Origin of the sequence: Arsukibacterium indicum (assembly GCF_019100565.1) — a bacterium.
In the GTDB taxonomy this organism is placed as follows: Bacteria; Pseudomonadota; Gammaproteobacteria; order Enterobacterales; family Alteromonadaceae; genus Alishewanella; species Alishewanella indicum.
In genome coordinates this window covers 57,672-115,342 of the sequence record NZ_JAHRID010000006.1, presented here as the reverse complement: position 1 = coordinate 115,342, position 57,671 = coordinate 57,672, and the positions used below count along the sequence as shown (strand labels likewise).

Genomic DNA, 57,671 nt, shown 5'->3' with positions numbered 1-57,671 from the left:
TTACTGGTAGCAATACTGGCCAGCTCAGCGTCAATTAAAGCCCGACGTGCTGAACCGCCACCATCAATTAACAGCACTTTTCCTACGCCATTATCAGCAAGAACCTGGCGCACCAGGCCGTTGTCTTCGAAGCATTTAATAGTATGAATCTGGCCGCCGAATGAACGTCTGCCACCGTAATTTGCAAAGATCGGTTCAACCACATCAACCTGATCCGCATAAAGATCGCACAGTTCTGAAGTATTGTATTCCATATAAAGCTCCGTAGGCGGCAACAACTTCTGCACAGTATAGCGCTCAGCCTTGCAAGCTCAAGGAAATAATGTTGTCTGCTTGCAGTTATGCTTTCAACAAAGTATTGCTGCAAAAGCAATTTGTTTGCTAAGGTGTAGTAGCCATGCAATAAGAGAGCGCATTGTGTCCGCAGAATTTTTCGCCCGAAATGCCCTTTATATGTCCCAAACCGGTTTGGCGTTGCTTATGGCGTTTTTTTTGTGGTATTACTTTCGTGTATACCGGCAAACCTACCTTAAAGTCTGGTTCCTTGCTTTTCTGGCTTTCGCGGGCTATCAATTTGCTATTTTATTGCTTTATACCACTGAATTTGGTCAAAGCTGGGCGCAGCTGCCGCTGGCTGTTATTGTCCACTTCGCTTGCTATAGCTTTGCGTTGTTAATGTTGCTGGGTAACCGGTTGCAATTTCCGTTGAACGCCAGCCATGCTCTCAGCTGGCCAGTGAGCCGTTACTTTATTATCTTTTTTATATTGTCATGTTTGGGGGTGGGCTTACCATTGGCACTGCCTGATTTACCATCATGGCATTCATTACTGGAAGCTCATTTTCGCTTTATCTTAACAGGTATATTGTTGTTTATGGCGGGTACCGGCTTATGGCAAAAGAAAAGCCACGGTCTTGGTCCGCAAGTGGCGTCTGTTGTGCTTGTTCTCTGGGGTATGCTTTATCTGGGAAATACCCTGAGTAACATGACGCAAATCAGCATTTTAAGCACCTTTAATCAGATGTTTTTATACAAAACTATTGAGTTGGCGCTGCTGGTAACGCTGGGTTTTTCACTGGTTATCTGGCTACAGGAAAATGAACGCAGCACAAACTTGAAACTGACTGAAAAAACCCGGTATCTGGATCAACATGATCAACTGACCGGAGCCCTTAATCGTGACGCGCTGCTTATTCAGCTTGAGCAGTTAATTACCAGGGCAGATGCCGCTAACCTGCATTTAGTGATGCTGGGTCTGGATAAATTTAAAAACGTTAATGAGTCAGTAGGCCTGAAGCAGGGCGATCGGATTTTACGCGAAGTTATCCGGCGTTTTGAACAAAGCATTGTGAAACCGGTATTGATTGCCCGAACCGGTGGCGATATTTTTGCGCTGGTGCTGGCCGATGTCGTCAATGAGAAACAGCTGCAATATAGTCTGCAACATGTGCAGCAGTTGATTGAAAAACCATTTTTACTTGATAGCGGCCCGGTAAAACTGACTACCAGCATTGGTTTATCTCATTATCCGCGGCATGCGCTCAGTGCTGAGCAGCTGCTGCAACAGGCCAATATTGCCTTTCATCAGGCCAAACGTTTGCAGGCCAGTTGGCTGAGTTATCAAACGGGTATGGAGGAAGAAACCGCTCGCTTACTGGCCTGGGAAAGTGAATTACTGCAGGCGATCAGTGAGAATCAGTTTGTGTTGTATTACCAGCCACAGCTTAGCTTGCGCAGTAACCTGTTAGAAGGTTTTGAAGTACTGGTGCGTTGGCAGCACCCGCAACGTGGCTTGTTAATGCCGGGTGAGTTTCTACCATTATGCGAACAACTTGGTCTGAGTCAGGTACTGGATCTGGTGATATTGCGCAGTGCCGTAGCCAGTATTCAGCGTTGGCAACAACTAGGTTTACATATTCCGTTAGCCATTAATATGTCGCCAGTCCATTTCGAGCAGGAGGGTTTAAAGCAGGAGCTTAAAGGCCTGCTGCAACAATATGCAGTGTCTCCTGAAATGATTGAGCTGGAAGTAACCGAAAATACGGCAATGCAGGATATGGAAAAAGGCTCAAATTTTGCCCTGGAGCTGCAGCAAATGGGTATTAAAGTATCAATAGATGACTTTGGTACCGGATATTCTTCGCTGGCTTATTTACGTAAAATGCCGATTGAAAAAATAAAAATAGATCGCAGTTTTGTGATGGACATGACGTCGAATGACTCCGATATGATGATTGTCAAAACCATGATAAAGCTGGCGCATGGCCTGGGTAAACGTATTCTGGCTGAAGGTGTGGAAACAGTAGAGCAACTTAACTTGTTGCGCAATTTATCCTGCGACGCAGTGCAGGGCTATTACATTGCCAAACCGCTACCTGAAAGCGAAGCATTGGCATTTATTAAAAACTATCCCCGCTAAATATTCAGTGGTTGCTATTAACATTTACTAAAGTAATCTAGTCTTAAATTCAGTCTTGCATTAAGAGTAATCTTTATGAAGTTGTTGCGTCGTTTAACCATAAAGCAGCGGCTGTTAGCCAACGCTCTCGCCCTCATTATTGCTATGCTGCTGATGCTGGCCATTCTGTTTTACCAGAGCAACCAGTTAACCAGTTTGGCCAGTACCCAGCAGTTAGTGGAACAACTTAATACTACTGTACTGATGCTGCGCCGACATGAAAAAGATTTTATGATGCGCAGCGATCTGAAATATCAGCAACGCTTAAATGATCGAATTGGCCAGTTAACTGAAAGAGTTGTGAGCCTGCGACAATATTTGGAGAAGCATGACATCACTACTGCGCCGCTGGACCGATTCAACCAGCTTACTGCCGAGTATCAGCAGGTATTTAATAAGCTGGTTGCGCAGCAGCAGCAGTTAGGTTTAACACCTGCCGAAGGTTTACAGGGTCGCTTGCGGGAAAGTGCTCAAACTCTGGAGCAACAACTCAGCCAGACTGAAGAAACCGAGCTGCTTATGACATTATTGCAGTTACGCCGGCTGGAAAAAGATTTCTTATTGCGGCTTGAACCTCGCTATGCCGAGGCTTTCAACAATGAATATGCGGCTTTTATCAGTTCATTGCAGCGTAGTTTCCCGGCGGGTACTGCTGCCGCCAACGCATACCGGGACGGTTTTAACAGTCTGGTTGACGGTATGCAGCGGTTGGGTCTGGATGAAACACAGGGGCTGACTGGAGACATGCGCTCGGCTATCCAGAATACTGAGAGCAGTCTTGAAACCCTGTCGGCAGAAACCAGCGATGCTATAACGGCTGCGGTTGCCAGCACCAAGCAGCTGGCCGTTGTTATTTTTGTTGTCGTGTTGCTATTAATGCTTGCTCTGGTTGGCCTGACCAGCCGCAGCATAATTGGTCCGGTATTGGCTGTTTGCCAAACCATTGGCTTAATCCGCAACGAGCATGATTTCCGGAAGCGGGTCGATGAGAGTGGTCAGGACGAAATGAGCCAGCTGGCACAGGATTTTAATGCCATGCTGGCCGATATTCAGCATTTGATTCGAACCGTTAATGAGGCGTTGGGAATGTTGGACCAGGCAACCGCAGAGTTAGCTCAGTCGACGTCTGATACCAGTCAGGGTATGCAGCGTCAGCAGGCGGAGACCGATATGGTTGCCACGGCAGTGACTGAAATGGGCGCCACAATTAATGAAATTGCCAGTAACACCGAAATGACCGCTGCCAAGGCTGATGCAACTAACCAGAATGCCACTAGCGGCCGACGGGAAGTGGAGCAAACCGTTAAGCAAATTCAGCAACTGTCAGGCCGGCTGCAGGAAGCAACCAGTATCGTTACCGAACTGGAGCAGGACAGTCAGACCATTGGCTCGGTTTTGGATGTTATTCGAGGTATTGCCGAACAAACCAACCTGCTGGCTCTTAACGCAGCTATCGAAGCGGCCAGGGCGGGTGATCAGGGCCGGGGTTTTGCGGTGGTTGCTGATGAAGTACGTCATCTGGCGCAGCGAACCGCACAGTCTACCGGTCAGATTGAAGAAATTATTGCAGCGTTACAAGGTCGTACCCGGCATATTGTTGATGCGATGCAACAGTGCCGGCAGCAAGGGGCAGACAGCGCTGAACAGGCGGGCATTGCTATGACGTTGCTGGGCGAGATAACCGGTGATGTAACCAACATTATGGATATGACCACTCAGATAGCGGCAGCAATTGAGCAGCAAAGTCATGTTGCGGCAGAGGTGAATAAAAACGTGGTAAAAATTCGCGACTTATCGGACGATACTTTTGGATATGCCCGGCAAAATGCAACGATTAGTGAGGAAGTGTCGCAGCAGGCTGCCAGTTTGCGGCAGAGCGTTGAAATATTTAAAGCCTGACAAGGTGTCAGTTAACCAAAGGCAAGTTAGCCGAGCGGGCGTATATTGATCAGGCTTTCGCGGCTGGCATTGGCTGCTTTAAGCCGGGCCAGGTAGCGCTGCCATAGCACCTCCTGTTCGTCTGCCAACTGACACAAATAGCGAAAGTGGTACAGGCCGGTGTTATGACCATCGTCAAATATCAGTTTAACCCCGTAGTGGCCGACGGGGTTAATTATGCTGATAGCAACATCTCGTTTATTCGCCACCAGTTTAGGCTTGCCGTGACCACGTACTTCGGCAGATGGCGAATGCACCCGCAAAAATTCGGCTGACAGCACCTTTAGCGTACCGTCAGTGAATACTAAATCCAGCAAGCGACGTTGCCGGTGATAGTGCAAGGTGCGTAATGTCATTGCTTGCAGAAACCTTCGTTAAAGAATAAACCGGCTTAAATCTTCATCCTGCACTAACGCGCCCAGATGCTGCTCAACGTAATCGGCAGTAATCTCGATATGCTCACCAGCGTGGTCAGCCGCATCATAGGATATTTCTTCCAGCAAGCGCTCCATCACGGTATACAGACGGCGGGCCCCGATGTTTTCTGTGGTTTCATTTACCTGAAAGGCTGCCGCAGCAATCCGTTTAATGCCGTCGTCACTGAAACTGATTTTTACCCCTTCAGTTGCCAGCATCGCAATAGATTGTTCAGTTAATGATGCTTTAGGCTCTGTTAGAATGCGTTCAAAATCGGCAGCGGTCAGGGCTTCCAGCTCTACCCGGATGGGCAGGCGGCCCTGCAACTCGGGAACTAAATCAGACGGTTTACTCATCTGAAATGCACCAGATGCAATAAACAAAATATGGTCGGTTTTTACCATGCCATGTTTGGTATTGACGGTGCAGCCTTCAATCAATGGCAGCAAATCGCGTTGCACGCCTTCGCGCGACACGTCGGGGCCACTGGTTTCACCGCGTTTGCAAATTTTGTCAATCTCATCCAGAAAAACAATACCGTTTTGTTCCACGGCTTCCAGCGCTTCGGCTTTAAGCTCCTCCGGATTTACCAGCTTGGCCGCTTCTTCTTCAATCAGTTGCTTCAATGCATCTTTTATTTTCAGTTTACGTTTTTTCTTTTTATCACTGCCCAGGCTCTGGAACATACTTTGTAACTGTGAAGTCATCTCCTCCATGCCAGGGGGGGCCATAATTTCAACACCAACCGGGGTTTGGGCCAGTTCAAGCTCAATTTCTTTGTCATCAAGCTGCCCTTCACGCAATTTTTTGCGGAATATCTGTCGGGTGTTGGTATCAGTGGCTGGCTGATTATCAGCGTCGGCCCAGTTGTCCCGGGCTTTGGGTAGTAACGCATCTAATATCCGCTCTTCCGCGGCTTCCTCGGCCCGAAAGCGGTTCTTGGCGATCGCCTGTTCGCGCAGCATTTTTACTGCACTGTCGGTCAGATCCCGAATAATACTTTCGACTTCTTTACCAACATAACCGACTTCAGTGAATTTGGTCGCTTCAACTTTTATAAAAGGGGCATTGGCCAGTTTCGCCAGGCGCCTGGCAATTTCCGTTTTACCGACCCCGGTGGGACCAATCATCAGAATATTTTTCGGGGTCACTTCGGCTCGCAGGCCTGTTTCCAGCTGCATCCGGCGCCAGCGGTTGCGCAGGGCAATTGCGACTGCGCGTTTGGCTTTGCTCTGGCCAATAATATGCCGGTCCAACTCGTGGACAATTTCTCTGGGTGTCATATCAGACATAATTAACCTGCTTAAAGTTGTTCAATGGTGTGTTGCTGGTTGGTGTAAACACAGATATCACCCGCTATTGTTAAGCTTTTTTCAACAATATCCCGGGCACTGAGCTCAGTGTTTTGCAACAGCGCGGTCGCGGCAGCCTGGGCAAAAGGGCCGCCACTGCCAATGGCGATTAAATCCTGCTCCGGTTGAATAACATCACCGTTACCGGTAATGATCAGTGAGCAGGTGGCGTCAGCGACAGCCAACAGAGCCTCAAGTTTGCGCAGCATCCTATCGGTACGCCAGTCTTTGGCAAGTTCTACCGCTGCGCGCATTAAATGCCCCTGATGCAGCTCCAGTTTCGCTTCAAAGCGTTCAAATAGTGTAAATGCATCGGCGGTACCACCGGCAAAGCCGGCCAGTACTTTGTTATTGTAAAGCCGGCGTACCTTACGGGCGTTACCTTTCATTACGGTATTGCCCAGTGACACCTGGCCATCGCCGCCAATGGCAACATGGCCATCGCGACGTACAGAAACTATAGTTGTCATGAATTTTTGCCCTATGGCGAATGAACCTAGGGCTTAAGTGTGGCTGGTGCTGCTGCTTTTCAAGTCCAGTTCCAGATCCGGCAGCCATTGATATTTTGTTGCTGCAAGCGGTTACGGTCTGCTGTTGCTTGTCGCTTCGAATCGTAAGGACCCAACACTACCCTGTACCAGACACCATTGCTGCCCTCGGTGCGCCTGACAGCTGAGGCAAACCCGGCAAAAGCGATTTGGGCCCGCATGGCTTCAGCCTGATCAGCTTGCCTGAACGAGCCGCACTGCATCTGAAATGGTCCCTGTGGTTCGCGCCCGGTTGTGTCTACTTCTACCTGTACTTCTTTGTTTTCCAGCTCTTTTATATACTGGTAGGGCTCAGCAACCGGTTTGGCTGGTAAGTCATCAGCGCCTGATTTGTCGGCCTGCTGGGTATTTTGGCGTACTGCGGGGGTGGTAGAGACAGTATCTGCTGGTTGCTGCTTTAAATACCATAGAAACCAGGCAAAACCGCCCAGTAGCATTGCTGTTACCGTTATCAGTAACCAGGGCCGGCTACTCCGCGTAGCCGCTCTGTTGTTTCCCCTGCGTGCTTTAGCGGCTCCGGGTTTTGCTCTGGGCTTGGGGCGGGCAGTTTTTACGTAATCTTTTTGCGGCATATCGACAGCTTAACAACCTGGCTTAAGAATTCACTGGCGCTATTCTACCTGCTTAGTCTGAAAAAGAAATAAGCAGGGCCGAAGCGGTTAGCTAAGATCGATCGGATCAACATCCAGTTGCCACTTTAGCTGGCGGCTAAGTGGCCAACTTTGCAATGCAATAAGCAGCGTATTCAGTGCCTGATGCAGCAAGGGTCGCTGATTGCTGTACAACTGAAGCTGCCAGCGATATTTGCCGGCGCGTTTTTCCATCGGGCAGCTTAGTGGGCCTAAAAGCTCCAACCCGGGCAGCGTTTTCGCAAGGTCTGCCAGCTCAGTCAGCCATTGCTGACAATGTGCGCTTTGCAGTGCTTCTGCCCGGAACAGCGCCAGATGCTGATAGGGTGGCAATCGGGTGTGTTGACGCTCCAGCAGGGCACTGCGGGCAAAAGACGCGTAACCATTATGAATAATGTCCTGCAATAACACATGTTCGGGGTAATGCGTTTGCAGTAAAACGGTGCCGGGGTTACTGCCCCGGCCGGCCCGGCCTGCAACCTGGGTAAGCAGCTGCCCCAGTTGTTCCGGAGCTCTGAAATCACTGCTGTAAAGTGCCCCGTCAACATCAACAATCACTACCAGCGTAACAAACGGAAAGTGGTGACCTTTAGCCAGCATCTGAGTACCAAGAATAAGCCGTGGCCCGCTTTGGTTGATGCTGTCAAGCGCGCTGGCCAGTGCACCTTTGCGGCGGGTGGTGTCACGATCCAGCCGGGTTATTGCAATATCAGGAAACAACTGCTGTAAATTTTCTTCCAGCTGCTCGGTACCCTGGCCTACAGGGGCCAACCGGGCGCTGCCGCATTGTCCGCATTGGCGCGGTACAGCTTTTATGGCGCCGCAATGATGACATACCAGCTGCCGGCTTTGTTTATGGTAGGTGGTAAATGCGCTGCAGCGGTGGCACTCGGTCAGCCAGCCACATTCCTGGCAGCTAAGGGCTGGTGCAAAACCGCGCCGGTTTAAAAATAACATCACCTGCATGCCCTGCTGCAGCTGCTGCTTAATGTATTGCAGGGTTTGGCTGGCTAAGCCAAACTGCAGTACCTGCTGTTTTAAATCCACCAGCTGATAACGGGGCATAGCCTGGCCAGCTGCCCGGTTGTGCAGGCTAAGATGAACAAAGCGTTGTTGCTGGCAGTTGTAAAGGCTTTCCAGTGAAGGCGTGGCTGAACCCAGTAAAATCGGGCATTGCTCTATTGCTGCCCGTTTTATGGCCAGATCCCGGGCGTGGTAACGAAAACCATCCTGCTGCTTCAGCGACTGATCGTGTTCCTCATCAATAATAATTAAGCCGAGACTGGCAAATGGCAGAAATAACGCAGAGCGGGTACCAATGACAATAGCGGCACTGCCAGCGTGGGTATGCTGCCAGCAATGCAAACGTTCTGTATTTGTCAGATTGGAGTGCCAGCACAGTACCGGAGCCTGAAAACGGCTTTGAAAGCGGGAGAGAGTCTGCGGTGTCAAGCCAATTTCAGGTACGATCACCAATACTTGCCTGCCGGCATCAAGCAATGGAGCAATGGCCTGCAGGTAAACTTCGGTTTTACCTGAGCCGGTTACCCCTTCAAGCAGCAGACTCTGAAAACGGCCGGCAGCATGATTAATTGCGGTTACTGCCAAGGCCTGATCGGCAGTCAGTTGCAGTGCTGGCTGTTTAAGGCCACGCTCGCTGAAGGGCGCAAGTGGCAAGACATCCTTTTCTATCAAGCCTTTTGCTTCGAGTTGCTTTATAGCCGTCTGCGGATGACTGCCGTACAGCTCTGCGGCAGCAACCGGCCCTTGCTGCAGGGCCTGCCAGAGGGCGAGTTGCCGGGCCGAACGTTTAAAATCCGCTGCGGTGGCGCTAGTGCCTGCCGTAGTTAGTTGCCACGCATATTGCTGGTAGTCTGCGAGATCTTTGCCTTCACGCAACAAGGCGGGTAGTGCTGCAGTGAGCACTTCGCCCAGCGGATGATGATAATACTCGGCGGCGAATGTCAGTAACTGTCGCAGGTTTTCGTCTAGCACTGGATCGGCGTCGATAACGCTGATCACTGGTTTTAGCTGAGGAATAGGGTAATGGTCCGGCGGATCAAGTTGCCAGGCCACGCCAATTAATTCGCGTTTGCCAAAAGGAACCCGCACTCTGCAGCCAATCTGGATCTGCTGGCCACTGCTGAGCAAATAATCAAAGTGTTGGCGCAATGGCAGCGGCAGAGCAACGCGGATAACTGACAAGGTTAACGTCCTTCAGGTTAGATAGTGCATAGTGTAAGGTGCCCTCTGGCTGCTGCCAAGTAAAACAAAGTTGCAAATAAGCCTGTTGGATAGTTGCAACTTTGCTGGCTATCAATTAAGCTACGCGCCCTTAATTAACTGTAATTACGTATGGTGTCTGGCACATGATGACCAGATAGCGATACGGCCTAACGAGGTAACCCATGAAACCAGGTATTCACCCAGAATATAAAGAAATTACTGCAACCTGTACTTGCGGTAACAGCTTCAAAACCCATTCTGCACTGTGTAAAGATATTCACTTGGACGTATGTTCAAGCTGCCACCCGTTCTATACCGGTAAGCAGAAAGTATTAGACGTAGGCGGCCGGGTTGACCGCTTCAAAAAGCGTTTCGCGGTATTGGGCAATCGTTAATTTGCCAGGTAAGTCGCGCATAAAAAAAGCACCTTACGGTGCTTTTTTTATGTCTGTTTCAACTTTACTTAACGCCGGTCAGAACTTCAGTCAGCGAGCTGGCGCCTTTGCCTGGCTTTATCGACGCACAGGCTGAACCGGAATCCTCGCAGCTGACCCCACTGATCCGGCTGCCTATTGAGCGGCGATCATATTTGCCACTGGCATTTAACCGCCGTACCAGACCATCCAGCATGACATTGGCCTCTACTTTCTGGCCACGTACTTCAATCACTTCAATGTCATCAACACTTCTGAATTTGGCTATCAGCTCAGTTTGCTGCTCATCTGCGGCCAGTTCAGTGATCACCTGCTGCAGATAATCGCGTGCTTGCGGGTGCCGAGCCAGCGTTAATGCTTTGTAAAGCTCGCCAGCTCCGGCTAAATCCTGCTCGGTGGCGGTACCGGTTTGCTTTAAGCGAGCCAGCAAAAACATTGCATTCATCAGTTTATTTTCTGCTGCTTTTTCCAGCAGGCTGACGGCTTCGGTTACTTTGGCTTCTTCATCAGTTTGCAAATACAGCACTGCCTGCTGGTACATGGCAGGGGCATACTCACTTTTAACAGCCTGGGCCAGCAGTTTATCTGCCTGCTCAATATCCTGCTCCAGCACAAAACCATTCCGGTGCCAGTCTGACATTAAATAGGTTGCCATGGGGTTGCGATGCCTTACCCCCAGCTTAATAAAACGTGCTGCCTCTTTATGGTCTTGTTCCAGACCATCGCCAGAGGCATAGGCCATGGCTACAAATGCTGCTGCGTCACCACTGCCGGCACGGGCCAGCTTGATTAGCCGGCGCATCTCATTCTCGCACTGCTCGCCACTGCACACCTTGTTATCCGTTGACGCTAAAACGGGCGGAGCACCTACTCCGGCCAGTGTCAGTGTTAGGCTCAGTGCCAGGGCACTGACTATCCGTGTTACCTGCATGATGTTTCTCCCGGGTGCATAACAGATTAATGTTTACAAAAAATTTATATCGCAATGATCGACCACCCGCTCGGCAGGGTCAAGACAATAGGAACAGCAAACTGTAAACAAATGTATTAGCGACATGCTTAACCGGCAGAAATAAACAGAAATACCTGGTCGTTTTTTAGCCAAATAGTCAGTATTACTAAAAAAAATAGTTTGATTTCCGGCATTTAGCTGAATATGCAGTTGAGCAAAGTGGTTTTAGATGGCTATACGCCTGAAATGCAGGGGTTTTAAGCAGAAATACCTGGCAACATTTGCTGATAGTTAGTCACATTAAACGCAATCTTAAGCAGCATGCCTGGCAATTATCAACCGGATTATTGTGGAAAATCCCTTTTTTAGGTAATTCTGACCAGGTCTCAGGCTTGGCGATTGCATCTGAAGTTGCTATAACACCTGGTAATAAAACTAAAGTGGTATGGTCAGTAAGGTGCAGTTGCGCTGGTAAGATCATGCTGTTGCCGTCGCACTACAATAATAATCAGAAGTTACCCTCACTCATTAAACGCAGGAAAACAAGATGTCAGATTTCAGAGAGCAGGCACTGCGGTACCATGCAGAGCCGACCCCGGGCAAAATTAGTATTGAAATCAGTAAACCCGCAGAAACAGTGAAAGATTTAGCCCTGGCATACAGCCCTGGCGTAGCTGAGCCGGTACGGGAGATAGCCGCTGACGTCGACAATGTTTATAAATATACTGCCAAAGGCAATCTGGTGGCGGTTATTACCAATGGCACGGCGATTCTTGGCTTAGGTAATCTGGGACCAATGGCGTCAAAACCTGTAATGGAAGGCAAAGCGTTGCTGTTTAAACGTTTTGCTAATCTGGACTCTATCGATATTGAAGTCAGCCACCGCACCACAGAAGAGTTTATCAATACAGTGGCAAATATCGCTGATACCTTTGGTGGTATTAATCTGGAAGATATTAAAGCACCGGAATGTTTTGAAATAGAAAAAGAGTTGATTAAGCGCTGTAAAATACCGGTGTTTCATGACGATCAGCATGGTACCGCTATTGTTACTGCTGCAGGTATGCTGAACGCGCTGGAAATTCAGGGTAAAGATATCAGCAAAGCGATCATTGTCTGTATGGGGGCTGGCGCTGCGGCTATCGCCTGTATGGAGTTGCTGATTAAATGTGGTGCGCAGCGCGAGCATATTTATATGTTGGACACAAAAGGGGTTATTCATACCAGGCGTGATGATCTGAACCAATATAAATTACTTTTTGCTAATAATACTGATAAACGAACGCTGGAAGATGCGTTAAAAGGCGCAGATGTATTTGTTGGTGTCTCGGGGCCCGATGTACTGCCGCCTGAAGCACTGCAGTTAATGGCAGCGAATCCGGTAATTTTTGCCTGCTCCAATCCTGATCCGGAAATTAAACCAGAGCTGGCGCACGCAGCCCGCAAAGATCTGATTATGGCAACCGGCCGCTCAGATTACCCGAATCAGGTGAATAATGTACTGTGTTTTCCGTTCATATTCCGCGGTGCACTTGATGTGCGGGCCAGTGTTATTAATGATGAAATGAAAATTGCCGCAGTTAATGCTATTCGCGCCATAGCCAAAGAGCCGGTGCCTGCTGACGTGCTAAAAGCTGCTGACATTGATAAGCTGGAATTTGGTAAAGCGTATATTATACCTAAGCCAATGGATCCAAGGCTGTTACCACGAGTAGCCCGGGCAGTAGCAGAAGCAGCTATTGAGTCTGGGGTAGCCCGGATCGATTTGCCTGACAACTATTATCAATAACGTTAATTCCGGAAGCAAGGTTGATGTTTAACGAACTTTGCTTTTTCGGATCATCTTATAAAGTAGTTCCGGTGACAGTCGCGATACCCATGCAGCCAGCCGCTCTTTCGTGCCGCCAATAACAATGTAATTTTTACCTTTCAGTAAGGCTTTTACTGCTTGTTCGGCAAACTGTGCTGCGCTCATCGCATTCGCCTGAGCAGCGTCCATCTCGCCCAATGGCAGGCCGTCACCGGTCAGGGCGTTTAATGACACATCGGTTTTTACAAAGCCCGGGAAAACAGTGGCAACTGTAAGCCCCTGAGCAAATAGCTCAGCACGCAAGCTGTTGGCCCACAAATGCAATGCTGCTTTGGCGGCCGAATAACTGCCACGGTACTGAGTACCCACTAACCCGGCAACAGATGAAACAAAAACTGCTTTACCGCCACCGTCTGCCAGCAACAATGGTAAGCATTGGCGGGTTAAGTTAATCTGGCCAAAATAATCTACTTCAAATAATTTTCGTTCAGTCTCCAGCGAAGTGTCTGTAATTAGCGCGCGCTGACTGATACCTGCGTTATTTATCAGCCAGTCGAGGCCACCAATTTTTTCGGAAATAGTTGCAACTGCGTCAGTTATCGCCTGACTGTCGGTAATATCCAACGGTAGAATCAGATGTGAGGATGCATTAGCCAGACTGGCACGAACCCGCTCCAGTTCTGCCTGGCGGCGGGCGCTTAAAATCAGCCGGGCGCCAGCTGCGGCCAGCTCTCGGGCCATTGCCTCGCCAATGCCGCCAGAGGCGCCGGTGATCCAGATAACTTTATTGTGAAGTGCCGGGTGTGTGATGTTCGTCATGTGGTACTGTCCTGTGCCAAGGCTACACAGGACAGTAAGCCAGCTTTAGCCTTGTTGTAAAGCCTTGTTATGCTGAACTTTATATTTACGCTGGTAATAACCTTTCATCGCGATTAACACAGTGACGCCGATAACTGGTGCCGCCAGCCAGCTGACCAGTTGCCATTCGCCCGGTAGCCATTGCGAGAGTACCCGTCTGCCGCCAGCAGCAAAAAAGGCGGTGTATACTGCAATGCCGGCGCCAACCATGGAGCCGAAGTGTTCAATAATCCAGGCCCGGGGTGCAACTGTTGCACGGTAGACATACAGGCAAATGGTTGTTGCCGTTATCAAGCTGACCACTGCAAATATGATCAGTAAGGGCATGCCGGTATCTATGCCCTGCCAGCCAACAAATACTGCGGCAGGAAACATTAGTAATACCGGAGCCTGATATTGCCAGCTGCGCAGCATAGCGCGGTTAGCTTTGGCACGGAGCACACCTATCGCATGGCGAACCGTTACCCAGGTCAGCAAACTAAGCAGCAGTAGAAAATAAGTGAACGGGATCCGCCAGAGCATAATGCTGTCAATCTGGGCGCTGCTCAGCTGTTTGCTGTTTATATAAATACCGACTGGATCCGATAGCCCGATCAGACTCATGATGATACCGGAACCCGAGACAACCAGCATAACAGTGTAAAACACCTTGCCGGCCACTATATGCAGCTTTCCCCCTTTGCGAGCGAAGATGGGTAGCCAGAATACCATTAGCGCGATAGCGCCTAAAAAGATGTGCATATATAACAACGTAGTGTGGATCGCTAACATGATAAGCCTCCTTGGTTTATACGGAGAGCTTAAACCTGTGACGTAGTAATCGCAGGTGCCATAAGTCAGGATTTTCCAATATGACTTCTGGCCTATTGCAGTTATCTCGCGACATCGCATAATAACTCAATGAAGAGAAAAATTGATTTTGCCAGTTTGGCCGGTTTATTAACCTGGCTCATGGTTTATGGCATTACCCTGTATATTCTGCAGAAAACAGTTCCGGCGCAGGGAGCAGTGCTACTGCATGCCCTGTTTTCAGGATATGGCTCTGTGTTCTGGCTGCTAACCCGGGAGCAAGGGCCCTTTACATTAAGGGGCCGCTATGGGCCCTGGTTATTGGCGCTGCAGCTGCTGTTAGCGTTTGCGCTGCAGTGGCTGCTGCCGGAGCGAAACTTTGAATTTTTGGCTATTTTAACCATTATCTGGGCAGCCATGCTGCCGTTTGTGCTGAGAACCGGCCAGGCGATGCTGCTGACAATTCTGGTAGTGGCACTTTGGCATCTGATGATTGCCTGGCAAACCGGTAGCAGCGTCTGGATCACCGCATTGCTTTACGGCTGTTTTCATCTGTTTGCAGTGTTGGTGCAAAGTGCCAGCCGGGATGCTGAAGCCGCCAAAGAAGAGCTGGAGCAAAAGCATCAACAGTTACTGGCAACCCAGCAATTGCTGCAAGCAGCGTCCCGGCAAAGTGAGCGCACCCGGATTGCCCGCAATCTGCATGATTTGGTTGGTCACCATTTAACGGCATTGACAATTCAGTTGCAGGTAGCAAGCCACTTAAGCGGTGGAGATGCAAAAGTGCAGGTGGATCAGTGCCATAAGCTGGCAAAATTGTTATTAGCCGATGTTAGGGAAGCGGTAAGTACCATGCGTCAGTACGCAGACGTCAGCTTACAGGATGCAGTAACTTCACTAACCCGATTACTACCGGAGCAGCTGGCCGTCAAACTGCAGATCCCGGCGGATATTATGCTTAATGATCTAAGCCAGGCCCAACATCTGTTGTGTATTATTCAGGAAGCCTTGAGCAACAGTTTAAAACACAGTGGCGCCAGTACCGTAAATATCGAAGCTGGCGTAGCAAAGGGGCAGTTGCAATTAGTTATTTATGACAATGGTGTTCTGATGCCACATTGGCAGCCGGGTAATGGTATTACCGGTATGCGGGAACGCTTAGCAGAGTGCGATGGCACGCTTGAGCTCACTACCCGGGAGCGGGCAATGCAGCTGCACATCATTTTGCCTTACAAAGAGAGTGACAATGCATAAGGTATTGCTGGTTGATGATCAGAAACTGATCCGGGATGGCATTAAAAGCCTGCTTGGTATTTCAGGCAAAGCAGAAGTCGTGGGTGAGTGTGCAGACGGTTCGGTGGTAGTCGATGCGTGCCAGCAACTGAATCCAGACGTGATTCTGCTGGATTTATCTATGCCGGTAATGAACGGCGTGCAAACGCTGGCTGCTTTAAAACAGGCGGGTATTGTTACCCCGGTGCTTATTCTGACGACCTTTGATGAACATGAACTGGTATTGAAAAGTATTAGCTTTGGTGCGAGGGGCTTTTTATTAAAAGATGTATCACTGGAAACGCTTATCCAGGCCATCGCGACTCTGGCTGAGGGCGGCAGCTGGTTTGCGCCAAATATTACCGAGCGGTTACTGACAAGTGTAAGGGATAGCACCCATGCTGATTTTACTATGCCAACTGAGCTGGAGCCGCTTACTGACAAAGAGCTGGAAATTCTGCAACTGATGGCGGCGGGATACAGCAACAAAGAAATTGCTAATGCACTGTATAAATCTGAGGGAACAGTTAAAAACCAATGCTCTGCTATTCTGGCTAAGCTTGGGGTCCGCGACCGCACCCGGGCTGTTTTGCTGGCGCTGGAGCTGGGGCTTATCAGCTGACAAAGGCTCCCGGTATGCTTTTTTCACACTCACCCGGTGGCATCCCCAATAAAAAAACCGCCATCAGGCGGTTTTCCGGAACCGGACGCAATGGCATTACTCCTCGGTGGTATCTGCTTCAATAATCACCGGAATAGGTTTACCCATGCTGGTCAGAATTTGCCGCACTTCGGTTGGGATCTGATGCGGATTATCTTTCCGTAAGTCTTCGTCAGCAGGCAATGGCTGGCCGGTAAATGCGTGCAAAAACGCTTCACACAACAATTCACTGTTAGTGGCATGGCGCAGGTTATTGACCTGGCGGCGGGTGCGCTCGTCGGTTAATACTTTTAAAACATTCAACGGAATAGAGACGGTAATTTTTTTGACTTGTTCTGACTTTTTACCATGTTCCGCGTAAGGATGGATGTATTCACCATTCCATTTAGCCATAAGGATACCTTAGTTATTTATAATGGTTATTCGTATTTGCTCGCGCAGTTGCCAAATTCTAACTTTTTATCCTGCTATGTCCAATAGTGGGCAACAAATAATCATTATAGACGGCTAAATGGTTTGACATCCAATTTTTGATCGATATACTTTTAGACGTCTAAACATCCAAAAGTAAAAGTCAAAGGTGCCGTTATGTCTCACTCAACTGCTGCAACCATTACCGCCCGGGCCGGCATTGCTCAGGATACGGCGTTTGGCGCGGTCACCCCACCTTTATATTTAACGTCTACTTATGAACTGCCGGCATTTAAACAACCCGGCCAGTATGATTATTCCCGCTCAAACAACCCGACCCGCGATACCCTGGCAGATGCCTTATGTCATTTAGAGCAGGGGGCGCGGGCAATTGTTACCGGTAGTGGTATGTCTGCCTGTTTACTGGCGCTGCAATTACTGGGCCCGGATGATACCCTGCTGATCCCGCATGACTGCTATGGTGGTAGCTATCGGTTATTTACTAATCTGGCACAGCGCAAGCAGGCTTTTAAACTACAAATTGTTAATTTTCAACAACATGACTGGGTAGCAAAAGTCACCGCTGCAAAGCCTGCGATGATTTGGCTGGAAACGCCAAGTAACCCGTTGCTGCAAATTACCGACGTAAAAGCGGTATGCCAGTTGGCCAAAAGCTTACAGGCGAAAGTAGTGGTAGATAACACATTTTTATCGCCGGTCCTGCAACAACCGCTGCGGCTCGGTGCCGATATTGTGGTGCACTCCACTACAAAATACATTAATGGCCACAGTGATATTGTTGGCGGTGTTCTGGTGGCTAACGACCCGGCGATTGGCGATGAGCTTAAATGGTGGGCGAATTGCCTGGGGGTTACCGGGCCGGCGTTTGACAGCTATATGACCCTGCGCGGCCTGCGCACACTGGTACCGCGGCTGCAACTGCAGCAACAGAATACCGCGGAGCTGGTCAGTTTTTTACAACGTCAGCCGCTGGTCAGTAAATTATACTATCCCGGGCTGGTTGATCATCCCGGCCACGCTATAGCTAAAACACAGCAGACAGGGTTTGGTGCCATGTGCAGTTTTGATTTGGCTGCCCCAGCTGAAGCGTTACCGGTGTTTTTTGCCAGTCTGCGGTTATTTACCCTTGCTCAGTCATTAGGGGGAATTGAAAGCCTGATTTGCCATCCGGGAACCATGACTCATGCCTCAATGGATGCTGCCGCCCAGCAGACTGCTGGTATCGGCCCAACGTTAATCCGGTTGTCGGTGGGAATTGAAGCCGCGGCAGACCTGATTGCCGATTTACAAACAGGCTTTAATGCCGTGGCAAACTGGCTGGCAACCACGCCAGTTAGCAATAACAGCGAACGCCTTGCCAGTGGCAGGGCAGATAATCGGGCAGCCGACCAGCAATTCAGGCTAAATCCCGCTCTCACTGCATTCTGGTAGCAATGAAAATGAGTCAGCAATTAGCAGCAACATCCCCCCGGAACCTGATCAGCGTTCATAAATTCGGTGGCAGCAGTCTGGCCAGCACCGCCCGTTTTCAGGCGGTTACCAGGCTGGTAAAGCAACAGCAGGGACAGCCCTGGGTAGTGGTATCAGCGCCAGGTGATACCACCGACGAGTTGCTGGCAATTATCAGCAGCTATCAGCAACAAGGGGAAAGCAGTGTATTAATCGCGCAACTGCAGGCTAGGTTACTGCAACTTATCAGCGCCAGCTTATCCGGGCCCGCCACTGGCCGGGTGCTTGCAACAGTGCAGTACTGGTTTTCCCAAATACCTGCCTGGCTGGCCAGGCAACAGAACAACGAAGTGCTGGCAATTGGTGAGTTACTATCGGCCACGCTACTGGCAGCAATGTTGACGGAACAGGGCAAGCCAGCTGTTGCAGTTGATGCCCGGCAGTTTCTGCGCTTTAACGACGTTGAACCTGACTGGCAACACAGCTCAGCCTTGCTAAAAAAGGTAACAGAAACAACGGCGTCTTCCGGTACCAGTGCAAATGTCATACATGTTGTTACCGGCTACATTGGTAAAAATCAACAGGGCGACAGCATCACCCTTGGCCGCAACGGCAGTGATTACAGCGCAACCCTGCTGGCTGCGCTGTTAGCTGCAGACAGCGTCAGTATCTGGACAGATGTAAAAGCCATTTACAGCGCTGACCCGCGAAAATGTGCCAGCGCCATACCTTATGCCAGAGTGAATGTTCGTCAGGCATGTCAGCTGGCGGCACTGGGTAATCCGGTACTGCATGCCCGTACGCTGGCGCCGCTGACTGGCAGTCGCACCAGTTTACTAGTGCGCAGCGCATTGCAGCCGGAGCATGAAGGCTGTGAAGTTGTACCAACGGCAGCTAACCAGGCGTTTTTAACCAGTTTAGCGCAGGTGCGGTTAGTATCGCTGGCCCGTCGTCCGCAAATAAGTGCAGTGGCGCTGGCTGAGCAGTTACAAGTCCCGGTTGTGGTGCTACCGCAGCAGGATAACGGCACCGATGAAACCAGCCAGCGCTGGCTTATTCCAGCTTCAGCCTGGACCGTGGCTGCGGCATTGTTGCAACAGCACGGTAGTCATCCGCTGACAGATACCTCTGATTACTATGCACTGGTATGGCTTAAAGGCAGGGCCAGGCAGCAGGTAAATTCTGAGTTGTCTGAGTTATTACAGCAACTGGATATCCAGCACTTTTATGAAAATGATCAACTGGCCGTCTGGCTGTTTAAACAGGAGTTAACAGTGACTGAGTTAAATCAGGTTCATCAGCATTGTGTTGCCACTAAGCCTCGTTTGCAATTACTGGTGGCCGGCACCGGTAATGTTGGCGCTGAGTTTTTGCAGATGCTGTCTAAACAGCAGGCTGCACTTAGCAGTGAGATTAAGCTGACGCTGGCAGGGGTGTTTAATTCGCGCCGGGCGTTATTAGGTGAAGCGCTTAATCCGGCAAAATGGCAGGACCAGCTGGCCTGCGCCGACAGCTATTCAGCTACTGAGCTGCTGACATATATCCGGCAATTGCCAGGCCCTAAAGTCTTGGTCGACATTACACCCAGTCAGCAGTTTGCCCGACAATATCCGGATTTTATTAAAGCGGGCTGCCATATTATCAGTGCCAATAAACAGGGGGTAACGCTGCCTCTTGCAGAATATAACGCTATCAGAGCAGAGTTAAAGCATCATCAGCTGAGCTGGCGTAGCAATACCACAGTTGGCGCCGGTATTCCGGTGCAGCAGGTAATACAGACCCTGCAGCAAAGCGGCGATAGTATTAAGAAAATCAGCGGTATTTTTTCAGGCACACTTTCCTGGTTGTTATGCAAGTTTGATGGTAGTCAACCGTTTTCCGGTTTGCTGGCTGAAGCAACAGAGCTGGGTTTAACCGAGCCTGATCCGCGGGACGATTTATCAGGTAAGGATGTACAGCGTAAGTTACTGGTGCTGGCACGTGAGCTTGGGTTAAATCTGGAGTTGGAGCAAATCAGGTTGCAGCCGTTAATGCCTGAGGCACTTGCTGCCGGCAGCTGGCCTGAAGCATGGCAGCAACGTGGGCTGCTTGATGACATGCTGGCAAAAGCCTGGGCCAATGCCAATGCTGCGGGTAAGGTACTGCGCTATGCGGCCAGTTTAACCCTTGACAGTGAAGGGGTCACAGCTGAGGTAACCTTACTGCAGGTGGCCGCTGATGAGCCGCTGGCGGCGCTGACTCCCTGTGACAATATTTTTGTGATTGAAAGCCAGTGGTATTGTGATAACCCATTGGTATTAAAAGGCCCGGGAGCTGGCAGACAGGTAACTGCCGGTGGTATTCATGCTGATGTGGCGCAGTTGTGTCAGCAGCTTATTTTAACCGGCGTAAGCCACTAAGTACGTTGATTTAACGAGAATAATTATGGCCTTTGCTAACGCTCAATATCTGGATTCTATTAACCGCAACCTGAATGATGTGCAGGGTAAAGTTAATGTAAGCTTTGAATTTTTTCCGCCAAAAACTGCGCAAATGGAGCAAACCCTGTGGCAGTCAATAGAAAGGCTTGCGCCGCTGGCGCCGTCGTTTGTATCAGTAACTTATGGCGCGAACTCGGGTGAGCGCGATCGTACTCACGATATTATCAAGTCAATTAAGCAGCGCACCGGCTTAATTGCGGCACCTCATTTAACCTGTGTTGACGCCACTAAACAGCAACTAATAGATATTGCAGGCGATTACTGGCAAAACGGTATAAGGCATATAGTAGCATTACGGGGCGATTTACCGCCAGGCAGTACAGCCGTGCCAGAATTGTATGCCGCTGATCTGGTTGAAATTTTACGTTCAGTAGCTGATTTTGATATTTCAGTTGCTGCTTACCCTGAAGTGCACCCGCAGGCACCGAACGCCCAGTTCGATTTATTAAACCTGAAACGTAAAGTCGACGCCGGAGCCTCAAGGGCAATTACGCAGTTCTTTTTTGATAGTGAAAAGTTTCTGCGTTACCGGGACCGCTGTGCCGCAATCGGTATTGATGTTGATATTATTCCGGGTATTTTGCCGGTAACAAATTTTCAGCAATTGCAAAAGTTTGCCGGCCTCACCAACGTAGCGATCCCGGGCTGGATGAATAAAGCTTATCAGGGGCTGGATAACGACCCGGTTACCCGTAACCTGGTCGGGGCAAATATTGCGATGGAGATGGTTAAAGTGTTAAGCCGCGAGGGGGTTGATCAGTTTCACTTTTATACCCTTAACCGCAGTGAGTTAAGCTACGCAATATGTCATTTGCTTGGGGCCCGGCCAGTACTTTAGCCTTTGCTGATTAGTGAGGCTTCCCAAGTAAAGGCAAAAACGGTAATCTTGCTGGATCAAGTTCAGTTTTCTTGAAACAGGGATTGGCCATGCCGTTGTTAACTGTTTGCCGAAAAGCTGCTGTCAGCCTGTTGTGGCTGCTAAGTGGCATGCTGGTTGCTCCCGCAGGCGCAGCAGACAATGATATTGTCAGTCTTGACAGCTACTTCAGTGAACGCTGGAGTACCGTTGATGGTTTACCTCATAACACCGTGAATGCCATTGCCCAGACACCTGACGGCTACCTGTGGTTCGCTACCTGGGAGGGAGTTGCCCGCTTTAATGGTCGCCGCTTCGATATTTTTGAGCGTAGCGAACGAACCGGGCTACCTGACTCCGGCATTCGTTCCTTATATGTTGCTGCGAATGGCGATTTGCTGGTAGCCGGTTCACGTGGCGGTATCGCGAGGGTAAATGGTCAGCAATGGCAAAGCTATCCTCCGCTTGGCGTCTTGATTAATAAAGTGTTGGTAGACAGTCAGCAAAGACTATGGCTGGCTACTGAAGGTGAAGGCGTTGTTGTGCAAACTCCGGATGGCCGGCGGCGTCAATTTACCGAAGACAACGGTTTACCGGCCAATGCAGCGCACAGCATTTTTGAAGACCACCTTGGCCAGATTTGGGTGGGCACGATGGCGGGCCTGGCGTTAATTGACAACTCACTGACACTTAGCCGCCCGTTATCTTCGCAGCTCACTGCGCCTGTTTTTGCGCTGGCAGCCGACAGCCAGCAGCAGCTGCTGATTGGCACAGAGCGGGGCTTGTTTCAACTTGATCAACAACAGCAATTAACTGAGTTACTGGCGGGTGTGCCTGTTGCAACATTATTAGCAGAGACGTCGGGAGAGTTATGGATAGGTACCGTAGACCGCGGTTTATTGCGACTTTATGGCAACAAGGTAGAGCAGCTTAGCATAGAGCAGGGCTTACCGAATAACCGGGTTCTGGCACTTTGGCGTGATAAAGAGCGCAGTTTATGGGTAGGCACTAACGGCGGCATGTTCCGGCTGCGTGATGCGCCGTTTACCACCTACAGCAGTGAGCAGGGATTAGCCGATAATTATGTCCGGACAGTAATGTCTGATGGCGCAGCCTGTGTATATGTCGGCAGCAGCAGAGGCCTCGATCACATATGCGACGGGACTATCCGTAACATCGATTTATCCAGTCATGCCAAAGGGCAATCAGTGCTCAGCCTGGCGATGGGGCAGCACCAAAGCTTATGGATTGGTACTTACACTGATGGTTTGTTGCACTATGCCGATGGTAAGGTTATTGCGCACTACAATAGCAAAGATGGCCTGGCAGCAAATGAAGTACGGGCAATTCTACCCCGGGCGGATGGCTCGGTGCTGGTTGGCACAGCGCAAGGATTAACGTTAATTGAAAATGGCCAGTTGAGCACGCCAATCGATGCCGTAGCGCTGCCATCCCCTTTTATTATGGCTTTGCATCAGGCCGCTGATGGCAGGATTTTTATTGGCAGCGGTGCCGGAGTTTCCATTTGGCAGAACGGGGAAGTTTCCCAACTTGATTTCAGTGTATTGGATCAGGCCGAGTATGCTTTTGGTTTTGTAGAAGACCCCGAAGCAGACATTCTCTGGATGACAACTGATCGGGGGCTGGTGGCGTTTAACCTGGTCAGTGGCCAACTTGCCCTGATAGGGCGTAGTCACGGTATGCCGTTTGATAAACTGTTTCAACTGGTTATTGATGAACAACAGCACTTCTGGATTTCCACAAACAGGGGGGTGTTGCGACTGGCAAGGCAGCAAGCACTTGATGTAATTTATGGCCGGCGGGACAACATCAACTACGAGTTGTTTGGTGAAAGTGATGGCATGGCCAGCGCGCAGGCGAATGGCGGTTCATCACCGGCAGCCAGTCTCCATAGTGATGGTTCGGTATGGGTGGCCACCTCTGTAGGAGTCAGCAAAGTTCAACCTGCCAGACTAAGTTCATTTTCAGCGGTCACACCGCCGGTAGTGCTGGAAAAGCTGGTTGCGGATGGCAAACAGTATTTGCCGCAACAACCGGTAGCGCTTGCCGCCGGTATCAGCCGGATAGAATTAGAATATGCTGGCCTTGGTTACATTATGCCGCAGCGTATTCAATACCGGACCAGGCTAGATGGGTTTGAGCGGGACTGGGTGAGCCGGGGTACCCAGGCTAACGTGCAATATACTAACTTAGCGCCAGGCCACTATACCTTTAATGTCGCTGCTTCTTATCCGGACGGTGGCTGGAGCCCTGCTGTCGCAACTGTTTCGTTTACGATAGCCCCGCATCTGTGGCAACGACCGGTCTTTCAGCTGCTTGCCTTATTGTTGTTAGCTGCATTGGTTATTATTACAGTTCGCTGGCGGCTGGCCAGCTTAAAACGCAGTGAACTGAAACTAAAGATGCAGGTAGCGGAAAAAACAGCAGAACTTGCTGCGCTGGCCAGGTTAGATTCGCTCACCGGCCTGGCTAATCGTCGGGCATTCGACGAGGCGATGCAACATGAACTGAAAAGGGCAAAGCGACAACAAGAACCGCTTTGCCTGGCCTTATTGGATATCGATCATTTTAAACAGGTTAACGATAACTGGTCGCACAGCGTTGGCGATGAGGTATTAAAACGGGTGGCGGCAACGTTGCAGCAATATTGTCGTGATATAGACACACTGGCCCGTTGGGGTGGCGAGGAGTTTGTTATTCTGTTACCGGATACTCCCCTGCCACTGGCGCAGGAAGTATGCGACAGGCTTCGTCTGCGCGTATCCGAAACCAGCTTTACCGATGTTGTCCCCGAGCTAACCATTACTCTGAGTATAGGGTTGGCAACGCTTAACCATAAAGATGATGGTAAGCAACTACTTATCGATGCTGACAGGGCATTGTACCGGGCAAAAAACCAGGGGCGTAACACGGTGATAAGTCATGCTGGTCCAGATTAGCTGACCTTTAGAAGAATAAATAAAAATTCACAAAAACAGCATAATTATTGTTGATTCTGCATGTTTGCCGTTCTACACTAGCAACCGTTTTATGCTATAACTTTTAGCTGGTTTTGCAATTGAGTATGGTTAACATGTCTTTAGTTTCTTCTTCTGAACAAAAAATTCGAAGCGCCGTGTTAGGTGCTGCTGGCTACAGTGGCGCTGAGTTATGTGCATTGCTGGCAGCTAACCCCTATTTCTCACTGGACTATGCGTTTGCTTCTGGCGGCCGGACCGCTGAGCCGTTAAGTCAGTTATATCCGCGTTTCACTAATGCTATCGATATTGTGGTAGAGCCCTGGCAGGACGAGCGGATAAGTTCGTTGCAGATAGATGTGGCTTTTCTGGCACTGCCGCATGAAGCGAGCGAAGCTGTTACCCCATTGCTGCTGGCGGCGGGCATCGTGGTTGTTGATTTATCAGGTGCTTTCAGGCTGAAACAGGCGGATTTGTATCCAAAGTATTATGGTTATCAGCATCAGCATCCAGAGTTGTTAGCTAATGCTGACTATTGTCTGATGGAGTGGTTGAGTGAGGTACCAGGCGATTTAATTTCAGTACCCGGCTGTTACCCTACGGCTTGCTCACTGGCGTTGCTGCCGTTAATTAAAAATGAATTACTGGCAGAGCACAATATTCCGGTAATAAATGCTACTAGCGGGGTGTCTGGTGCCGGCCGTAAAGCCGCGCTCAGCACCTCGTTCTGTGAAGTGGGCCTGAATGCCTATGGCTTTTTCGGGCATCGTCACCGGCCAGAGATTGAACAGAATTTACGCAGGAAAGTGGTGTTCACTCCGCATTTAGGTAATTTTAAGCGCGGCATACTGGCAACCAGTGTCGTCACATTAAAAGCGGGCATAACCCCGGAGCAGGTGAAACAGGCCTTCACCGAAGCATACCAGCACAAACCGCTGGTACGGTTGCTTAGCCAGTCACCCAATGTCGCCAATGTGGCCGGTACGCCATACTGTGATATTTACTGGCAACAGGATGGTGAGCAGCTGGTGGTTGTTTCAGCAATTGATAATCTGCTTAAAGGTGCTGCGGCACAGGCAATGCAGGCAGCCAATGTCCGGTTTGGTAAACCGGAAACTGCCGGTTTATTCAGCGGGGTGGTGGTATGAAAACCTTACCCCTGGTAATTAAAATGGGTGGCCGTCTGTTGCAGGATCGCCCGGCAATGGACGCGTTACTGTCAGTTTGCTGCCAGCTGAAACATCAGCTGCCTGTGGTGTTGGTGCATGGTGGCGGCGACCAGGTTGATCAGTGGCTGGCAAAGTTTGGCTTTACCACCGAAAAAATTGATGGTCAGCGGGTGTCACCGCCAGAGCAAATGCCCGTTATTGCCGGCGCCTTAGACGGCGCAGTAAATGCTGAGCTGGTTAGCCGTGCCATGCTGCAGGGTTTAAATCCGGTTGGTCTGAATTTATCTGCCGGCAGCAGTTTGCAGTTTACCGTCAATAGTAAGCTGGGCGCGGTAGGTTTTGCCAAAGCGAATGACGCAACACTGCTTAATGTGTTACTAGAACAAGGTTTTACTCCGATATTCAGTTCAGTGGGTATAGGCAGTGAAGGGCAGCTACTGAATGTTAACGCTGATTTAGCTGCAGCAGCGATTTGTCAGTTAGTGCAGGGCGAACTGGTGCTGCTGACTGATGTACCAGGTATTCTGGATAGTCAGATGCAACTGATTACCGAGCTTACACCAGCAGGCGCTGCTGAATTGGTAGCCAGCGGCGTGATTAAAGGTGGGATGAAAGTGAAACTTGATGCGGCACTTGAAACCGGCCTGGCGCTACAACGCAATATTATTGTTGCGGGCTGGCAGCATCCTGAAAACTTATTAAAACTGATGCAGGACGAGCCGGTAGGCACCTGCATTTTATATTAAACCCGCCGCAGTGTATTAATGCACTGCAGGCATAATCTGGGAAACCGCCTGGCGGATTACAGCGTGTTTTATGAGTAAATTAAGCCAGTTACTGTGCTTAACCGATCTGAGCCAGCACCAACTGCGTGACATTCTGACCCTTTCCCTGGAGATTAAGGGCGATCCGGCACAGTATCGCACTGCATTGGCCGGTAAAAGTGTTGCTTTGTTATTTGAAAAGCCGTCTTTGCGCACCCGGGTCAGCTTTGATGTCGGTATTCATAAGCTTGGTGGGCATAGTGTCTATCTGGATTTACAAAACGGTGCCATGGGCGTTCGGGAATCCGTGCAGGATTTTGGTAGCAACCTGGCGTGTTGGACCGATGCAATAGTGGCCCGGGTTTTCTCCCAGAAAACCCTGATAGAACTGGCCCGAAGCAGTCAAAAGCCGGTTATTAATGCGCTGAGTGATTTATATCATCCCTGCCAGGCACTGGCAGATTTACTGACATTGCATGAACAATTTGGTGAGCTGAATAAGGTTCATCTGGCTTTTGTTGGTGATGGCAATAATGTTTGCCATTCATTAATGCTCGGAGCTGCCATTATGGGTATGGACCTGACTGTTATCACGCCGCCGGGCTTTGGCCCCGACGCTCATGTGTTACTAAAAGCCCAGCAACTGGCAGCAAAAAGCGGTGCCAAACTGGTGCTTAGCCAGCATTTATCGTCTGCTGCAGGCGTCGACGCCATCTATACCGATACCTGGTTGTCGATGGGCGCAAAAGCAGACCCTAAACAGGTGGGCCAGTTATTTGCCGACTATCAGATAAACACCGCAGCAATGCAGCGGTTAGCGGTAAAACATTTTATGCACTGTTTACCGGCTCATAGGGGGCAGGAAGTAACCAGTGAAGTACTGGACAGTGATTATTCATTGGTATTGCAGCAGGCCGAAAACCGGATGCATGCTCAGAATGCCGTGTTAGTCAGTTTATTTAGTTGAGGTAATAATGAGCGTTAAAAAAGTGGTATTGGCTTATTCGGGTGGTTTGGATACATCTGCTATCGTGCCATGGTTAAAAGACAATTATAACTGTGAAGTTATTGCCTTCGTTGCCAATGTCGGTCAGGGTGATGAAGAGTTGGCGGGTGTTGAGCAAAAAGCCATAAACTCGGGTGCCAGCAGCTGCTATGTTGTTGATTTAAGGCAGGAGCTGGTAAATGAGGTGATATTTCCAACTTTAAAAACCGGTGCGGTATACGAAGGTCAGTACCTGCTGGGTACCTCAATGGCCCGGCCGGTGATTGCCCGTGCCCAGGTTAAACTGGCGTTGGAGCTGGGGGCCGATGCGTTATGCCATGGTTGTACCGGCAAAGGCAATGATCAGGTTCGCTTTGAAAGTTGTTTTGCAGCATTGGCGCCGCAGCTTAAAGTTATCGCGCCATGGCGGGAATGGAAGTTTAATTCACGTCAGTCTTTGCTGGACTATCTGGCAGAGAAAAAGGTGCCAACCACCGCATCAGCGACTAAGATTTACAGCCGCGATGCTAACTTATGGCATATTTCTCACGAGGGCGGCGAGCTGGAAGATCCCTGGTGCGAGCCATCCGAGCAGGTATGGATGTGGACCAAATCGCCAGAGCAGGCACCTGATCATCCTGCTTATGTTGAACTGAGCTTTGCGCGGGGCTTATTAACCAGCGTTAACGGCCAGCAACTTGATGGTGTAGCTGCGATAGAATTGTTAAATGAACTGGGCTCAGAACATGGCATCGGCCGGATTGATATTGTAGAAAACCGCTTGGTGGGAATGAAATCCCGCGGCTGTTACGAGACGCCTGGCGGTACTATTCTGTTGGCCGGCTTAAAAGGGCTGGAAGCGTTGGTATATGATCGCAGCTCGCTGAAGTACCGTGAGGAAATAGGCCTGGAGTTCGCCCAACTGGTTTATGACGGCCGCTGGTTTACCCCGTTAAAAGATGCCTTACTGGCTGCCGCTACCTCACTGGCTGAGCAGTTAACCGGTGATGTCGTTATTAAACTTTATAAGGGCAATGTTACCGTAGCTAAACGTCGCTCGGTTAATACCCTGTATTCTGAGGCATTCGCAACCTTTGAAGGTGATGAGGTATACGATCAGAAAGATGCGGCTGGTTTCATCCGGCTGTATAGTTTGGCCAGCCGGATCCGGGCAATGCATCAACAAAAGGACTAACCATTATGGCAATGTGGGGAGGACGTTTTACTGAAGCGACGTTAAGCGAATTTCGTGATTTTAACGATTCACTTAGTTTTGATTACTTGCTGGCGCAGCAGGATATCGCTGCGTCCAGAGCCTGGGCTAAAGGGCTGTTGCAAGCCGGGATTATTACTGATGCTGAAGCATTGCAACTGGATCAGGGGCTGGCAGATCTCGCAATTGCGATTGAAGCGGATCCGCGTCTGCCGCTGCAAACGCAGGAAGAGGATATTCATAGCTGGGTAGAGAGTCAGCTGACTGCCAAGCTTGGCAGTGTGGCTAAAAAGCTGCACACCGGCCGTAGCCGCAATGACTTAGTTGCTACCGACTTAAGGTTATGGACCCGGCTACAAGCTGGCACGGTGCGTAAATCTTTACTGGCTGCACTGGCGGCCTTGCTGGAGTTTGCCGAGAAAGCACAGCAGGCCGTGATGCCGGGCTTTACCCATTTGCAGCGGGCTCAGCCCGTTTTGGTCGCACACTGGGCCCTGGCTTATGTGGAGATGTTTAAACGGGATCTGGGCAGGCTGGATGATGCCGTAGCCAGAATGGACTGTTGTCCTTTGGGGTGTGGTGCCCTGGCGGGCACCGGTGTAACCATTGACCGTCAGGTGTTGGCAACTGAGCTTGGCTTTAGTCAGGCGGCACTCAACAGTCTTGATGCCGTATCAGATCGTGATTATCTGGTAGAACTTTCTGCAACTGCCAGCTTATGTATGACCCATTTATCCCGGTTATCAGAAGATGTGATTTTCTTTTGCTCCGGTGAAGCTGGGTTTTTCAAGCTCGGTGATGCGATAAGTTCTGGCTCATCACTGATGCCGCAAAAGAAAAACCCTGATGTGTTTGAGTTACTCCGGGGCAAAACCGGCAGAGTATTAGGCCACCTGGTGGCTATTTTACATGTGCTTAAAGGCCTGCCACTGGCTTACAACAAGGATATGCAGGAAGACAAGCAGGGCTTTTTTGATTTAATGCATAGCTGGCAGCAATCTTTGCTGGTACTGGCGACAGTGTTACCACATCTGAGTGTTAATCATGAGCAGTGCCGCAAGGCTGCCGAGCTTGGTTACAGTAATGCCACTGATTTAGCCGATTATCTGGTAAGCAAAGGCATGCCGTTTCGGGATGCCCATGAATGTGCCGGTGAGCTGGTACTGGTTGCGTCAAAACAGCAACTACCGCTGGAAGCACTTAGCCTGAATCAGTTGCAGCAGGTTAGCGGGTTAATTGCCGATGATGTATATCCGGCACTGACGCTGGAAGCGGGAATGGCAAGGCGGTGTGCCTTAGGTGGCACAGCGCCGGAGCAGGTAATGCAGGCGCTGGCTCAAACAAAAAGCTGGTTTGATAGCATTGGTACTGACTGAACCTGGTTTAACGACAGCATGACCATAACAAATAAGGCCAGCAAAAGCTGGCCTTATTCTTACCAGCGCAACTGCACCTTAAAGCAGGTGAAAATTGCCTGTTGTAATCGGAGCGCTATGGTTTGCCAGGCCTGTTTTAAAACAGCTCAGATTCATCCGGCTCAGCTTTTTTATCATTATCAAAGTAAATTTGTTGTACGTTACTTTGACTATACTGAGTTGGCTCAGTCCCTATTTTAAAGTATTCAAAACTACTGGTATGGTCGGTGCTGCGGCTAAGCAGGCCACTGGCCAAATCAATTCTGACCGATGACAGCCCGGTCGGCGGTTGTCGTGTCTCTTGCTCGAAGTCAGGTAGCACCTGGGTCATATAATCTAACCATGCGGGAAGCGCCGTGCGCGCGCCTGACTCGGTTCCGGCGCTCTGATCCTGGCCCATATTGGCATGCCACTGCGCCCGGCCAAGACTACGATTAGCGTCATCAAAGCCGACCCAGGTAGTTACAGCTGTTGCCGTGGTAAAGCCGGAAAACCAGGTGTCTTTTGAATCATTGGTGGTACCGGTTTTTGCCGAAATATCCCGCCTTTTCAAACGTTGCACCCGCCAGGCGGTGCCATTCCAGCCGGTGCCCTTACTCCAGTCGCCGCCGCCCCAGACACTGCTGGTAAGGGCGTCGGCAATTAAAAAGGCATTCTGGTTGCTGATAACCTGCTCGGCAAGTAAGGGTTCTGCTTGCTCAGGCTCTGCCGGAGCGTCTTGTTGCATGGTGTTGAACAGCTCGTAAAGCTGCTGTTCAGTGTCGGCCTCTGTCATTGCTGCATCGTCGCTTGCGGCCAGCTCGTCAGTTGCCACGTCTTGTTGCTGGCATGCTGAACAGGCAATTTCAGGCGTGTGCTGATAAATCACTTCATCCTGTTCATTCAGTACTCTATCAACCACAAAAGGTGTCACCAGGAAACCGCCGTTAGCAAATACCGCATAACCCGTCACCAGCTCTAACGGTGTTAAAGAGGCGGAGCCCAGAGACAGTGTTTCATTGCGGGGTAAGTCACTGGCGGTAAAGCCAAAACGTTGCAAATGACGGATACTTTCATCTATACCAACGCCTCGCAATAACCGTACTGACACCACATTTTTCGATTTAGCCAGTGCCTCTCGGATCCGGATGGGGCCGTCATAAACCGGCGGTGAATTGCGCGGCCGCCAGGCAATACCAGCATTGTCATCCCATTGATGAATAGGGGCGTCATTCATGATCGAAGCCAGCGTATAGTCCTGCTCCAGCGCTGCTGAGTAAATAAATGGTTTAATATTTGAGCCAACCTGGCGTTTTGCCTGGGTTACCCGGTTAAACTGGCTCTGGCTGAAGCTATAACCACCCACCAAGGCCTGGATGGCGCCGTTCTGTGGATTGACCGCTACCAGTGCACTGCTGGCGGCCGGGATCTGGCTAAGCCGCCATTGATCGTCCTGCTGCCTTACCAGAATATGCATGCCGGGCGCCAGGATTGCCGCGGCACTTTTGGGGGCAACACCCTGACGCTCGTCATTAATAAAAGCTCTGGCCCACTTTAAACCGTCCCATTCCAGCATTATTGTTTGCTCACTGGCCAACAATATTTCAGCGCTGTTGTTAAAAACTGACAGCACGATTGCCGGCATTAAATCTTCAATACCTTGTTGCTTAGCTAGGTAAGCAATGATTTCAGCATGCTCCGGGCGATCTGTCTCGGTAAATACCGGCTGCTGTTCTGCATCAGTATCTGGCTTATTGGCATTGGCATCGAGCTCAGCTTGCCATAATCTCGCCACTGGCCCGCGATACCCATGCCGTTCATCATAATTGTATAAATTCTGCTGCAGCGCTTGTTTGGCTGCTTGCTGATGTTCACTTTGCACCGTTGTGTAAACTTTGTACCCTTCAGAGTAAGCGACTTCTTCACCAAACCGCTCTACCATTTGCTGGCGCACCATTTCAGCAATATAAGGTGCTGAAGCCGTAATTTGAGCACCATGCAATTTACTGGTAATCGGGGCGGCTAATGCCTTACGATAATCCTGCTCGCTTATTACATCTATAGCACGCATTCTGGTCAGCACGACATCACGACGGCTTCTGGCATTGGCAGGTGAACGGATAGGGTTAAGGATTGAAGGGGCTTTAGGTAAACCGGCGATAATTGCAATTTCGTCCAGTGTAAGTTCGTCCACCGTTTTACCAAAATAAACCTGGGCTGCAGCGCCAACACCAAATGAGCGATGGCCTAATTCGATTTTATTCAGATAAAGCTCGAGAATTTCATCTTTCTCTAACAGCTGTTCAATTTTGAACGCCAGAAACACTTCTTTAATTTTACGGATGATCTTTTTTTCCCGGCTGAGGAAAAAGTTCCGGGCCAGTTGCTGGGTTATGGTACTGGCACCCTGGCTGAAGTCACCAGACGATGCAACCACGGTAGCTGCCCGCATAATGCCGATAATATCTATACCAGGGTGATCATAAAACCTTGTATCTTCAATAGCTAAGAACGCCTGAATGAGTAAAGGTGGCATTTCATCCAGTTTTAACGGTATCCGCCGTTTCTCGCCAAATTGGGAAATAAGCTGGCCATCCGCGGTGTAAACCTGCATTGGGGTTTGCAGCTTAACTTCCTTTAAGGTAGCAACGTCAGGCAGATCATTGCGGACATAAAAATACATCGCAACGATCGTCAGGATCCCAGCGAAAAAACCAACCAGACAGACTATTAAAAGTTTTTTAACCCAAGACACTGAATAACCCCAATTTTTACTCCCAATTCCTTTACAACGCTGCTAGTATATATTTATTGGCTGTCGATGAAACGCTTTTTCTTGCTAAAAAATAGCGTCTGAGCTAAGAATACGACAATAAGAATCATAACTATAAAATGGCCACAGGAAGCTATGATAAAAAGCCTGTTCAGTAAACAAACACCTATGATGGTAGGCATTGATATCGGTGCTCACTCCGTCAAGGCTGTGCTGTTAAGCCAGCATGGTAGCCAGTATAAGGTGGAAGCCTTTGCTGTCGAACCGATGATCAAAGGCGCGATGTCAGATCGTGAGATCCAGGATATCGAAGCCGTCGGTAATGTGATCGGCAAGATCCGCAAGAAGATCCCACGGTCAGTCAAGTTCGCCGCTGCTGCGGTATCCGGATCCACAGTGATCAGTAAAGTCATCTTCATGGATGTGTCATTAACCGATGCTGAACTTGAAAGTCAGATTGAAGTTGAAGCGGATACGCTGATACCTTATCCACTGAATGAGGTTAGCCTCGACTTCGAGAAACTTGATGTCAACGAGTCTGACCCGTCTAAAGTAAATGTACTGCTTAGCGCGGCCCGCACCGAAAGTGTTGAAGCGCGGGTAGCGGCATTGGACAATGGTGGCTTCAACGCCAAACTGGTTGATGTGGAAAGTTATGCCCTTAGCAGAGCTGCTGAATTGTGTTTAAAGCAATTACCAGATGATGCTGCAGGTAAGGTTGTGGCACTGGTTGATATCGGCGCCACCATGACCCTGCTCAGTATTGTAGAGAAAGGCAAAACCCTGTACACCCGCGACCAGGCATTTGGTGGCGAACAATATACCCGCAGTATTCTGTCTTATTACAACAAAAGCTACGATGAAGCGGAACTGGCGAAAGTTAGTGGTGATTTACCCCCTAACTATACATTTGAAGTGCTGGCGCCGTTCCAGACCATGCTGTTACAGCAAATTCGTCGGGGCATCCAGATGTACTTAACCAGCAGCGGCCGTGATGCGGTGGACTACCTCATTGTCTCAGGCGGTACGGCGTTAATTGAAGGCATCGATAAGCTATTAGTTGACGAACTTGGCATCCACACTGTTGTGGCCAATCCCTTCAAAACCATTGATGTTGCCACCTCCGTTGATCGTGAGCAATTAAATAAAAGCGGCCCGCAACTTATGGTTGCAAGCGGCCTGGCATTACGGAGTTTTTCATCATGGCATATATAAATTTACTGCCCTGGCGTGAAGCTGCGCGCAAAGAAAAACAAAAGCAGTATGTCACCCTGCTGGCAATGACGGCGGTATTTAGTTTTCTGGTTTTTTTCCTGATCAATATGGTTTACAGCAGCATGATTGACGGTCAGTACCAGCGCAATCGGTACCTGGAAAACGAAATTAAAGTGCTGGATCAGAAAATTGCTGAAATTCGTAACCTGAACGAGACTAAACGCAGTTTGCAACAACGGATGAGCCTGATTGAACAATTGCAGGGTAGCCGTAATCTGGGTACTGAAATTATGTCTGAGATTGCCAGGGTCGTGCCCTCGGGAATTTATCTTACACAATTAGAGAAAAAAGGCTCAAATTTATTGTTGGTTGGCCGAAGTGAATCTAATAACCGGCTGTCGACAATGCTGCGGGATGCAGAGCAATCGGAGCTACTTGATAGTCCGTTACTGGAGTTTATTGAAGCCGGTAAAGATGAATCACGGTTACTTAGTAACTTTAAAATGCATCTTACGGTGAAAGGCTACGAAGCAGTACAGGAAAGTGAGCCGGTTACACCCAGTGCGAGAGGTGGTGCACGATGAGCATGAATTTCAATTTATCTGAAATTGATATTAATGATCTTGATATCGAAAACATGGGGTCATGGCCCGTTGCGGCTAAAGTTATTTTCGCCATTATTTTGGCGGCGTTGGTCGCAACCCTAAGTTATTTTCTGTTGATTGACAGCAAAATTGACGAACTTAACAGCGCCAAACAGAAAGAAACAGAGTTACGACAACTTTACCGTACGCGTTATGCATCGGCGGTTAACCTTGATCTGTATAAGCAGCAGATGGTAGAAATGGAAAATACTTTTTCGTTTTTACTTAAGCAGCTGCCAACCACCCATGAAACTCCGGGATTGCTTGACGACATCACTTATGTCGGTACTACCAGCGGTCTGACATTCCTGCGGATAAACTGGGAGCCGGAAATAGAAAAAGAATTTTATACCGAGCTGCCTATTAAAATTGATGTTGTCGGTGACTACCATCAGTTTGGTAACTTTGTTAGTGAAGTAGCTAAGTTGCCACGGATAGTCAGTTTGCATGACTTTTCAATTCAGACGGCCGAAAATGAACGGTTACGTTTTAATGTGACGGCTAAAACCTATCGTTATAAGGAGACTGCGCAATGAGAAAACTCATCATAGCGGTCTCTGTTGCAACGTTATTGACGGGATGCTTCGATGACCTGAGTGACGTTCAGGCTCATATGGATTCTGTAAAAGCCAGTACTCAGCCCAGAGTTGAGCCGCTGCCAGAAGTGAAAGAGTTTGAGCATGTTGCCTATGTGTCACAAAATAGCCGCAGCCCTTTCTCAGAACCACGACCTGAAGCCGTGCAGGATCGATTCTTGCAGGTTCAGGATTGTCTGCATCCGGATCCGCGGCGACGCAAAGAGCCGTTGGAGAAATATGCACTGGATAACCTGAAGATGCGCGGAACTCTGGGTGACACCGGTAATATCTGGGCGTTAATTGAAGCGTCTGATAAAACTTTGCACCGGATAACGTTGAATAACTATGTTGGTTTATTTCATGGGCGGGTTATCACAGTAGAGCCTACCCATGTTGAATTGTTAGAGTTGATCCCAGACGGGGCAGGTTGCTGGAAAGAGCGGACTACCATGATTCAAATGGTCGAAAATACAGCAATGACGAGTAATTGATAGGTGTGCGAGTATATCATGGATAAAATAATCAAAAGAATTTCACGAGGAATCACCGGCACCCGGCTTTGTCTGGCAGCGTTATTGTTGCTAGCCTTGCCAGCAGCGGCAGTCCCATTGCTGTACGATGTCCGGTATAACCCCTTGCTCACCGGCGAAACAGAGATCGAGTTTATTTTCGACGAAGATCTCTACACCGATCCAAGTATTCAGGTGTTTAATGAACCGGCAAGGATCGAATTATATTTTGATAATTCAGATTATGAAGAAAAGCTTGAAGAAGTTTTAATCGATAAAGCCGGAGTTAAAAGAATAAAATCTGAATTCCTTGGCGAAGGTTTTAAATCTACCATTTACCTTGATTACCTTAAAATATACCGGACACGGGTACGCGGTAATGTGTTTTACATGCACATTTCTGATAATCCGACAGCGGAGCAGGTAGGTCAGGCCGCTGATGTAACGCCGACTTACATCAACCGATTGCAAGCGATTGATTTTCGTCGTGGTGAGAAAGGCGAAGGGCGGGTGCTGGTGTTCCTGCGTGAAAACACCGCTGCTGTTGACGTGACTGAGCGTGCAGGTAAGTTAATTGTTGAATTTCATAATACTGATATTCTTGACGAGTTGCTGTATCAGCTGGACGTAATGGATTTTGGAACTATTGTAACGGGTATTGAAACCTTTAAAGATGGTGCTTCAGCCAGGTTGGAAATTGCTACCAGCGATGCTTTCACTTACACCTACCAGCAAATAGATAACATTTTCACCCTGAACGTTGAGCGCGATACCTCCAATCGCAGTATTTTAGGCGGTGGTCGTGAATACAAAGGCCGGGCAATATCATTAAACTTCCAGGATATTCCTATCCGGACTGTGTTGCAGATTATCGCCGACTATAACGGTTTTAATCTGGTTACCAGTGACTCTGTTACCGGCAATATCACGCTTCGTTTAGATGGTACACCATGGGATCAGGCACTGGACATCGTATTACGGGTTAAAGGCCTTGATAAGCGGATGGATGGTAATATTCTGATGGTTGCGCCAACTGAAGAGTTATCTGCTCGTGAGGCACGTGAGTTAGAGGCGAAACAACAGGTTGAACAACTTGAACCGTTATATTCAGATTATCTGACCATTAACTATGCCAAAGCAGGTGATTTAGCAGGACTGCTTGCTAACAAGGATGCTACTTTGTTATCAAGCCGTGGCAGTGTAGTGGTGGATGAACGGACCAATACTATCTTAATTAAAGACACAGCTAAAAATATCGAAAGCGTTCGCAAACTGATCGAGCGTCTTGATATTCCGGTGCGTCAGGTGCTTATTGAATCGAGAATGGTAACCGTGCGTGACAGCGTTACCGATGAACTGGGTATTCGCTGGGGATTCAGTGACCAGCAAAGCACCAGTGGTGGCAACCGCGGCGTATCGGGTAATGCTAATGGCTCAAATGCTATTTCAACAGGTCAGTTCCCGGCGCTGGACGATCGTTGGAATGTTAACCTGCCTGTTCAGAACCCGGCCGGTAGTATTGCCTTCCATGTTGCGCGCTTGGCTGATGGTACTTTACTTGATCTTGAGTTATCAGCTCTTGAACAGGAAAATAAAGGCGAAATTATTGCCAGTCCGCGGATTACCACGTCAAATCAGAAAGAAGCCCGGATTGAGCAAGGTGTGGAAATTCCTTACGTGCAGGCTGCTTCAAGTGGTGCAACAACAGTTGAATTTAAGAAAGCCGTGTTAAGTTTAACCGTAACGCCACAAATTACCCCGGATAACAAGATTATTCTTGACCTGGTTATTACCCAGAATACCCGTGGCGAAACTGTTGCGACGCCAACCGGACCAGCTACCGCGATCGATACCCAGCAAATTCAAACTCAGGTATTGGTTGATAATGGCGAAACGATTGTGCTGGGTGGTATATACCAGCAGCAGATATTGTCAACGGTATCTAAGGTTCCAATGTTCGGAGACATCCCTTATGTCGGTGCCTTGTTCCGGTCTAAACGTGATGTAAATGAGAAAAATGAACTGCTTATTTTCGTTACTCCAAAAATTCTGACCGAAGGCCAGTAATACTGTTCTGATGCGGGAGTCGTTCACTGGCTCCCGCATAAAGTCAGATTTAACTTGCCAACGAAAGGCCATTCCTGACATAATTCAGCGCTTCAAATTTTCGCGGGAGCCTTTTGGTCCTTGAATTCAACTTTTCATTGAGTAAGCTGATTTAGCACTACGACATATGGCAGAAAAACGTAATATCTTCCTTGTTGGCCCGATGGGCGCAGGCAAAAGCACTATCGGACGTCATTTAGCAGACATGCTTCATCTTGACTTTTACGATTCAGATCAGGAAATCGAGCGCCGCACCGGTGCAGATATTGCCTGGGTATTTGATCTTGAAGGCGAAGATGGATTCAGAGTGCGCGAAGAAACGGTAATTTCCGACTTGACCGAATTACAAGGTATCGTTTTAGCGACAGGTGGCGGCTCGGTGATCAGTAAAGAAACCCGTAACCGTTTATCAGCGCGGGGTATAGTAGTTTATCTGGAAACGCCAATAGAGAAGCAGGTGGCCAGAACGCAACGTGATAAACGCCGGCCGTTGTTGCAGACTGAAGAAGCGCCGCGCGAAGTGCTAGAAAGATTGGCTGCAGAGCGTAACCCACTATACGAAGAAATTGCTGACTTCACAGTACGTACCGACGAACAAAGTGCCCGTGCGGTAGCAAACCAGATAATTGATCAGTTAGGTTTTTAACGCAAAAAGGGAGCTGCAAATGCAAAAAGTTGAAGTCCAACTTGGCCAGCGCAGCTACCCGATTGATATCAATACCGGTTTTACAGCCTTGCCAGCGTCACTGGCAAGTGCCAGACAAGTTGTTATTGTTTCCAACCCAACGGTAGCTCCGCTTTATTTAGCTCAGGTCAGCGCCTTATTCAGTCACCCCTGTCACCATATGCTGATAGAAGACGGTGAAGCTTTTAAAACGCTCAATTCTTTCGAATCCATCATGTCGTTTTTACTTGAAAAAGGTATGTCGCGTGATGTGCTGCTGGTTGCACTTGGTGGCGGCGTAATTGGAGATCTGACCGGTTTTGTCGCTGCCTGTTTTCAACGTGGCGTTCGATTCTTGCAAATACCCACCACGTTACTGTCTCAGGTAGACTCATCAGTCGGCGGCAAGACGGCGGTTAATCATCCTCTTGGCAAGAATATGATCGGTGCCTTTAAACAACCGGAACATGTTGTTATCAGCACTGTCACCCTGAACACTCTGCCAGAAAGAGAGTTTGCAGCCGGTATGGCAGAAGTTGTCAAATATGCGTTGCTTGGTGATGCACAGTTTTTAGACTGGTTAATCCAACATCGCGAACTGATATGTCAACAGCATCCTGAAACACTTGCACAAATGATTTGCCATTGCTGTCAGATGAAGGCTGATATCGTCAGTCGGGATGAAACCGAGCAGGGGGATCGTGCGCTGCTCAACCTTGGTCATACTTTTGGCCACGCTATCGAAGCGTTTATGGGCTATGGCAATTGGCTGCATGGCGAGGCGGTTGCGGTTGGTATGGTAATGGCGGCGGAGTTGTCTGCCCACCGTGGCTGGCTCAGTGAGCCGCAGGTAAATATAGTACGAAGTGTCCTGCAGTCCTTCGGATTGCCGGTTGCTATGCCAGACCAGATGCAGATAGCAGACTTTTTGCCGTTTATGAAAACCGATAAAAAAGTTAAAGACGGCCAGATGAGGTTTGTTTTACTGCCGGCATTGGGTAGCGCTAAGCTGTTCGCCGATGTTACTGAAGCTGAATTGTTGCAGGTTTTTAGTTAATGGATACTTCGGTATTACAGCAAAAACTTGCAGCACAGCGTCACTTGCTGCCATCGCAGCATGAGTTACTGAACAGGCTATTATTTCAGCTGGCATTTAATGATTTTCAGAACATTGGTTTAGTCGGTGCGGAGGGTAGTGGCAAGTCAACACTTGCCTTGGCGTTGGCTGAGCTCTTCTCTGAACTGGCAAATGTCGCGCTGATAAACGGCAGTGTGCCGGAGTCAGAACTCGAGAAACAATTGCAGCAACATTGGTTTGGTAAGCGTCAGGCTGAACCGTCGCTGGCCGCTATGATGGCAGAGCCGGTTGCTGGTGCGTTGCCACTTGTGTTAATTGTCGACAATTTTAATCTGTTAAGCAGCAGTGCCCGTAAACAGCTACTGCAGCTTGATTGTCTTGGGTTTTATATGTTGGCAGAACCCTGTGCTGACATGGCGCTTAATTTAAGTATCAATATTCCTACGTTGCAAGATGCAGGGCAGGTACTGAAAGAGAAAGCACTTGATCCACTGGCAGTCGCTGAGCGATTTGCGGCGAGTCGCGGCAATATGCACTTATTGCATAGTGCAATTGTCAAGCCTGAGGAGCGTAAGAGTCATAGCGCGGCAATCTGGTTGCTGCCAGCTGCTATGGCTTTGTTGGTTGTGGCAGCGGGCATGTATTGGTTATTCCCGGGCAGCGCTGATAAAACTGCTCAGAATTATCCAGTAAATAATGAACTGACGCAGCCTGATTCAACCCGTGTAGAAATACCAGAGCAAGCCAACACACTATTGCCTGTTGAAAACCCGATATCAGAAGACAGCTCCGAGCCAGCAGACAGCCCTGAGCCAACAAACAGCCTCGAGCGAACAAACAACACTGAGCCAGACGTTTCCAGTGCCGATCATACTGCGGCAACGGAACTGCCGGTTAGTATTGAGTTAGCCGGACAAACCGAAGTGACAATGACTGGTGAATCATATTCTGAACAATCAACGTCTGAGTTAACCACTACAGAAGCAGCTGTAGGTGAATCTGCCACGCCAGAGCAGCCTGCAATAGACCGGCAGAGTGAGCTTGTAGAGTCAGAGGAGCGTCTGATACAGGGCATAGCAAATGAACCCGCTGCTAAACAGGCTGGCGCTTTGTATCAGGAGCAGAAGTTACTGGAGTTATCTCCTGATTTTAGATTGTTGCAGTTAGCGGTTTTGTCATCTGAAACTGCTTTAGAACGGTTTATCCAAGCTTACCCGGATACAGACATAATGGTATATCGGCGTAGCTGGCAGGGTAAGTTGCAATGGATAATTCTGGTAGATCAATATTATCCAGATGTTAGCAGCGCCCGTCAGGCCAGAGCGTTGTTGCCTGAGCCATTACGTGCCGCTGGTCCGTTTATTAAACCGGTCGGGCAGGCGCAACAAGAAATTAAAGCCTTAGCGCGCAGCCGTGCTGAAGCAGAGTTGCAGGATTAGGCGGGTGAATCTGAAACGTAACCGGGCTTTTTTGAAGTGGGCCGGTGGTAAATACAACCTGATACCTGAACTGATAAAACATCTGCCACCCGGGGCAGAGTTAGTTGAACCCTTTGTCGGTGCCGGCTCAGTATTTCTGAACACTGATTACCCTAGTTATGCTCTGAACGACATTAACGCTGATTTGATCCAGCTGTATCAAATTGTGCAGCACAAAGCTGATACTTTTATTGCCGACGCCAGCAGCCTGTTTTGTGACAGTGCCAACTTGCGTAGCAGCTATCTTGCCTTTCGGCAGCAATTTAACAGCAGTACTGACCCCTACCAGCGTGCACTGTTATTCCTCTATCTAAACCGTCATGGTTATAACGGCCTGTGCCGGTATAACCTTTCCGGGAAGTTTAATGTACCGTTTGGCAGTTATAAAAAGCCTTATTTTCCCGAAGCGGAACTGTATTACTTTGCAGAAAAGGCCCAAAAAGCCAGATTCAGTTGTCTGAGTTATCAGCAGGTGTTTGCCAGATTGCAACCCGAGGCAGTAGTTTACTGCGATCCCCCTTATGTGCCACTTAGCAAGACAGCAAGCTTTACCAGCTATGCCCGGCAGGGTTTCAACCTTGATGACCAGGCACAACTGGCTAACCTGGCTGAATCGGCTCAGCGAGATGGGCACAGTGTTCTGATAAGTAACCACGATACTACCTGGACCCGTAAAATCTACCAGCAAGCGGCATTACACAGCATTCAAGTGGGCCGTTCAATAAGTCAGAATGGGGCAGGAAGAGGTAAGGTGGCAGAGTTGTTTGCGTTGTATCCGGCAATTAAGCCAATACCAGAGTTACCGTTACCAGCAGAATTGCAACGAACAATAACGCTGTAATAACACCGACTACGATATATGGAACAACGCTTTTGGTTTGGAAGTCGAGTTGGCGCTGCTGTTCTGACTGAACACCAATAAATGCACCAAGCACTGCTTTAATGACCTGCCAGGTTCCGGGCTTGGTTTCTGCCATTAATTTGTTTTACTGCTTGCAGGGCTCAGCCGGTTTAATAATTCCAGAAAATCAACAAAATGGAACTGAGTAGAGCGGCTATCGCCTTTAATCCAGCTTAACCAGTTTTGCTGAATGTTGGTACATGCTTCTCCAGACGTTTGGCTTATACCATCCTGGCATAATGGACTGGCTTTAAAATAGCCAATGGCTGTAACAGCCATCACTAAAGCAGCTCCAATCGCTAACGCTTTACTATTAAAGGTAATTTTCATGTTAAATCCAGTTAACGCTTTAATCACTAGTTGCAGAGTTTAATTGATCTGCATTTCGGATACAAGTTGCTTATTTAGTATACGCTGCAGTAGTTAACCGGATCAGTTGCTCAGGCATACTGAGCAACTTTTTTAAGATGAGGTCAGCTGTACTTAAAAGCTTTTTGATACACTGAAAATCACCCGGCTGTCACACAAGTTACAATCATCGATATCGGTATCTACGTAAGCAAGGCTTAATCCTGCGCCAAGCACTTCGGTACTCAGGCCAATACTCCAGTCGAGATAGCTGGCGGCACTGTCATCGTATTCATTGTGGCCAACGTGTAAATCGAGAGCCAGATTATCAGTCAGTGCATAGCTATAACCGCCGTACAAATAGAAATAGGTACCGGCGTTGGCATAATAGTCATCACTGTAAGCCAGACCAAAGGTAAAATCTTTATAAGAAGCTGAGCCATAAAGCTCATAGAAATTAGACCCAGCAAATTCAGTGTTCGGGTAACCATAGCGCATCACACCCACATCCACTGACCATTCTTCGTTGATTGCCCCGCTCCAGCCCAGCATTACATCAAATTCAAGGGTGCCTTGGCCGCCGAAATCAACGCTTGAACCCCATACTGAAACATAGAAACCAGATTCATCACTCAGCGTTAAACCACCCTGAATGGCCGGAGCTTCATCGGTCTGCGAAATACCACGAAACGCATAGTCAGAGGTAAAGGTAAGATCACCGCTAAGTTCTACTGCATGGCTCTGAGTGCTGGTACTGGCCAGGCCAAAAAGTAAACCGGCAGTCACTAAACTGGAAAGAGTTATTGTCATTTTCATTGGTATTGCCCTTATGTTTATTCCCTGGCTAATTTATTCCAATAAGCATGCCAAATGAAAAAGAGCATATAATACAAAGACATAAGTTGAATGGTAACAATCTGCTGTTATAAATTGCGCTCTACTGGTGCGCAGCTGCCTGCTTTTTGTGCAACTTTCAGCAGGTGCTTTTTGGCAGCTAATTCAGTAAAGTCAGCTTTTCTGAAAAGTGGAGCGAAGTTATGTTGCCATATTTAATAGCCCCTTCAATTTTATCTGCAGACTTTGCCAGACTCGGCAGTGACATTGACAGTGTGTTAGCCGCGGGGGCTGACGTCGTACATTTTGATGTGATGGATAATCATTATGTACCTAATCTGACTATAGGTCCTATGGTATGTAAGGCGATTAGAAATTACGGCATTACTGCGCCAATCGATGTGCATCTAATGGTTGAACCGGTTGATAGTCTCGTGCCGCAGTTTGCAGAAGCCGGCGCCAGTATTATTACCTTTCACCCCGAAGCGTCACGCCATATTGACCGCACCCTGCAGCTGATTAAAAGTCATGGTTGTCAGGCTGGTCTGGTATTTAACCCGGCAACACCACTAAGTTATCTGGACCATGTACTGGATAAACTGGATGTTATTTTGCTGATGTCAGTTAATCCTGGTTTTGGTGGCCAGAAGTTTATTCCTGCCACGCTTGATAAACTGGCCCAGGTACGGCAGCTAATTGACGACAGTGGCTTGCCAATCAGATTAGAAGTCGATGGCGGTGTAACTGTTGATAACATTGGTGACATTGCTAAAGCCGGTGCCGATATGTTTGTGGCCGGTTCCGCTATTTTCAGCAGTGATGATTATCAGCAGACCATCAGCATGATGCGCCAGCAGCTTGCGGCAGTGCATGGCAAATAATTTTCTTCGGTCACAGGTCGCATGCGGCTATAATGCCAACCTTTAAGAATGTATAAATTCAGGACAGTGAACCCAACATGAGTAGCAAACCAATCGTATTAAGTGGCGCCCAACCTTCAGGACAACTCACCATTGGTAACTATCTGGGCGCTCTGCGGCAATGGGATCAGATGCAGGATGACTATGACTGTCTGTATTGTATTGTCGACTTGCACGCAATAACGGTGCGCCAGGACCCGCTTGCACTGCGAAATGCGTCTCTGGACAGCCTGGCACTTTACCTGGCTTGTGGTATTGACCCAAAGCGCTCGGCGGTATTTATGCAGTCACACGTGCCAGAGCATAGCCAGTTAGCCTGGGTGTTAAATTGCTATACCCAGTTTGGTGAGCTTGGCCGGATGACCCAGTTTAAAGATAAGTCAGAACGCCACAATAATAACGTTAATGCCGGCTTATTTACTTACCCGGTATTGATGGCCGCCGATATTTTGTTGTACCAGGCCAATCAGATCCCGGTAGGCCATGATCAAAAACAGCATTTGGAGCTAGCGCGGGATGTAGCTATGCGTTTTAATACAGCCTATGGCGAAATTTTTACCGTGCCGGAGCCTTTTATTCCGCCTGTCGCGGCCCGGGTAATGAGTTTGCAGGATCCGACTAAGAAAATGTCGAAATCTGATGAGAACCCATGGAATTTTGTTGGTTTGCTGGAAGACCCGAAAATGATCAGCAAAAAATTTAAAAAAGCCATGACCGACTCTGACGATCCGCCACGGGTCCGTTTTGACATAGACGCCAAACCTGGCGTAGCAAACTTGTTAAGTATCCTAAGTGGCGTTACCGGTAAATCAGTGCAGGCGCTGGAAGCAGAGTACGAAGGTAAAATGTACGGCCATCTAAAAGGCGACGTTGCCGATGCAGTTATTGCCTTACTGGAGCCGGTGCAAAAATCCTTTACCGAGTTACGGGCTGATTTGCCGGTACTGCAAAGCGTCATGCGGGCCGGAGCTGAAAAGGCCCGCAGTCGTGCTGCAGCAACCCTGGCAAAAGTCAATGATGCGGTAGGTTTTGTTGCACCCTGATCCTTTTTCCAGGCTGTTTTTTCGGAGCGCTGCATGCTGCTGATGATCGACAATTACGATTCTTTTACCTGGAATCTGGTGCAGTATTTCGCTGAACTTGGTCAGCAGGTTGTAGTAAAACGCAATGACGAGCTTAGTGTTGCTGCTCTCGCTGCCCTGGCACCTGATTATCTGGTGATATCGCCCGGGCCAGGCACACCAGATCAAGCCGGTGTCAGCCTGGCGGCAATTGAATATTTTGCCGGTAAAATACCTCTGCTGGGTGTTTGCCTTGGCCATCAGGCGATTGCCCGGGTTTTTGGTGGCAAGGTTTGCCGGGCGGCGAAAGTGATGCATGGGAAAAACTCTGAGATATATCATCAGGGCCAGTCGGTATTTGCCGGGTTGCCCAACCCGTTATCAGTTACCCGGTATCATTCGTTGCTGGTTGATGCAGCCAGTTTGCCGACAGAACTGACAACCACAGCCTGGACCGGTAAACCAGAACAACAGGATGAAATAATGGCTTTAATGCATGGTGAAATGGCAATTCATGGCGTCCAGTTTCATCCTGAAGCGATTTTAAGTAAAGCAGGTAAAGCAATGTTGAATAATTTTCTGCAACTGCGTACTGTTGCCTGCCAACAACAGGTGGTTAATCAGCAATGAGCAACCTGAACGTACCTTTGCCCCAACTTTTCTGGGATGATTTCATCGGTGTCAACCCTGAAGCCACTCGTTTGCAATATCAGGTTAAAACGGGTTCAGCTACTAGCCGCAAACTGCTGGCGGTTGATGCGGCTGCTATGCAACAACGATTGGCCGGCCAGCAAGCCCGGCAGCAGTTTGTTGAGTTTGCCCAGGCCCATATGCACGATCAGGTTGCCGACCAGCTGTTTCAGCGACTTGGCAATATTTCGCTGGTCAGTGCCTCAATTTTTGATTTAGGCGAACAGTATCATCAGGTTTTGGATAAGCTGGCCTACAAAGCGGTAACTATTAACCAGCTGGACCCCTTAATCAGCGAAATTGACTGGTTAAAAGAAGACCTGCTCAAATTGGTGAATCAACCGCAATATCGCAATCGTACGGCTTCAGGTGCGTTAATTAAGGATGTAAAAACCGCTTTGCGTTTTCTCGGGGTGGAAAGTTTGCAGTTAATCGTGCCGGTATACGGCATGCGCCGCTGTTTACCTCATGCGACTGACCCGTTTGTTGGCTTGAAAACACGCTTATGGGATTATACTCTGGCCTGTGCCATTGCTGCACGCAGGTTGGCGGAGGACAGTGCTGAGCTACCTTACGCCGCGTTTTGTGTTGGCTTGTTTCATCCGCTGGGCCATATCGTAGTAACCCGCAATTATCTGCGTACCTATCAGCAAATTAAGCAGGAAGAACTGCTTAAGGCGCGGGATGAACGTAACACTGAACTAACCGATGCGCTGGATGGTCTTGAACCGGATGCCGGTTTCTTAAGTAATAGTTTGTTGGAATTTGCCGAGATACTCAGTGCTGATATCAGCTCACGCTGGTCGTTGCATCATTTGCCTCTGTGCCAAACGCTGGATCAGTTAGCGGAAGGGATCGGCTTTAACGGCATCAGTCCTTTAGGACGAATAGTGCAGCAGGCCCAGGTTTATGTGCAATGGCAGCATCTGAAGGCTGCCGGTAAAGCGGGCTCACAAGAAGCGCTTAACTGGTTTTCAGCGGTGAATTTAACCGACGAACAGCAAAATACGCTGGCAAAAACCAATTTAAAACGGCTTAGTATCGATTTATAACATTTTTTTTGACCATATTCATGCAGCTCACCATTTACAGGTTCGCCGGGCCAGATTGCCAGCTGCACCTTTAGCGTAAGTGAAGGCTCGTTTTAAGCTGACTTCCGTTAGTTGCGTAGTTATTCATTTCGATTGCAAATCTATCTGTAGCCCTTGATTTTTCTGGCTTTAGCCATTTTTCCTGACAAGACAAAGGCGTCGAAACCTGTAATAATGCTCTGATAATTACCGGCAGTGGCAGTGCGTTTCTGACCAACAGACCGACCCCCCGCTTAAGAAAGAGGAAAGGAACATGACAACAAACTTTGCAGTAAACCGGGCCTTATTTGATGAAGTTATGGTGCCAAATTATGCTCCGGCCAGTGTGATTCCGGTGCGTGGACAGGGCTCCCGGGTCTGGGATCAGAACGAACGTGAGTATATAGACTTTGCTGGTGGTATTGCTGTCAGTAGTCTGGGTCATTGCCATCCAGCTTTAGTAGGTGCATTAAAACAACAGGCGGATAAGCTGTGGCATTTAAGTAACGTTCTGACCAATGAGCCGGCATTGCGTCTGGCAAAAAAGCTGGTTGATGCCACGTTTGCTGACAAAGTATATTTTGCTAATTCTGGTGCTGAAGCCAATGAAGCGGCTTTTAAGTTGGCCCGTCGCTGGGCACTTGATAAATTTGGCGAGCAAAAGCAACAAATTATTTCTTTTGGTAAAAGCTTTCACGGTCGTACTTTCTTCACTGTAACCGTCGGTGGTCAGGCCTCGTACTCTGACGGTTTTGGTCCTAAACCGGGCGCAGTAGCGCATGCAGAATTCAACAATCTGGACAGCGTTAAAGCGCTAATTTCAGACAATACCTGTGCCATTGTTGTCGAACCCATTCAGGGCGAAGGCGGTATTATTCCGGCTGAACCTGCATTTTTGCAGGGCCTGCGGGACTTATGTGACCAGCACAATGCGCTGCTGGTATTTGATGAAGTTCAAACCGGAGTTGGGCGCACGGGTAAGTTGTATGCGTATATGAACTACGGTGTCACGCCGGACATTCTGACCACGGCTAAATCGTTAGGTGGCGGTTTCCCAATCGGTGCCATGCTAACCACTAATGCCATTGCCAGTCATTTAAAAGTCGGTACCCATGGCAGCACTTATGGCGGTAATCCGCTGGCCTGTGCCGTTGCTGAAGCAGTTATTGATACTGTTAATCAGCCGGAATTGCTGGCAACTGTGTTACGAAATGAGCAGATGTTCCGCGAGTGTCTGCAACAGGTAAACAGCCAGTATCAGGTTTTTACTGAAGTGCGGGGCCAGGGCATGCTGCTGGGTGCAGTACTGACAGAAAAATACCGCGGCCGGGCCCGTGATTTCTTTTTAGCCGCTGCCGATCAAGGGTTGATGGTTTTAGTGGCCGGGCCGGATGTCATCCGTTTTGCACCATCACTGGTTATCACCGAACAGGATATCCGCGAAGGGATGCAGCGCTTTGCCGCAGCAGTAGAACAGGTAGTCGGAGCTTAAGATTTATCGTAGCTGCGACATCCCACAATAAGCGGCATTAAGACCGCATTATGAAGCATTGCGGGGCAAGTCAGCTTGCCCTGACAGATTATAAAGCAAAAATGGAGTAAGCGACGATGATGGTGATTCGCCCAATCCGAGCGGATGATTACCCGGCGCTCTATCAAATGGCAGTGGAATCGGGGCATGGTTTTACCTCGCTGCCGGTCAATGATGAGCTGCTAATGCGCAAGATCAGCCGTTCGGAGCAGTCGTTACAAAAGACAGTCAGCGGTCCTGGTGACGAAGGCTATTTATTTGTGCTCGAGGATACCAGCAATGGCGATGTTTGCGGCACCAGTGCTCTGGAAGCGGCCGTAGGCCTGGATGATGCGTTTTATCACTATCATTTGGGTAAGGTTGTTCACAGTTCGCGTTCGCTCGGGGTATACAAAACAGTAGATATTCTGACGCTGTGTAACGATTACACTGGCGTCAGCGAATTGTGTACGCTGTTTTTGCGTGAAAACCGTCGGGAGAAAAATAATGGTCGTTTACTGTCGAAAGCCCGATTTCTATTTATGGCTGAATTTGCTGAACGCTTTGCCGACCGGGTTATCGCCGAAATGCGAGGCGTATCAGACCAGAATGGTCACTCGCCTTTCTGGCGTTGGTTGCAGGAGCATTTCTTTTCTGTCGACTTTCCAACCGCTGACTATCTCACAGGTATTGGACAGAAAGTGTTTATTGCCGAGTTGATGCCCAAATACCCGATCTATGTCAGCTTACTTAGTAAAGATGCACAGCAGGTTATTGGTAAAGTGCACGACAAAACCCGGCCCGCCCTGGCATTGTTGCAATCCGAAGGGTTTTCTAATCGCGGTTATGTCGATATTTTTGATGCCGGTCCAACAGTTGAGGCAAGGGTAGAGCATATCCGTTCAATTCGGTATAGTCGCAAATTACAGGTGCAGATTGGTACGCCGGGGCCGGACAGCCAGCCCTATTTGATCTGCAATACTAATATCGGGAATTTTCGTGCTACCTGGTTACCGCTTACTGTGACTGAACAGAGCGAACAGGTTGTGCTGCCACAGGCCTGTGCCGATGCTTTGGGAGTTAAAGCCGGTGATCAGGTCCGATTAACCAGAATTTAAGCAGGGGTAATACATGAGCCACGCAGTGCAATTTATTAATGGTCAATGGTTGGCAGGAGAGGGCAAGTCTTTTTCGTCATTGGACCCGGCCAAAAACCAACAGGTTTGGCAGGGGCAGGCAGCCAGTGCAGAGCAGGTAGACGCAGCCATAAACGCTGCACGCGCCGCTCAATACAGCTGGGGTGATTTAAGTTTTGAAGCCAGAGTAGAAGTAGTAAAACGTTTTGCTGAACAACTGGCCGAAAATAAAGAAGCGTTGGCACTTTGTATTGCCAGAGACACAGGTAAAGCATTGTGGGAAAGCCGTACCGAAGTTGCTGCCATGATAGGTAAGGTTGATATTTCTGTGCGTGCTTATGAAGAACGTACCGGCACCAAAGAAAATCCTATGCCGCAGGGGCGGGCTTTTATCAGGCATAAACCGCATGGCGTGGTGGCCGTATTCGGGCCTTATAATTTCCCGGGCCATTTGCCCAATGGTCATATTGTTCCTGCGTTACTTGCCGGCAACACGGTTTTGTTTAAGCCATCCGAGTTAACCCCAATGGTTGCTGAACATACGGTTAAATTGTGGGAAAAAGCGGGCTTGCCGGCAGGGGTATTAAACTTGTTGCAGGGCGAAGTTGATACCGGTAAGGCTTTAGCAAGTCATGATGGTATTGACGGCCTGTTCTTCACCGGAAGTTCGCGCACTGGCCATTATTTACACCAGCAGTTTGCCGGCCGGCCAGAAAAAATTCTGGCACTGGAAATGGGCGGTAATAACCCGCTTATTGTCCAGGATGTCAGCAATATTGATGCGGCGGTGCATGATATCGTGCAATCGGCCTTTATTTCAGCCGGTCAGCGTTGTACCTGTGCCCGTAAGTTGTTTTTACCCGCTAATGCTCAGGGCGATGCCATTCTTGCCCGGCTGATAGAAGTGACCCGTAATATTAAAACCGGCCTGTATGACGCTGATCCACAACCGTTTATAGGTGCCATGATTTCCGTCGCTGCCGCTAAGGGGATGCGTGCGGCTCAGCAACAGCTTGTTGATCTGGGCGGCGAAGTGCTGGTTGAGCTGCAGCATTTGCAAAGTGATACCGCGCTGGTATCACCTGGTATCATAGAATGCAGCAATATAAAGAACTTTCCGGATGAAGAGCATTTTGGTCCTTTACTAAAAGTGTTCCGTTTTACTGACTTTGATACTGCTATTGATGCAGCGAACAATACCAGCTTTGGTTTGTCGGCAGGCTTACTCAGTGACAGTCAGGAACTGTATCAGCATTTTTACCGGCGGATCCGGGCCGGTATTGTCAACTGGAACCGGCCGATAACCGGCGCCAGCTCTGCCGCGCCGTTTGGCGGTATTGGTGGAAGTGGTAATCACCGCGCCAGCGCGTATTATGCAGCAGATTACTGTGCTTATCCGGTGGCGTCAGTAGAATTAGATCAGGTATCAATGCCAGAGCAGTTATCACCTGGCCTGACATTTTAATTGGTAAAATCGGGGCTGCGGCCCCGATTTGTTTTCTTGCCGACATTTTGGTTAAATTACGCTATTGTAATGTTTTTAATGCCAAGCAATGCAGGTAACCTTCAACATGGTGACTGATCAATCCGGCTACGAGCACCTTATCCAGTTTTTAACGGAACATCTGACTCTTTTCACTGAAGATGGCACCGAACTGGCCAACGGTAAAACGGTAGGTGTGATTCTGGAAGAACGCATTGCCGAGCAAATTATTGCCCTCTGTACCCAACACACCGAGCTGGAAATGAACCATCGCAGCATGATAATTCGTGAAGTTGATGGCATTATGTACGATTTTCAGGAAGTTCTGAGTAGCGTGCTGGAAAAAAAAGCAACTGTCGAACAAGCGGAACTTATCAACGAAATTGCATTGTTAATCAAAAACCTGTTTGATAGCGCAATCGCCAGGCTAATGGATTAGCCTTGTTTCAGCAGGATTAATGCTGGCTACCAGCCCTATATTTCCGTAGAATATCCAGCCTAAAAAATCACGCCAGGATTGGATATGCAAGCAAAAGTCAGCTGGGTTGATAACCTGAGGTTTATTGGTCGCTCTGCCAGCGGTCATTCAATGGTGTTTGACGCCGACAGTACAGACAGCTCGGCGCCAACTCCTATGGAGATGGTACTGATGTCTGCCGGGGCCTGCTCTTCGGTTGATGTAGTCAGTATTTTGCAAAAAGCCCGTCAGCAGGTTGTTGGTTGTGAAGTCGAGCTTAAAGCCGAGCGGGCAGAGAGCGCCCCCAGAGTGTTTACTAAAATTCACCTGCACTTTGTGGTGTCGGGCCACGATCTGAGTGACAAACAAGTAGCGCGGGCAGTTAATTTATCAGCAGATAAATATTGCTCGGTGTCTATTATGCTGGCCAGCAGTGTTGCTGTAAGCCATTCCTATAGTATTAACAATGCAAACCAGACCGCTGTGTCTGAGTCATTGCCCAGCTAAACAATACAGCAACGGCTGTAGTGGAGATTGCAGAAATTGGTAAAGCCTTTTGAAAAACTGAAACTGCACGGGTTTAATAACCTGACCAAAAGTTTAAGCTTTAGCTTATACGATATTTGTTATGCGAAAACCGAGCAGCATCGGCAGGAATATATTGAATACATTGACGAGCAGTATAACGCTGACCGGCTGACTGATATTCTGACCGAAGTAGTCGATATCATTGGCGCCAATGTACTGAATATAGCCCGTCAGGATTACGATCCGCAGGGAGCGAGCGTTACTATTCTGGTTAGTGAAGAGCCGGTGCTGGTTGACCCGGATAATTCAGAAAATCCGGGGCCATTACCTGAAGCTGTGGTAGCGCATCTGGATAAAAGCCATATCTGCGTACACACCTATCCGGAGGTGCATCCGCATGACGGGATCTGTACTTTCAGGGCCGATATTGAGGTCTCAACCTGTGGCATTATTTCGCCACTGAAAGCACTGAATTTCCTTATTCACAGTTTTGAGTCTGACGTGGTAACAATAGACTACCGTGTGCGCGGTTTTACCCGTGATATTAGCGGCACTAAACATTATATCGATCATCCGATAAGTTCTATTCAGAACTTTATGGAAATGGATACCAAGCAGGCGTTCCAGATGATAGATGTAAATGTTTATCAGGAAAATCTGTTTCATACCAAGATGATGTTAAAAGAGGCGGATCTGAACAACTATCTGTTTGGCATGGGTACCGACAGTATGACTGCAGATGAGCAGAAAATGATCAGTAAAAAAGTGTTTAAAGAGATCCGGGAAATTTTTTACGGCCGCAACTTACCAGAGATGAAATAAGCCTGAGATTACTGACAACAGAGCGGCGCCAACTGGCGGCCAGTGCAGATGGGTTTATTTACCCAGCCAGTCTGCCTGACCACGAGCCTGGCGCCGCTTTTGCATTATGGCTTCAATTAACGGTGTTAAAATCAGCTCCATTGCTAAACCCATTTTGCCACCAGGAACCACCAGGGTATTTACCCGCGACATAAAAGAGCCATGGATCATCCGCAGATAATAAGGGAAATCGACATGTTTTATGCCGCGAAAGCGAATAACCACAAAGCTTTCATCCAGTGACGGAATGTCTTTGGCACTGAACGGATTAGACGTATCAACGGTAGGTACCCGCTGAAAATTAATATGGGTTCGGGAGAACTGCGGCGTAATATGGTTAATATAATCGTCCATGCTGCGTACAATACTGGCCTGCACGGCCTCGCGGCTATGGCCCCGCTCTGAAGTGTCCCTGATAATTTTCTGGATCCACTCAAGGTTAACAATAGGCACCATGCCAATCAGTAAATCAACATGTTGCGCCACATTATGCTGCTCGGTAACGGCACCGCCGTGCAAACCTTCATAAAATAGTAAATCGGTGTTTGCGCGTAAGTCCTGCCAGGGGGTAAAGGTACCAGGTAGTTGGTTGTATGGTACGGCTTCATCAAAGGTGTGCAGGTAATGCCGGATCCGGCCGGTACCGGTTTCGGCATAACTGGCAAAAAATGTTTCCAGTGCGCCAAAGTCGTTTGCTTCTGCTCCGAAATAACTGATATAGCGACCGGCCTCTTTGGCTTTGCGCATCGCCAAATCCATTTCCGGCCGACTGAAACGGTGAAAACAGTCGCCTTCAACAAAAGCCGCATCAATACCGAGGGTGCGAAAAATATGCTGAAAAGCGATAGTAGTGGTGGTGGTCCCTGCGCCAGACGAACCGGTGATAGCAATGATTGGATTTTTATGAGACATAAGCGGCGCCATTAGCAAAGTTGCAGATACCATAAAGCAACATTGCTACCGGCTGCAACTTTTATCTGGCACTGGGGCAGGATACAGGTTGGCAGAAAGCGGTCAGCATCCTGTTGCTGACCGCATTACATATGACGTTAAAAGCTGAAAGTGGCAATAATAGGATTATGATCAGACGAACGGTAAGGTGTTGGTCCGTATAAGCGTTGTTGCGCAGCTTCTGATTTATAGCGACCGCTGTAATCAAGCAGTACCGGCTCTTCGGCATTAATCGCCCAGTGCGTAAGCGAGCGCAGGTTTTTTGCCAGCTGTTCGGTTGCCAGGGCGTGATCAAGCGAGCCGCTGCGGCCTTTGAATGCATAAGAAAAACCGGGGTGATGCTCATCCTGTAAATAGTGCCATCCGGATTGCTCCAGTGCCCGCACCGGGTCTTCCATCCGGTATGCGTTTAAATCGCCCACAATTAGCTGAAAGGGGGTATCCACTCCGGTAGGTGACGTTGCTAACCATGCTGACAGCGCCTGGCTGGCAGCTACTCTGGTGGCATTCCAGCAAGCCTGGCCATCGTTCTGATCTGCCTGAGCCTGTAATTCCGGTCGATCATCCCGCGGGCAACTGCCTTTAGATTTAAAGTGATTAACCGCTACCGTAACGTTATTACCACTGGCCAAATGCTTAAATGTCTGGGCAACCGGTGCCCGGTTCAGCCGGGTAAAAGGTTCCGCAGTTTGTGTAGCGGCTACCCCGGCTTGGCTAACGGCCTCTGACCGGTAGATTAAGCCAACTTTTATAGCGTCGCTACCGGGCGTTTCTGAAGTCTCAACCAGGCTGTAAGGTGTGCTGACTACCTGATTAAGGGCGGTTACCAGGGTAGCAATAGCACTGTTACTGCCGTAGCCATTGTTTTCCAGCTCGAGCAAACCAATAATATCCGCATCAATGGCCGTCAGTGCACTGACCAGTTTCGCTTGCTGACGGGCTAGCTCGGCTGGAGTGCGGGCGCCGCGCCGGGTAGGGAATGGCTCTGCCTGACCGTGGCCGTTAAAAAAGTTCAGCACATTGAATACCGCTATTCGCAGCTCTTCTGGCTGTTTGGCCGTAGGGTATGCTGGCCGCGGATTAGTTTTAATAAACTCGGGTATACTGGTGGGGATTAACCGGTAACCACGTTCATCCTGAAAAAGCAAACCGGTTACACCACGCACTGTGTCACCTAAGCGCAGGCTGTTATCTGCTGACAACCCTGCTGGCGGGAACGGCACCGGGTCGGGGTTTTCCTGCCAGCGGCCATCGTCCAGTACCAGCATATGTCGTGTTTGCTGCTCATCATAGCGGCGCGCTTCTTCGCCTGGTGCTTTAATTTGGGTCGGTACCAGCAAACGTTGGTCTGCCAGAATTAATTCACCATAACGGCCCAGCTGATAACTGTCGTTAACGATTAGATCCTGCGAAAAGCTAAGCCACATGCCTTCCAGTGCTTCAAAGTTAAGCTCAGGAGCAAGTGGCAGGGTAACAGCGACTGGACTGGCCTCGTTATCTGTGCCACAACGCGTCAGCTGGCTGACATCAACTAAGGCAGTAAGATCATTTATTTCAGCGACTGTACCTTGCAGCAGCAATATATCACCACGCTGGAAACTGCCGGTGTCAGTCAGCTGAACAAATAAACCCTCTGAGGTCAGTGGATTATCATCTGCCGCCAGGCTTTGCAGCATTAACCCGGGCAGTGGCGAATCGGGGTAGACTTCGCTAATCACCACACCCTGGGTAACCACTTGCTGGCCCAGTAACGGGCTTTGTTCAGTCTGCCCCTGCAGTGCAGAAATAGCAATAACAGCATGCTGTGGGCTGCTGCAGCTAAGCTGCTGCTCTGATTTACTGCAAGCCGCAAGGCTAAGCAGTGCGGACAGTGACAGAACTAACAATAATAATCCACGCATCACTCAGCCTTATTTATTCTGCTCACGGGCCACGGCCCGATAACCGATATCGCTGCGATAAAACATGCCATCCCAGCTGATTTTATCAGCCAGCTGATAGGCTGCCTGGCGGGCTTCACTGACGTTGATACCAAGGGCTGTCGCGCAGAGCACCCGGCCACCATTGGTCAGCACTTTCGTATCTTTTTGCTCGGTACCGGCATGAAACACTTTGGCATTATCCGTGTCTATACCATCCAGCCCTTTGATTTCAATGCCTTTGGCATAACTGTCCGGATAGCCTCCAGCGGCCAGTACCACGCCTACCGCAGCTTGTTCGGTAAAATCAATGTCTACCTGATCCAACTTACCGTTAACGGCAGCCTGACACAGCGCCACTAAATCTGACTTTAACCTGAGCATTATTGGCTGGGTTTCTGGATCACCAAAGCGGCAGTTAAATTCCAGCACCTTGGCTGAGCCATCAGGTGCAATCATCAGGCCGGCATACAGGAAACCGGTAAAAACATTACCTTCTTTGGCCATACCGCGCACGGTGGGGTAAATTACCTGTTGCATTACCCATTCATGCACCGCAGGTGTGACTACCGGCGCCGGTGAGTAAGCGCCCATACCGCCGGTATTTGGCCCTTTGTCACCATCGTCCCGGGCTTTATGATCCTGAGACGAGGCAAAAGCAAGGGCATGTTCGCCGTCGACCATTACAATAAAAGAGGCTTCCTCGCCGTGCAGAAACTCTTCGATAACCACTCTGCTGCCGGCATCACCAAATTTGTTGCCGGCCAGCATATCGTCAATAGCGGCAAAGGCTTCTGCTTCGGTTTGGGCAATAATCACCCCTTTGCCTGCAGCCAGGCCGTCCGCTTTAATTACAATCGGTGTACCGAGTTTTTTCACAAAGGCTTTAGCAGGAGCAATTTCAGTAAAGTTCTGGTAGGCGGCGGTTGGGATCTGATGGCGCGCCAGAAAGTCCTTAGCAAAGGCTTTGGAGCTTTCTAACTGCGCAGCTGCCTGAGTCGGGCCGAATATAGCCAGGCCATGCTGGCGAAATGTGTCGACTACACCTCTAGCCAGCGGGGCCTCAGGACCAACTATTGTCAGTTCAATCTGCTGTTCAGTAGCAAAAGCCAGTAATGCTGATACGTCATCAGCAGCAATAGCTACATTTTGCAGGTTGGCTTCCCGGGCTGTGCCGGCGTTGCCAGGAGCCACAAACACCTGGCTGACAAGTGGAGATTGCGCTGCCTTCCAGGCCAGTGCATGTTCGCGGCCACCGCCGCCGATTACCAGTACTTTCATCGGTTTTTCCGTTTATTGTGCTACAGGTTTACGAAATTTTAAGGTCATACGGTCGCTCTCACCAATCGCCTGATATTTGGCTTTGTCTTCATCGCCCAACCGTAATACCGGGGGTAGCGTCCAAACCCCACGTGGATGATCTGCCGTGTCCTTAGGGTTGGCATTGATGTCGCTGCTTTCCTCTAATACAAAACCAGCTTGCTCCGCCAGACGAATGGTCAGCTGCTCTGGAAAATAACCACTCTTCGTCCAGTCGCCATTGGCCAGTGCTGCTGGCAGGCGATGCTCGACCACGCCCAGCACTCCACCTGGTTTCAGGGCCTTATAAAAGTCTTTGAATATGTTTACCATGGCGTCATCGCCACCCTGCCCGTACCAGTTATGCAGGTTGCGGAAGGTCAGCACAATATCGGCACTACCAGCCGGAGCAATGGCACTGCTATTACCCGGAGCGAATTCAGTTAACTTTACCCGGCTGTAGATCGGATCGGCGGCCAGCTTTTCTTTAAAAGCGGCCAGGTTTCTTTTGTAATAATCTGAACTGCTGTCAGCCGGGAAATGGGCAGCATAATAGGTACCGTGCGCGGCCAGTAAGGGGGCAAGGATTTCAGTG

Annotated in this window: 52 protein-coding genes (2 of these 52 cut by a window edge); 34 read left to right on the top strand and 18 right to left on the bottom strand. The window is 49.1% G+C overall.

The genetic code is table 11. The features are described 5' to 3' along the window. On the bottom strand, window positions 1–254 hold the 5' portion of the coding sequence (gene rraA, locus KQY15_RS13350; protein ID WP_217669959.1) for a ribonuclease E activity regulator RraA. It extends 232 nt beyond the left edge of the window; the window shows 254 of its 486 coding nt (coding positions 1–254); the start codon lies at window positions 252–254; its stop codon lies beyond the left edge, outside the window. A 226-nt stretch (window positions 255–480) separates the two neighbouring features. Here rraA and KQY15_RS13345 point away from each other — a divergent pair, with 226 nt between their 5' ends. Both KQY15_RS13345 and KQY15_RS13340 read left to right on the top strand, forming a co-directional pair. Then, a complete protein-coding gene (locus KQY15_RS13345; RefSeq protein ID WP_254795707.1) occupies window positions 481–2,418 on the top strand; it encodes a bifunctional diguanylate cyclase/phosphodiesterase in 1,938 nt (645 codons plus the stop codon). Between the two features lie 75 nt (window positions 2,419–2,493). Then, window positions 2,494–4,356, top strand: coding sequence for a methyl-accepting chemotaxis protein (locus tag KQY15_RS13340; RefSeq protein ID WP_217669955.1), 1,863 nt, complete (start codon window positions 2,494–2,496; stop codon window positions 4,354–4,356). A 26-nt stretch (window positions 4,357–4,382) separates the two neighbouring features. Here KQY15_RS13340 and KQY15_RS13335 read toward each other — a convergent pair whose 3' ends face one another. The 5 genes from KQY15_RS13335 to priA form a co-directional block, all read right to left on the bottom strand. Continuing rightward, the gene (locus KQY15_RS13335) at window positions 4,383–4,751 is read right to left on the bottom strand and encodes a gamma-butyrobetaine hydroxylase family protein (protein ID WP_217669953.1); all 369 of its coding nucleotides are present in this window, start codon (window positions 4,749–4,751) and stop codon (window positions 4,383–4,385) included. Between the two features lie 18 nt (window positions 4,752–4,769). Next, the gene (hslU, locus tag KQY15_RS13330; protein ID WP_217669951.1) at window positions 4,770–6,104 is read right to left on the bottom strand and encodes an ATP-dependent protease ATPase subunit HslU; all 1,335 of its coding nucleotides are present in this window, start codon (window positions 6,102–6,104) and stop codon (window positions 4,770–4,772) included. A gap of 11 nt (window positions 6,105–6,115) precedes the next feature. Beyond that, complete coding sequence (gene hslV, locus KQY15_RS13325; RefSeq protein WP_217669949.1) at window positions 6,116–6,634, bottom strand: ATP-dependent protease subunit HslV; 519 nt, start codon at window positions 6,632–6,634, stop codon at window positions 6,116–6,118. Between the two features lie 59 nt (window positions 6,635–6,693). Beyond that, window positions 6,694–7,149, bottom strand: a complete 456-nt coding sequence (locus tag KQY15_RS13320; RefSeq protein ID WP_254795706.1) for an SPOR domain-containing protein — start codon at window positions 7,147–7,149, stop codon at window positions 6,694–6,696. A 222-nt stretch (window positions 7,150–7,371) separates the two neighbouring features. Beyond that, a complete protein-coding gene (gene priA, locus KQY15_RS13315) occupies window positions 7,372–9,546 on the bottom strand; it encodes a primosomal protein N' (protein WP_217669945.1) in 2,175 nt (724 codons plus the stop codon). A 203-nt stretch (window positions 9,547–9,749) separates the two neighbouring features. Between priA and rpmE the strand changes: the two genes are divergently transcribed. Next, complete coding sequence (gene rpmE / locus KQY15_RS13310) at window positions 9,750–9,962, top strand: 50S ribosomal protein L31 (protein ID WP_019675731.1); 213 nt, start codon at window positions 9,750–9,752, stop codon at window positions 9,960–9,962. Window positions 9,963–10,026: 64 nt separating this feature from the next. Here the strand turns inward: rpmE and KQY15_RS13305 are convergent, their stop codons facing one another. Next, window positions 10,027–10,932, bottom strand: a complete 906-nt coding sequence (locus tag KQY15_RS13305) for a tetratricopeptide repeat protein (RefSeq protein WP_254795705.1) — start codon at window positions 10,930–10,932, stop codon at window positions 10,027–10,029. 568 nt (window positions 10,933–11,500) lie between these two features. Here KQY15_RS13305 and KQY15_RS13300 point away from each other — a divergent pair. Further along, the gene (locus KQY15_RS13300; RefSeq protein ID WP_217669943.1) at window positions 11,501–12,742 is read left to right on the top strand and encodes a malic enzyme-like NAD(P)-binding protein; all 1,242 of its coding nucleotides are present in this window, start codon (window positions 11,501–11,503) and stop codon (window positions 12,740–12,742) included. A 27-nt stretch (window positions 12,743–12,769) separates the two neighbouring features. On the opposite strand, the gene KQY15_RS13295 is transcribed toward KQY15_RS13300, so the two are convergent. Next, window positions 12,770–13,582, bottom strand: coding sequence for an SDR family oxidoreductase (locus tag KQY15_RS13295; RefSeq protein WP_217669941.1), 813 nt, complete (start codon window positions 13,580–13,582; stop codon window positions 12,770–12,772). 45 nt (window positions 13,583–13,627) lie between these two features. Continuing rightward, on the bottom strand, window positions 13,628–14,392 hold the full coding sequence (locus tag KQY15_RS13290) for a hypothetical protein (RefSeq protein WP_217669939.1): 765 nt from the start codon (window positions 14,390–14,392) through the stop codon (window positions 13,628–13,630). A 129-nt stretch (window positions 14,393–14,521) separates the two neighbouring features. Here KQY15_RS13290 and KQY15_RS13285 point away from each other — a divergent pair, with 129 nt between their 5' ends. Beyond that, complete coding sequence (locus tag KQY15_RS13285) at window positions 14,522–15,664, top strand: sensor histidine kinase (RefSeq protein ID WP_217669937.1); 1,143 nt, start codon at window positions 14,522–14,524, stop codon at window positions 15,662–15,664. Then, window positions 15,657–16,304 (top strand): response regulator, encoded by a 648-nt coding sequence (locus tag KQY15_RS13280; protein WP_217669935.1) that lies wholly within the window; start codon window positions 15,657–15,659, stop codon window positions 16,302–16,304. The genes KQY15_RS13285 and KQY15_RS13280 overlap by 8 nt, the downstream gene beginning before the upstream one ends. Before the next feature lie 96 nt (window positions 16,305–16,400). Here KQY15_RS13280 and metJ read toward each other — a convergent pair whose 3' ends face one another. Next, a complete protein-coding gene (metJ, locus tag KQY15_RS13275; protein WP_046556823.1) occupies window positions 16,401–16,736 on the bottom strand; it encodes a met regulon transcriptional regulator MetJ in 336 nt (111 codons plus the stop codon). 195 nt (window positions 16,737–16,931) lie between these two features. Between metJ and metB the strand changes: the two genes are divergently transcribed. From metB to argH, 9 genes are all read left to right on the top strand, one after another. After that, complete coding sequence (gene metB, locus KQY15_RS13270; protein WP_217669933.1) at window positions 16,932–18,206, top strand: cystathionine gamma-synthase; 1,275 nt, start codon at window positions 16,932–16,934, stop codon at window positions 18,204–18,206. 8 nt (window positions 18,207–18,214) lie between these two features. Beyond that, window positions 18,215–20,623, top strand: coding sequence for a bifunctional aspartate kinase/homoserine dehydrogenase II (gene metL, locus KQY15_RS13265; protein ID WP_217669931.1), 2,409 nt, complete (start codon window positions 18,215–18,217; stop codon window positions 20,621–20,623). 25 nt (window positions 20,624–20,648) lie between these two features. Beyond that, window positions 20,649–21,542 (top strand): methylenetetrahydrofolate reductase, encoded by an 894-nt coding sequence (metF, locus tag KQY15_RS13260; protein WP_217669929.1) that lies wholly within the window; start codon window positions 20,649–20,651, stop codon window positions 21,540–21,542. 89 nt (window positions 21,543–21,631) lie between these two features. Next, complete coding sequence (locus KQY15_RS13255) at window positions 21,632–24,520, top strand: ligand-binding sensor domain-containing diguanylate cyclase (protein WP_217669927.1); 2,889 nt, start codon at window positions 21,632–21,634, stop codon at window positions 24,518–24,520. Between the two features lie 134 nt (window positions 24,521–24,654). Beyond that, on the top strand, window positions 24,655–25,686 hold the full coding sequence (argC, locus tag KQY15_RS13250) for an N-acetyl-gamma-glutamyl-phosphate reductase (RefSeq protein ID WP_254795704.1): 1,032 nt from the start codon (window positions 24,655–24,657) through the stop codon (window positions 25,684–25,686). Further along, on the top strand, window positions 25,683–26,453 hold the full coding sequence (gene argB / locus KQY15_RS13245) for an acetylglutamate kinase (protein WP_217669925.1): 771 nt from the start codon (window positions 25,683–25,685) through the stop codon (window positions 26,451–26,453). The genes argC and argB overlap by 4 nt, the downstream gene beginning before the upstream one ends. A gap of 70 nt (window positions 26,454–26,523) precedes the next feature. After that, complete coding sequence (locus KQY15_RS13240) at window positions 26,524–27,438, top strand: ornithine carbamoyltransferase (RefSeq protein WP_217669923.1); 915 nt, start codon at window positions 26,524–26,526, stop codon at window positions 27,436–27,438. Between the two features lie 7 nt (window positions 27,439–27,445). Next, window positions 27,446–28,651 carry an argininosuccinate synthase gene (locus KQY15_RS13235; RefSeq protein WP_217669921.1) on the top strand — a complete coding sequence of 402 codons (1,206 nt, stop codon included), beginning with the start codon at window positions 27,446–27,448 and terminating at the stop codon, window positions 28,649–28,651. A 5-nt stretch (window positions 28,652–28,656) separates the two neighbouring features. After that, window positions 28,657–30,045 (top strand): argininosuccinate lyase, encoded by a 1,389-nt coding sequence (argH, locus tag KQY15_RS13230; RefSeq protein ID WP_217669919.1) that lies wholly within the window; start codon window positions 28,657–28,659, stop codon window positions 30,043–30,045. A gap of 136 nt (window positions 30,046–30,181) precedes the next feature. Here the strand turns inward: argH and KQY15_RS13225 are convergent, their stop codons facing one another. After that, on the bottom strand, window positions 30,182–32,818 hold the full coding sequence (locus KQY15_RS13225; RefSeq protein ID WP_217669917.1) for a penicillin-binding protein 1A: 2,637 nt from the start codon (window positions 32,816–32,818) through the stop codon (window positions 30,182–30,184). A 153-nt stretch (window positions 32,819–32,971) separates the two neighbouring features. Here KQY15_RS13225 and KQY15_RS13220 point away from each other — a divergent pair, with 153 nt between their 5' ends. The 9 genes from KQY15_RS13220 to KQY15_RS13180 all read left to right on the top strand — a co-directional run bounded on the left by KQY15_RS13220 (window position 32,972) and on the right by KQY15_RS13180 (window position 41,949). Beyond that, window positions 32,972–34,051 (top strand): pilus assembly protein PilM, encoded by a 1,080-nt coding sequence (locus KQY15_RS13220; RefSeq protein WP_217669915.1) that lies wholly within the window; start codon window positions 32,972–32,974, stop codon window positions 34,049–34,051. After that, entirely contained in the window at window positions 34,039–34,635 is a 597-nt protein-coding gene (locus tag KQY15_RS13215) for a PilN domain-containing protein (protein ID WP_217669913.1), read from the top strand. The genes KQY15_RS13220 and KQY15_RS13215 overlap by 13 nt, the downstream gene beginning before the upstream one ends. Beyond that, window positions 34,632–35,231 carry a type IV pilus inner membrane component PilO gene (locus KQY15_RS13210; protein ID WP_217669911.1) on the top strand — a complete coding sequence of 200 codons (600 nt, stop codon included), beginning with the start codon at window positions 34,632–34,634 and terminating at the stop codon, window positions 35,229–35,231. The genes KQY15_RS13215 and KQY15_RS13210 overlap by 4 nt, the downstream gene beginning before the upstream one ends. Continuing rightward, a complete protein-coding gene (locus KQY15_RS13205) occupies window positions 35,228–35,764 on the top strand; it encodes a pilus assembly protein PilP (protein ID WP_217669909.1) in 537 nt (178 codons plus the stop codon). The genes KQY15_RS13210 and KQY15_RS13205 overlap by 4 nt, the downstream gene beginning before the upstream one ends. 18 nt (window positions 35,765–35,782) lie before the next feature. Beyond that, complete coding sequence (locus KQY15_RS13200) at window positions 35,783–37,849, top strand: type IV pilus secretin PilQ (RefSeq protein WP_217669907.1); 2,067 nt, start codon at window positions 35,783–35,785, stop codon at window positions 37,847–37,849. 166 nt (window positions 37,850–38,015) lie between these two features. After that, the gene (gene aroK / locus KQY15_RS13195) at window positions 38,016–38,534 is read left to right on the top strand and encodes a shikimate kinase AroK (protein ID WP_097112490.1); all 519 of its coding nucleotides are present in this window, start codon (window positions 38,016–38,018) and stop codon (window positions 38,532–38,534) included. A 19-nt stretch (window positions 38,535–38,553) separates the two neighbouring features. Then, window positions 38,554–39,609 (top strand): 3-dehydroquinate synthase, encoded by a 1,056-nt coding sequence (gene aroB / locus KQY15_RS13190; protein ID WP_217669905.1) that lies wholly within the window; start codon window positions 38,554–38,556, stop codon window positions 39,607–39,609. Beyond that, the gene (locus KQY15_RS13185; protein ID WP_217669903.1) at window positions 39,609–41,069 is read left to right on the top strand and encodes a hypothetical protein; all 1,461 of its coding nucleotides are present in this window, start codon (window positions 39,609–39,611) and stop codon (window positions 41,067–41,069) included. The genes aroB and KQY15_RS13185 overlap by 1 nt, the downstream gene beginning before the upstream one ends. Window positions 41,070–41,073: 4 nt before the next feature. Continuing rightward, a complete protein-coding gene (locus KQY15_RS13180) occupies window positions 41,074–41,949 on the top strand; it encodes a Dam family site-specific DNA-(adenine-N6)-methyltransferase (protein WP_217669901.1) in 876 nt (291 codons plus the stop codon). Here KQY15_RS13180 and KQY15_RS19300 read toward each other — a convergent pair. The 3 genes from KQY15_RS19300 to KQY15_RS13165 form a co-directional block, all read right to left on the bottom strand. Continuing rightward, window positions 41,891–42,085: a DUF2970 domain-containing protein gene (locus KQY15_RS19300; protein ID WP_217669900.1), complete on the bottom strand. Its 195-nt coding sequence runs from the start codon at window positions 42,083–42,085 to the stop codon at window positions 41,891–41,893. The genes KQY15_RS13180 and KQY15_RS19300 overlap by 59 nt on opposite strands. Next, window positions 42,085–42,339, bottom strand: a complete 255-nt coding sequence (locus KQY15_RS13170) for a hypothetical protein (protein WP_217669899.1) — start codon at window positions 42,337–42,339, stop codon at window positions 42,085–42,087. The genes KQY15_RS19300 and KQY15_RS13170 overlap by 1 nt, the downstream gene beginning before the upstream one ends. Before the next feature lie 153 nt (window positions 42,340–42,492). Next, complete coding sequence (locus KQY15_RS13165) at window positions 42,493–43,173, bottom strand: TorF family putative porin (RefSeq protein ID WP_217669898.1); 681 nt, start codon at window positions 43,171–43,173, stop codon at window positions 42,493–42,495. Between the two features lie 221 nt (window positions 43,174–43,394). Here KQY15_RS13165 and rpe point away from each other — a divergent pair, with 221 nt between their 5' ends. The 10 genes from rpe (at window position 43,395) to speD (ending at window position 52,868) form a co-directional block, all read left to right on the top strand. Next, the gene (gene rpe / locus KQY15_RS13160; RefSeq protein ID WP_217669897.1) at window positions 43,395–44,072 is read left to right on the top strand and encodes a ribulose-phosphate 3-epimerase; all 678 of its coding nucleotides are present in this window, start codon (window positions 43,395–43,397) and stop codon (window positions 44,070–44,072) included. A gap of 77 nt (window positions 44,073–44,149) precedes the next feature. Beyond that, window positions 44,150–45,154 carry a tryptophan--tRNA ligase gene (gene trpS, locus KQY15_RS13155; protein WP_217669895.1) on the top strand — a complete coding sequence of 335 codons (1,005 nt, stop codon included), beginning with the start codon at window positions 44,150–44,152 and terminating at the stop codon, window positions 45,152–45,154. 33 nt (window positions 45,155–45,187) lie between these two features. Continuing rightward, complete coding sequence (locus KQY15_RS13150; protein ID WP_217669893.1) at window positions 45,188–45,802, top strand: anthranilate synthase component II; 615 nt, start codon at window positions 45,188–45,190, stop codon at window positions 45,800–45,802. Continuing rightward, window positions 45,799–46,914, top strand: coding sequence for an HDOD domain-containing protein (locus tag KQY15_RS13145; protein WP_217669891.1), 1,116 nt, complete (start codon window positions 45,799–45,801; stop codon window positions 46,912–46,914). Before KQY15_RS13150 ends, KQY15_RS13145 begins: the two co-directional genes overlap by 4 nt. A 292-nt stretch (window positions 46,915–47,206) precedes the next feature. Continuing rightward, window positions 47,207–48,424 carry an aspartate aminotransferase family protein gene (locus KQY15_RS13140; protein WP_217669889.1) on the top strand — a complete coding sequence of 406 codons (1,218 nt, stop codon included), beginning with the start codon at window positions 47,207–47,209 and terminating at the stop codon, window positions 48,422–48,424. A 116-nt stretch (window positions 48,425–48,540) separates the two neighbouring features. Continuing rightward, a complete protein-coding gene (astA, locus tag KQY15_RS13135) occupies window positions 48,541–49,560 on the top strand; it encodes an arginine N-succinyltransferase (RefSeq protein WP_217669887.1) in 1,020 nt (339 codons plus the stop codon). A gap of 13 nt (window positions 49,561–49,573) precedes the next feature. Beyond that, a complete protein-coding gene (astD, locus tag KQY15_RS13130; protein WP_217669885.1) occupies window positions 49,574–51,043 on the top strand; it encodes a succinylglutamate-semialdehyde dehydrogenase in 1,470 nt (489 codons plus the stop codon). A 106-nt stretch (window positions 51,044–51,149) separates the two neighbouring features. After that, window positions 51,150–51,500, top strand: coding sequence for a DUF3802 family protein (locus KQY15_RS13125; RefSeq protein ID WP_217669883.1), 351 nt, complete (start codon window positions 51,150–51,152; stop codon window positions 51,498–51,500). An 84-nt stretch (window positions 51,501–51,584) separates the two neighbouring features. Further along, the gene (locus KQY15_RS13120; protein ID WP_217669881.1) at window positions 51,585–52,025 is read left to right on the top strand and encodes an OsmC family protein; all 441 of its coding nucleotides are present in this window, start codon (window positions 51,585–51,587) and stop codon (window positions 52,023–52,025) included. A 36-nt stretch (window positions 52,026–52,061) separates the two neighbouring features. Next, complete coding sequence (speD, locus tag KQY15_RS13115; protein ID WP_217670221.1) at window positions 52,062–52,868, top strand: adenosylmethionine decarboxylase; 807 nt, start codon at window positions 52,062–52,064, stop codon at window positions 52,866–52,868. Between the two features lie 54 nt (window positions 52,869–52,922). Here the strand turns inward: speD and KQY15_RS13110 are convergent, their stop codons facing one another. The 4 genes from KQY15_RS13110 to KQY15_RS13095 all read right to left on the bottom strand — a co-directional run. Continuing rightward, window positions 52,923–53,819: a phosphoribulokinase gene (locus tag KQY15_RS13110; protein ID WP_217669879.1), complete on the bottom strand. Its 897-nt coding sequence runs from the start codon at window positions 53,817–53,819 to the stop codon at window positions 52,923–52,925. Window positions 53,820–53,956: 137 nt separating this feature from the next. Beyond that, entirely contained in the window at window positions 53,957–55,759 is a 1,803-nt protein-coding gene (locus KQY15_RS13105; protein WP_217669877.1) for an ExeM/NucH family extracellular endonuclease, read from the bottom strand. A 9-nt stretch (window positions 55,760–55,768) separates the two neighbouring features. Then, entirely contained in the window at window positions 55,769–57,058 is a 1,290-nt protein-coding gene (gene purD / locus KQY15_RS13100; protein ID WP_217669875.1) for a phosphoribosylamine--glycine ligase, read from the bottom strand. 12 nt (window positions 57,059–57,070) lie between these two features. Next, a protein-coding gene (locus KQY15_RS13095) for a class I SAM-dependent methyltransferase (protein WP_217669873.1) crosses the window boundary here: on the bottom strand, window positions 57,071–57,671 show its 3' portion. Its footprint extends 224 nt past the window's final position; the window shows 601 of its 825 coding nt (coding positions 225–825); its start codon lies off the right edge, out of view; it ends in the stop codon at window positions 57,071–57,073.

Excerpts from the sequence above, each read along its gene's own strand:
- hslU (WP_217669951.1), bottom strand. The coding sequence starts at position 6,104 with ATGTCTGATATGACACCCAGAGAAATTGTCCACGAGTTGGACCGGCAT.
- KQY15_RS13205 (WP_217669909.1), top strand. The coding sequence starts at position 35,228 with ATGAGAAAACTCATCATAGCGGTCTCTGTTGCAACGTTATTGACGGGA.
- KQY15_RS13240 (WP_217669923.1), top strand. The coding sequence starts at position 26,524 with ATGAGTAAATTAAGCCAGTTACTGTGCTTAACCGATCTGAGCCAGCAC.
- KQY15_RS13295 (WP_217669941.1), bottom strand. The coding sequence starts at position 13,582 with ATGACGAACATCACACACCCGGCACTTCACAATAAAGTTATCTGGATC.
- KQY15_RS13255 (WP_217669927.1), top strand. The coding sequence starts at position 21,632 with ATGCCGTTGTTAACTGTTTGCCGAAAAGCTGCTGTCAGCCTGTTGTGG.
- astA (WP_217669887.1), top strand. The coding sequence starts at position 48,541 with ATGATGGTGATTCGCCCAATCCGAGCGGATGATTACCCGGCGCTCTAT.
- metB (WP_217669933.1), top strand. The coding sequence starts at position 16,932 with ATGTCTCACTCAACTGCTGCAACCATTACCGCCCGGGCCGGCATTGCT.
- KQY15_RS13235 (WP_217669921.1), top strand. The coding sequence starts at position 27,446 with ATGAGCGTTAAAAAAGTGGTATTGGCTTATTCGGGTGGTTTGGATACA.
- metL (WP_217669931.1), top strand. The coding sequence starts at position 18,215 with ATGAGTCAGCAATTAGCAGCAACATCCCCCCGGAACCTGATCAGCGTT.
- argB (WP_217669925.1), top strand. The coding sequence starts at position 25,683 with ATGAAAACCTTACCCCTGGTAATTAAAATGGGTGGCCGTCTGTTGCAG.
- KQY15_RS13105 (WP_217669877.1), bottom strand. The coding sequence starts at position 55,759 with ATGCGTGGATTATTATTGTTAGTTCTGTCACTGTCCGCACTGCTTAGC.
- KQY15_RS13280 (WP_217669935.1), top strand. The coding sequence starts at position 15,657 with ATGCATAAGGTATTGCTGGTTGATGATCAGAAACTGATCCGGGATGGC.
- KQY15_RS13125 (WP_217669883.1), top strand. The coding sequence starts at position 51,150 with ATGGTGACTGATCAATCCGGCTACGAGCACCTTATCCAGTTTTTAACG.
- trpS (WP_217669895.1), top strand. The coding sequence starts at position 44,150 with ATGAGTAGCAAACCAATCGTATTAAGTGGCGCCCAACCTTCAGGACAA.
- KQY15_RS13290 (WP_217669939.1), bottom strand. The coding sequence starts at position 14,392 with ATGTTAGCGATCCACACTACGTTGTTATATATGCACATCTTTTTAGGC.
- rpmE (WP_019675731.1), top strand. The coding sequence starts at position 9,750 with ATGAAACCAGGTATTCACCCAGAATATAAAGAAATTACTGCAACCTGT.
- metJ (WP_046556823.1), bottom strand. The coding sequence starts at position 16,736 with ATGGCTAAATGGAATGGTGAATACATCCATCCTTACGCGGAACATGGT.
- astD (WP_217669885.1), top strand. The coding sequence starts at position 49,574 with ATGAGCCACGCAGTGCAATTTATTAATGGTCAATGGTTGGCAGGAGAG.
- argC (WP_254795704.1), top strand. The coding sequence starts at position 24,655 with ATGTCTTTAGTTTCTTCTTCTGAACAAAAAATTCGAAGCGCCGTGTTA.
- KQY15_RS13120 (WP_217669881.1), top strand. The coding sequence starts at position 51,585 with ATGCAAGCAAAAGTCAGCTGGGTTGATAACCTGAGGTTTATTGGTCGC.
- metF (WP_217669929.1), top strand. The coding sequence starts at position 20,649 with ATGGCCTTTGCTAACGCTCAATATCTGGATTCTATTAACCGCAACCTG.
- KQY15_RS13345 (WP_254795707.1), top strand. The coding sequence starts at position 481 with ATGGCGTTTTTTTTGTGGTATTACTTTCGTGTATACCGGCAAACCTAC.
- aroB (WP_217669905.1), top strand. The coding sequence starts at position 38,554 with ATGCAAAAAGTTGAAGTCCAACTTGGCCAGCGCAGCTACCCGATTGAT.
- KQY15_RS13110 (WP_217669879.1), bottom strand. The coding sequence starts at position 53,819 with ATGTCTCATAAAAATCCAATCATTGCTATCACCGGTTCGTCTGGCGCA.
- KQY15_RS13145 (WP_217669891.1), top strand. The coding sequence starts at position 45,799 with ATGAGCAACCTGAACGTACCTTTGCCCCAACTTTTCTGGGATGATTTC.
- argH (WP_217669919.1), top strand. The coding sequence starts at position 28,657 with ATGGCAATGTGGGGAGGACGTTTTACTGAAGCGACGTTAAGCGAATTT.
- KQY15_RS13335 (WP_217669953.1), bottom strand. The coding sequence starts at position 4,751 with ATGACATTACGCACCTTGCACTATCACCGGCAACGTCGCTTGCTGGAT.
- KQY15_RS13210 (WP_217669911.1), top strand. The coding sequence starts at position 34,632 with ATGAGCATGAATTTCAATTTATCTGAAATTGATATTAATGATCTTGAT.
- KQY15_RS13200 (WP_217669907.1), top strand. The coding sequence starts at position 35,783 with ATGGATAAAATAATCAAAAGAATTTCACGAGGAATCACCGGCACCCGG.
- rpe (WP_217669897.1), top strand. The coding sequence starts at position 43,395 with ATGTTGCCATATTTAATAGCCCCTTCAATTTTATCTGCAGACTTTGCC.
- KQY15_RS13140 (WP_217669889.1), top strand. The coding sequence starts at position 47,207 with ATGACAACAAACTTTGCAGTAAACCGGGCCTTATTTGATGAAGTTATG.
- KQY15_RS13185 (WP_217669903.1), top strand. The coding sequence starts at position 39,609 with ATGGATACTTCGGTATTACAGCAAAAACTTGCAGCACAGCGTCACTTG.
- KQY15_RS13215 (WP_217669913.1), top strand. The coding sequence starts at position 34,039 with ATGGCATATATAAATTTACTGCCCTGGCGTGAAGCTGCGCGCAAAGAA.
- aroK (WP_097112490.1), top strand. The coding sequence starts at position 38,016 with ATGGCAGAAAAACGTAATATCTTCCTTGTTGGCCCGATGGGCGCAGGC.
- KQY15_RS13300 (WP_217669943.1), top strand. The coding sequence starts at position 11,501 with ATGTCAGATTTCAGAGAGCAGGCACTGCGGTACCATGCAGAGCCGACC.
- KQY15_RS13170 (WP_217669899.1), bottom strand. The coding sequence starts at position 42,339 with ATGAAAATTACCTTTAATAGTAAAGCGTTAGCGATTGGAGCTGCTTTA.
- hslV (WP_217669949.1), bottom strand. The coding sequence starts at position 6,634 with ATGACAACTATAGTTTCTGTACGTCGCGATGGCCATGTTGCCATTGGC.
- KQY15_RS13285 (WP_217669937.1), top strand. The coding sequence starts at position 14,522 with ATGAAGAGAAAAATTGATTTTGCCAGTTTGGCCGGTTTATTAACCTGG.
- KQY15_RS13165 (WP_217669898.1), bottom strand. The coding sequence starts at position 43,173 with ATGAAAATGACAATAACTCTTTCCAGTTTAGTGACTGCCGGTTTACTT.
- KQY15_RS13220 (WP_217669915.1), top strand. The coding sequence starts at position 32,972 with ATGATAAAAAGCCTGTTCAGTAAACAAACACCTATGATGGTAGGCATT.
- KQY15_RS19300 (WP_217669900.1), bottom strand. The coding sequence starts at position 42,085 with ATGGCAGAAACCAAGCCCGGAACCTGGCAGGTCATTAAAGCAGTGCTT.
- purD (WP_217669875.1), bottom strand. The coding sequence starts at position 57,058 with ATGAAAGTACTGGTAATCGGCGGCGGTGGCCGCGAACATGCACTGGCC.
- KQY15_RS13340 (WP_217669955.1), top strand. The coding sequence starts at position 2,494 with ATGAAGTTGTTGCGTCGTTTAACCATAAAGCAGCGGCTGTTAGCCAAC.
- KQY15_RS13320 (WP_254795706.1), bottom strand. The coding sequence starts at position 7,149 with ATGCTACTGGGCGGTTTTGCCTGGTTTCTATGGTATTTAAAGCAGCAA.
- KQY15_RS13305 (WP_254795705.1), bottom strand. The coding sequence starts at position 10,932 with ATGCAGGTAACACGGATAGTCAGTGCCCTGGCACTGAGCCTAACACTG.
- KQY15_RS13150 (WP_217669893.1), top strand. The coding sequence starts at position 45,188 with ATGCTGCTGATGATCGACAATTACGATTCTTTTACCTGGAATCTGGTG.